This is a genomic window from Burkholderia sp. MSMB1072 (assembly GCF_001524725.1).
Taxonomy (GTDB): domain Bacteria; phylum Pseudomonadota; class Gammaproteobacteria; order Burkholderiales; family Burkholderiaceae; genus Burkholderia.
Genome location: NZ_LOYC01000024.1, coordinates 1 through 51,058 on the forward strand (window position 1 = coordinate 1; position 51,058 = coordinate 51,058).

Sequence of the window (51,058 nt, forward strand, 5' to 3'; positions counted from 1 at the left end):
ACCGCCCGGTGCGGACCCGCATGCCGGGTGGTGTGGGAGGGGATCGGTCAGACTCTCTGACCGCCCCTATCCCGATCCGCCGTTTTCGTCCGTTTTTTGCGGGCCGGATCGTATCGTCCGGTCGTGCTATTTCACCCGTCCGCCGCGATTCGATGTCAGAGTATCGTCAGCGGAGCGCGGCATCATCCGCGGTGAGGCCGGCCGTCGCGATTGTTGCGGCGGCGGGCGCGGTGCGCGCGCGGGCCGATCGGACAAAAACGGACGGAGACATCGATGGCAGCAGACCTTGGCAAGGGGGCGCTGATCGCGCCCGAAAACGGACTGTCCTACGTGCGCGGCGCAACCGACGTGCCGCTATCCGAAGCGACGATCAGCCGGTTCCTGCTCGACACGGCGGGGCGCTTTCCCGACCGTCCGGCCGTCGTGTTCCGCGAGCAGCAGGTGCGCTGGACCTGGCGCGAGTTCGCGGACGAAGTCGACGTGCTGGCCGCCGGGCTCGCGGCGCTCGGGATCGTGAAGGGCGACTGCGTCGGCATCTGGTCGCCGAACCGCAGCGAATGGCTGCTCACGCAGTTCGCGACCGCGCGGATCGGCGCCGTGCTCGTCAACATCAATCCGGCCTACCGGCTGTCGGAACTCGAATACGCGCTGAACAAGGTCGGCTGCAAGGCCGTGATCTCGGCCGAGCGCTTCAAGACGTCCGCGTACGTCGAGATGCTGCAGACGATCGCGCCGGAGCTCGCGACCGCGACACCGGGCGACCTGCACGCGGCGCGCGTGCCGAGCCTGCGCACGATCGTGTCGATGGGCGAGGTGGCGCCCGCCGGCATGTTCCGCTTCGCGGACGTGATGGCGCGCGGCCGCCAGGCCGTCGATCCGGCGCTGCTCGATGCGATCGGCGCGACGCTCGCGGCCAACGATCCGATCAATATCCAGTTCACGAGCGGCACGACCGGCAGCCCGAAGGGCGCGACGCTCACGCACCGCAACGTCGTCAACAACGCGCGCTCGATCGCGATGGCGATGCGTTTCACCGAACAGGATTCGCTCTGCATCCCGGTGCCGCTCTATCACTGCTTCGGGATGGTGCTGGCCGTGCTCGCGTGCGTGTCGAAGGGCGCCGCGATGGTGTTCCCCGGCGAAGCGTTCGACCCGGTCGCGACGCTCGCGGCGGTGGCCGAGGAACGGTGCACCGCACTGCACGGCGTGCCGACGATGTTCATCGCGGAGCTCGATCATCCGGAGTTCGCGAAATTCGACCTGTCGACGCTGCGTACCGGGATCATGGCCGGCTCGCCGTGCCCGATCGAGACGATGAAGCGTGTCGTGTCGCAGATGCATCTTTCCGAAATCACGATCGCGTACGGGATGACGGAGACGAGCCCCGTGTCGTTCCAGAGCTCGACCGACGATCCGCTGGAAAAGCGCACGACGACGGTCGGCCGCATCCAGCCGCATCTCGAAGTGAAGATCGTCGATCCGGCTGGCGACATCGTGCCGGTCGGCGCGACGGGCGAGCTGTGCACGAAAGGTTATTCGGTGATGCTCGGCTACTGGGACGACGATGCGAAGACGCGCGAGGTGCTGGTCGACGGCTGGATGCATACGGGCGACCTCGCGACGCTCGACGAGGACGGCTACTGCAACATCGTCGGCCGCCTGAAGGACATGGTGATTCGCGGCGGCGAGAACGTCTATCCGCGCGAGATCGAGGAATTCCTGTTCCGGCATCCGAAGATCCAGAGCGCGCAGGTGTTCGGCGTGCCCGATCCGAAGTACGGCGAGGAGCTGTGCGCGTGGATCGTGCTGCGCGCGGGCGAGCAGATGACCGAGGACGACGTGCGCGCGTTCTGCAACGGGCAGATCGCGCACTACAAGATTCCGCGCTATATCCGCTTCGTCGACGAACTGCCGATGACGGTGACGGGCAAGGTGCAGAAGTTCGTGATGCGCGAGCGGATGATCGAGGAGCTGAAGCTCGACGTGCAGAAGACCGCGTGAAGCAAGACGATACGGGAAAATGCGGAGAAAACATGGCGGCCTGCGGGCCGTCCTGTGCAGGTCGCTACGTTTTCGATGGACGAAAAAAAGCGGGCTTATTAGCCCGCTAAAAACCACACGCTACGGGGTTAGCGCGAGGAGACCAAAGATGAAACCGGATCCGGCGGGGGGCCGGAAACGACTCCAACAGGGATGCCCCTCGGAAGGGCTTCGGTACGTGACCGACTGGCTCGCAGCGCTTCGCGTCCGCTCACACTTGGCACACGAGACCGCATCCGTGTTGAAACCGTTGAGGCCATTGTGGGCGAATTAATGACCCGTCGCGGTAACAAAGTGTTTCAGGTTGTAACGCCCGCCGGATAAGGCTTTCCGGGATTTTTTGCTGTTTTCGGGGTCCTGAAAAAGGTCATTTTTACCCATATTTTCCATCGCGTTTTCAAGGTATGCGCGCGATGCGTTTTTCACGCGTATCGGGCGCGACGAATTGCCGATTTTCACGCGAGAAAGTGCATGGCGCGATCGATACCGCGCATGACGATTCATTCGTCAGAAAGATTTTGAAACGTGATCGGAATGCGCGAAAGTCGGCCGTTCGGCCAATCCCGCGAATGCTGCGCCGACGGCGAGCGCCGCGGCGCGAAGGGAAGATGTAACGGCGGCACGCCGGCGCCGCTCCTGGCGAGAGGTCGGCGCCCGGCGGCCGCGGGATCGATGCCCGTGACCGGCCGCCGTGGCGCGGGCGCGCCTACTTCAGCCACTTGTCCGAAATCGCCTGATATTCGCCGGTGGACAGCGCAAGATGCAGCCACTGGTCGACGTACTGCTGGAACACGACGTCGCCGCGCGGCACCATGTACGCCTTCTCGCCGAACTGGAACGGCTTGTCCGGATGCACCGAGCAAAGGCCCGGATTCAGTTTTTGCTGCAACAGCGTCTCGGATGCATCCGTCACCATCACGTCGGCCTTGCCCGCGAGGATCTGCTTGAAGATCGTCACGTTGTCCGGATACACGGCGAGGTTCGCATGCGTGAAGAACTGCTTCGCGAAGCGCTCGTTGGTGCCACCCGGATTCACGATCACGCGCGTCTCGGGCCGGTCGATCTGCGCGACGGTCTGGTACTTGTCGGCATCCGCGCAGCGCACGATCGGCGTCTTGCCGTCGACCACGTACGGCTGCGTGAAGAACACGCGCTTCTGGCGCTCGAGCGTCGTCGACACGCCGCCCACCGCGATGTCGCACTTCGCGACGAAGTCGTTGGTGAGGTTCGACCAGCTCGTCTTCACGTAGTCGGTCTTCACGCCGAGCGATTTCGCGAGCGATTCCGCCATGTCGATGTCGATGCCCTCGAAGCGGCCGTCCGCGCGGTAGTACGAATACGGCTTGTAGTCGCCCGTCGTGCACACGCGCAGCGCGCCGCGCGCGAGCACGTCGTCGAGCCGCGTGCCGGCGGCCGGTGCAGTCGTGGCGGTGCCGGCCGCGGTCTGCGCGTGCGCGGCGGTGCAGCACAGCAATGCGGCCGCTGCGAGCGTGGCGAATGTCTTCATCGGTCTCCTCCTTGGTTCGGTTCGATATCAGCGTCCGATCATAGCGGAGCCATCGCGCGCGTCATATGGCCGCCATCGCGTCGGCATGCGCAGTCCGATCGCGGCTGTCCGGTAAAATGCCGCTTTGCCTTCGCATCGTCGCTCCTACCGTGGCCCATAACCTGCTCAACGACACCTTCCTGCGTGCGCTTCTGCGCGAGCCGACCGACTACACGCCGATCTGGCTGATGCGCCAGGCCGGCCGCTACCTGCCCGAATACAACGCGACGCGCGCGCGCGCCGGCAGCTTCCTCGGCCTCGCGAAGCATCCCGACTACGCGACCGAAGTGACGCTGCAGCCGCTCGAGCGCTTCCCGCTCGACGCCGCGATCCTGTTCTCGGATATCCTGACGATTCCTGACGCGATGGGGCTCGGCCTCGACTTCCAGGTCGGCGAAGGGCCGAAGTTCGCGCATCCGGTGCGCACCGAGGCCGACGTCGCGAAGCTCGCGGTGCCGGACATCGAGGAGACGCTCGGCTACGTGACGGGCGCCGTGCGCGAGATCCGTCGCGCGCTCACCGACGGCCAGGGCCGTCAGCGCGTGCCGCTGATCGGCTTCTCGGGCAGCCCGTGGACGCTCGCGTGCTACATGGTCGAAGGCGGCGGCTCGGACGATTTCCGCACGGTGAAGTCGATGGCGTATTCGCGCCCCGACCTGATGCACCGGATCCTCGACGTGAACGCACAGGCGGTGGCCGCGTACCTGAACGCGCAGATCGATGCGGGCGCGCAGGCCGTGATGATCTTCGATACGTGGGGCGGCGCGTTGGCCGACGGCGCGTACCAGCGCTTCTCGCTCGATTACATCCGCCGCGTGGTGTCGCAACTCAAGCGCGAACACGACGGCGAGCGCGTGCCGGTGATCACGTTCACGAAGGGCGGCGGGCTGTGGCTCGAGGAGATCGCGGCGACCGGCGTCGACGCGGTCGGGCTCGACTGGACGGTCAACCTCGGTGCCGCGCGCGAGCGCGTCGCGGGGCGCGTGGCGCTGCAGGGCAACCTCGACCCGACGATCCTGTTTGCACCGCCGGCCGTGGTGCGCGAACAGGCGCGCGCGGTGCTCGACAGCTACGGCAACCATCCGGGCCACGTGTTCAACCTCGGGCACGGTATTTCGCAATTCACGTCGCCCGATCACGTCGCCGAACTCGTCGACGAAGTGCATACCCACAGCCGCGCGATCCGTAGCGGAGCGGCGGGCTGAATGCAAGCGCCGTCATGCTGCGCCGCGCAATGACGGCGTTTCGTCGTTGAAACTAAACAGGACGCAACCCCGCTCCCGTTGCCGATTCGGTGCTTGTCAAGACTTGACTTATACACATTTTCCACGTTGCACCGCGGTAGAGCCCCGTATCGGTCGATTTGTCTCGCTATTGTTCGGTGATTTGAATAGCAGCCTTATGGAATAAGGCTTCGCGGGGGCCAGCGACAAACGGTGAAAAACAGCGGAAAGCACGGCCCCGCGCGCGTTGCGGCCGTTGAGCGGCGAGTTCTCAACAAAGTTATCCACAGGCTGGGCAGGGTATACGGCGATTCCTAATGCGAATCCAAAACTTAGCGCCGAATCTGAAGTTTTACTTTAAGTTCGCCACCGCGATGCGGGCGCGGGTGCAAGCCGTCCGTCCGCTACGTGTCACCGCTGCCGGAGCGTGTCGATGAGCGGCGTCTACCTGCGCGTGGCGCTCGACCATCCGCTCGCGACCCTGTTCGACTACCGCTGCGACGCGCAGCCGGCGCCCGCGCCCGGCACGCTCGTGCAGGTGCCGTTCGGCAAGCGGCAGGCCGTCGGGCTCGTCTGCGAAGTCGCCACTCACACCGATGTGCCGCCGTCGCGGCTGCGCGCGGTCGAGGCGGTCTGCGCCGACCTGCCGCCGCTGTCGGCGGACTGGCTCGCGCTCGTGTCGTTCGCGGCCGACTACTATCAGCGCGGGCGCGGCGAAGTCGCGTTGCCGGCGCTGCCGCAGGCGCTGCGCGACGCGGGGCGCTGGGGCCGGCTGCTCGCGCCGGAAGTGCGCTACCGGCCGACCGAAGCCGGCCGCGCGGCGCTGCCCGATGCATTGCCCGCGCGCGGCGCCGCGCTGCGCCGGCTCGCGCAGGCGTTGGTCGATACCGGCTCGCTGGCACTGCCCGACGCGCGCACGCTGCATCCGAAGGCGGCCGCGACGCTCGACGACTGGGCGGCGCGCGGCTGGGTGGACGTCGACGAGATCGGCTGGGCCGATGCGCCTGTGGCCAAACCTGTGGATAACCTGTCGACAAGCGGTGGACGGACTGTGCCGCCGGCGTTGACGGACCAGCAGGCCGAGGCGCTCGACGCGCTACGCGCCGCGCAGGGCTTCGCGCCGTTCCTGCTGCACGGCGTGACGGGCAGCGGCAAGACCGAGGTCTATCTGCATGCGCTCGCGTCGCTGCTTGACGCGCGGCCGGACGCACAGGCGCTCGTGCTCGTGCCAGAAATCAACCTGACGCCGCAGTTCGAGGCCGCGTTTCGCGCACGCTTCGCGGGCGCGCTCGCCGACGACGCGATCGTCACGCTGCACAGCGGGCTCGCCGAAGGTGAGCGGGCGCGCAACTGGCTCGCCGCCCACACGGGCCGCGCGCGGATCGTGCTCGGCACGCGCCTCGCGGTGCTCGCGTCGATGCCGACGCTCGCGCTGATCGTCGTCGACGAGGAGCACGAGCCCGCGTACAAGCAGCAGGAAGGGCTGCGCTATTCGGCGCGCGATCTGGCCGTGTGGCGCGCGAAACAGCTCGGCATCACGGTCGTGCTCGGCTCGGCCACGCCGTCGCTCGAAAGCTGGTGGCAGGCCGAGCAGGGGCGCTACACGCGGCTCACGCTGTCGCGCCGCGCGGTGGCCGACGCGACGCTGCCGACCGTGCGGCTGATCGATCTCGAAGAAGAGCGGCGGCGCGGGCGCGCGTCGATGGGGGGCCTGTCGGGGCCGCTCGTCGCGGCGCTGAAGGCGCGGCTCGAACGCGGCGAACAGAGCCTCGTGTTCCTGAACCGGCGCGGGTACGCGCCGCAGCTCGCGTGCGACGCATGCGGATGGGTGGCCGGCTGCCCGCGCTGCAGCGCGTACGTCGTGCTGCACAAGCCCGAGCACGCGCTGCGCTGCCATCACTGCGGCTGGGAAGCGCGGATTCCGCGGTCGTGCCCGGAGTGCGGGAACGTCGACATCGCGCCCCTCGGGCGCGGCACGCAGCGCATCGAGGAGACGCTCGCCGAGGCCGTGCCGGGCGCGCGGATTCTGCGGATCGACGCGGACAGCACGCGCCGCAAGGGCAGCGCGCAGGCGCTTTTTTCCGACGTGCACGCGGGCGAGGTCGATATCCTGGTCGGCACGCAGATGATCGCGAAGGGGCACGATTTCCAGCGCGTATCGCTCGTCGGCGTGCTCAATGCCGATACCGCGCTGTTCTCGCACGACTTCCGCGCGAGCGAGCGGCTGTTCGCGCAGCTGATGCAGGTGAGCGGCCGCGCGGGGCGCGCCGGGCTGCCGGGCGAGGTGTTGGTGCAGACGCGCTATCCGCGTCACGCGCTGTACCACGCGCTCGGGCGGCAGGACTACGTGGGCTTCGCGAATTCGACGCTCGGCGAGCGTCGGGACGCGCACTTGCCGCCGTTCGTCTACCAGGCACTGCTGCGCGCCGAAGGGCGCACGCTCGACGCGGCGCTCGCGTTCCTGCTGCAGGCCGCGGCCGCGTTGCCGGGGCTGCCGGGCGCCGATCGCGTGACCGTGTACGACGCGGTGCCGATGACGATCGTGAAGGTTGCGAACGTCCACCGCGCGCAGTTGCTGCTCGAAAGCGCGTCGCGGGCGGCGCTGCAGCATGCGCTGCGCGCGTGGCAGCCGACGCTGCGCGCGCTGAAGGGCGTGCTGCGGTGGAGCGTCGAGGTCGATCCGCTCGATATCTGAACGGCATCCACGCGGCCGTCGCGCGGGCCGCGGCCGAATGCCGGTAACCCGGGCCGCCGGGCGGCCCCGAATCGTCGTCTCCCGTCGCTTGGCTCGACGCCGGGCCGGCACCGCACCCTGTCACCCCAGTGCAACCCATTTTCGGCCGCTCTCGCGCAGGCCGACGGTTGCACACGCCCGTCGAATTTGCCCGATCAGGGAAAACACCGATCCCGAGACCACGGGCAACCCCTAGGTTGCAACTGCATAAGTGTCTGATTATATTGACTAACTTATGGGTGCAACCTATCTCTCAATTTGGTTGCACCTTTTTATTGCGTGCCGTAGGATTTCGCGCATCCTCTTACACCACACAGCCGGGCTCGCACCGGCGCACGAACCCACCATGGCAAGCACGACTCTCGGCGTCAAAGTCGACGATCTTCTCCGCTCGCGCCTCAAGGACGCCGCCGCGCGTCTCGAGCGCACTCCCCACTGGCTGATCAAGCAGGCGATCTTCGCGTATCTCGAGCGGATCGAGCACGGCCAGTTGCCGCCCGAGCTGTCGGGCCACAGCGGGGTGACGGAGCTCGCCGACGGGCAGGCCGCGGACGGCGACGACGACAACTCGCCGCATCCGTTCCTCGAGTTCGCGCAGAACGTGCAGCCGCAATCGGTGCTGCGCGCGGCGATCACGGCCGCGTACCGCCGTCCGGAACCGGAATGCGTGCCGTTCCTGCTCGGCCAGGCGCGTCTGCCCGCGAACCTGCAGGCGGACGTGCAGGCGCTCGCGACGAAGCTGGTCGAGGCGCTGCGCGAGAAGAGCTCGGGCGGCGGCGTCGAAGGGCTGATCCACGAGTTCTCGCTGTCGAGCCAGGAAGGCGTCGCGCTGATGTGCCTCGCCGAAGCGCTGCTGCGCATTCCCGATCGCGCGACGCGCGACGCGCTGATCCGCGACAAGATCAGCAAGGGCGACTGGCGTTCGCACGTCGGCCACGCGCCGTCGCTGTTCGTGAACGCGGCGACCTGGGGGCTGATGATCACCGGCAAGCTCGTGACGACCAACAGCGAAGCGGGCCTGTCGTCGGCGCTCACGCGCCTGATCGGTCGCGGCGGCGAGCCGCTGATCCGCAAGGGCGTCGACATGGCGATGCGTCTGATGGGCGAGCAGTTCGTCACCGGCGAAACGATTTCCGAGGCGCTCGCGAACAGCCGCAAGTACGAAGCGCGCGGCTTCCGCTATTCCTACGACATGCTCGGCGAAGCGGCGACGACCGAAGAGGATGCGCAGCGCTACTACGCGTCGTACGAACAGGCGATCCATGCGATCGGCAAGGCGGCCGGCGGCCGCGGCATCTACGAAGGCCCGGGCATCTCGATCAAGCTGTCGGCGCTGCACGCGCGCTACTCGCGCTCGCAGCAGGACCGCACGATGAGCGAGCTGCTGCCGCGTGTGCGCGCGCTCGCGCTGCTCGCGCGCCGCTACGACATCGGCCTGAACATCGACGCGGAAGAGGCCGACCGCCTCGAACTGTCGCTCGACCTGCTCGAGGCGCTCTGCTTCGATCCGGAGCTCGCTGGCTGGAACGGCATCGGCTTCGTCGTGCAGGGCTACCAGAAGCGCTGCCCGTTCGTGATCGACTACCTGATCGACCTCGCGCGCCGCAGCCGTCACCGCCTGATGATCCGCCTCGTGAAGGGCGCGTACTGGGATACCGAAATCAAGCGGGCGCAGGTGGACGGCCTCGAAGGCTATCCGGTCTACACGCGCAAGATCTACACCGACGTGTCGTACCTCGCGTGCGCGAAGAAGCTGCTCGCCGCGCCGGACGCCGTATATCCGCAGTTCGCGACGCACAACGCGTACACGCTGGCCGCGATCTATCACCTGGCCGGCCAGAACTACTACCCGGGCCAGTACGAATTCCAGTGCCTGCACGGGATGGGCGAGCCGCTGTACGAGGAAGTCACGGGCCGCGACAAGCTGAACCGTCCGTGCCGGGTGTACGCACCGGTCGGCACGCACGAGACGCTGCTCGCGTATCTGGTGCGCCGTCTGCTGGAAAACGGCGCGAACACGTCGTTCGTGAACCGCATCGCCGACAAGACGGTATCGGTGAAGGAGCTGGTCGCCGATCCGGTCGACGAGGCATCGAAGGTCGTGCCGCTCGGCGCGCCGCACGCGAAGATCCCGCTGCCGCGCAACCTGTATGGCGACGAGCGTCCCAACTCGATGGGCCTCGACCTGTCGAACGAACACCGTCTCGCGTCGCTGTCGTCCGCGCTGCTCGCGAGCGCGCACCATCCGTGGCGCGCGGCGCCGATGCTCGCCGACGACGCGCTCGCCGACGCACCGGCGCGCGACGTGCGCAACCCGGCCGACCTGCGCGACGTGGTCGGCACGGTCAGCGAAGCGACGGCCGAACACGTGAGCGCGGCGCTCGCGCACGCGGTGGCCGCCGCGCCGATCTGGCAGGCGACGCCGGTCGACGCGCGTGCCGATTGCCTGGTGCGCGCGGCCGATCTGCTCGAAGCGCAGATGCACACGCTGATGGGCCTGATCGTGCGCGAAGCCGGCAAGTCGCTGCCGAACGCGATCGCCGAGATCCGCGAGGCGGTCGACTTCCTGCGCTACTACGCGGCGCAGATCCGCGGCGAATTCTCGAACGACACGCACCGTCCGCTCGGCCCCGTGGTCTGCATCAGCCCGTGGAACTTCCCGCTCGCGATCTTCATGGGCCAGGTAGCCGCGGCGCTCGCCGCCGGCAACACGGTGCTCGCGAAGCCGGCCGAACAGACGCCGCTGATCGCCGCGCAAGCCGTGCGACTGCTGCGCGAGGCCGGGGTGCCGGCCGGTGCGGTGCAGTTGCTGCCGGGCACGGGCGAAACCGTCGGCGCGGCGCTGGTCGCCGATCCGCGCACGCGTGCGGTGATGTTCACGGGATCGACCGAAGTCGCGCGCCTGATCAACAAGACGCTCGCCGCGCGCCTCGATCCGGACGGCAAGCCGATCCCGCTGATCGCCGAAACGGGCGGCCAGAACGCGATGATCGTCGACTCGTCGGCGCTCGCGGAGCAGGTCGTCGCGGACGTGATGCAGTCGTCGTTCGACTCGGCCGGTCAACGGTGTTCGGCGCTGCGCGTTCTGTGTCTGCAGGACGACGTCGCGGACCGCACGCTGACGATGCTCAAGGGCGCGATGCACGAGCTGGCGCTCGGCAACCCCGACCGGCTGTCGACCGACGTCGGCCCGGTGATCGACGCCGAAGCGAAGCAGACGATCGACGCGCACGTCGCGGCGATGAAGGACAAGGGCCACGCGGTCACGCAACTGCCGATGCCCGATGCCTGCGCGCACGGCACGTTCGTGCCGCCGACGCTGATCGAGATCGGCAGCATCGACGAGTTGAAGCGCGAAGTGTTCGGCCCCGTGCTGCACGTGGTGCGCTACCGCCGCAACCAGCTCGACAAGCTGCTCGAGCAGATCCGCGCGACCGGCTACGGGCTCACGCTCGGTATCCACACGCGGATCGACGAGACGATCGCGCACGTGATCTCGAATGCGCACGTGGGCAACATCTACGTGAACCGCAACGTGATCGGCGCGGTGGTCGGCGTGCAGCCGTTCGGCGGTGAGGGGCTGTCGGGCACGGGCCCGAAGGCCGGCGGCGCGCTGTACCTGCAGCGCCTGCTCGCGACGCGTCCGTCGGGCCTGCCGCGTTCGCTCGCGCAGTCGCTGATGGCGGACGGCGCGACCGAAAGCGATGCGCGCGGCAACCCGGCGGCGGCGCTCACGACGCTGCGCGACTGGCTGATCGAGCAGCGCGAGCCGGCGCTGGCCGCGCGTTGCGACGGCTATCTCGCGCAGGTGCCGGCCGGCGCGACCGCCGTGCTGACCGGCCCGACGGGCGAGCGAAACACGTATACACTCGGCCCGCGCGGCACGGTGCTGTGTGTCGCGGCCACGCCGGGCGGCGCGCGTGCGCAGTTCGCGGCGGTGCTGGCGACGGGCAACCGCGCACTGTTCGCCGGCGCGGCGGGCGAGGCGCTGGTTGCCGCGCTGCCGGCGTCGCTGAAGGCGCACGCGGCCGTGCGCAAGCAGGCCGACGCGCCGTTCGACGCGGTGCTGTTCGAAGGCGACAGCGACGAGCTGCAGACGCTCGTGAAGGACGTCGCGCAGCGGCCGGGCCCGATCGTGTCGGTGCAGGGCGTGTCGGTGGGCGCGTTCGAGAACGGCGACGCGGAGGACTACGCGCTCGAACGGCTCCTGACGGAGCGCTCGGTGAGCGTGAACACGGCCGCGGCGGGCGGCAATGCGAATTTGATGACGATCGGCTGATCATCCTTGCCGTTCGGATCAAACAAAGGAAGCGGCAAGGCGATCCCGAAGCCGCTCCATTTACCCTGGTACCAAGGAGATGCTATGCAACACACGATGAAAAAGGTGGCAGGCGCGACGTTCGTCGCGGTCATGTCGCTGGCGGGGACGGCCCATGCGGATGACGTGAAGATCGGTTACGCAGGGCCGATGACGGGCGCGCAGGCGCACTACGGCAAGGATATGCAGAACGGGATCGTGCTCGCGCTGGAAGACTTCAACGCGACGAACCCGAAGATCGGCGGCAAGGCCGTGAAGTTCGTGCTCGACACGCAGGACGACCAGGCTGACCCGCGTACGGGCACGACGGTCGCCCAGAAGCTGGTCGACGACGGCATCAAGGGCATGCTCGGCCACTTCAACTCGGGCACGACGATTCCCGCATCGCGCATCTACGCGAACGCGGGCATTCCGGAAATCGCGATGGCGACGGCGCCGGAATACACGCAGCAGGGCTACAAGACGACCTTCCGCATGATGACGTCCGACACGCAGCAGGGCTCGGTGGCCGGCACGTTCGCGTCGAAGGATCTCGGCATGAAGAAGATCGCGATCGTCGACGACCGCACGGCCTACGGCCAGGGTCTCGCCGACCAGTTCGAGAAGGCCGCGAAGGCCGGCGGCGCGACGATCGTCGACCGTGAATTCACGAACGACAAGGCAGTCGACTTCAAGGCGATTCTGACGAAGCTGAAGGCGGCGAAGCCGGACCTCGTCTACTACGGCGGCGCGGATTCGCAGGCAGCGCCGATGGTCAAGCAGATGAAGGCGCTCGGCATCACCGCACCGCTGATGAGCGGCGAAATGGTGAAGACGCCGACGTTCCTGAAGATCGCGGGTGCCGCGGCCGAAGGCACGATCGCGTCGCTGGCCGGCCTGCCGCTGGAAGAAATGCCGGGCGGCAAGGCTTACGCCGACAAGTACAAGAAGCGCTTCGGCGAAGACGTGCAGACGTACTCGCCTTACGCGTACGACGGCGCGATGGCGATGCTGAACGCGATGAAGAAGGCCGATTCGACCGATCCGGCGAAGTACCTGCCGGTGCTCGCGAAGACCGACATGGCCGGCGTCACGTCGACGCACGTCGCGTATGACGCGAAGGGCGACCTGAAGAACGGCGGCATCACGATGTACAAGGTCGAGAAGGGCGACTGGAAGCCGCTGAAGAGCATCGGCGGGAAGTAAGCAGGTTGTCGCGATGTGCCGAAGCATGGGCGGCGGCGAAGGTCGCTGCCCGGCCGCTCGGGCATCTGAAAAGCCGCATGGTCACGAACCATGCGGCTTTTTTTATCGGCGCGAGCGGGGCTACTCGCCGCGCACGCGCAACAGGAACTTCTGCAGCTTGCCGGTCGGTGTGCGCGGCAGCGCCTGCACGAACGTGAATTCGCGCGGGACCTTGTACGCGGCGAGCCGCTCGCCGCAGAACGTGCGCAGCGCATCCGCATCGGGCGCCGCGTTCGCCCGCAACACGACGTGCGCGACGACCGTCTCGCCCCAGTCCGGATGCGGGACGCCGACGACGGCCGCCTCGGCGATGTCCGGGTGCGCGCCGAGCACGTCCTCCACTTCCTTCGAATAGACGTTCTCGCCGCCGGTGACGATCATGTCCTTCAGCCGGTCGACGATGAACAGATAGCCATCCTGATCGATCCGTGCGAGGTCGCCGGTGCGATACCAGCCGTGCGGCGCGAACGCGGCGCGCGTCGCGGCCGCGTCGTCGAGATAGCCGAGCATCATGCTGTCGGCCTTGAGCCAGATCTCGCCGGTTTCGCCCGGCCGCGCATCGACGCCGTCCATCCGCACGACCCGCAGGTCGACGCCCGGGCCGCCCTGGCGGCCGATCGAGCCGGCCTTCGCGATCTGCTCGTCCGGATACAGCGTCGTGCCGGCCGGCCCGGTTTCCGTCATCCCGTACACGTGGAAGAACGCGTGGCTGCGGTACGCGTGGGCGAGCCGTTCGGCCTGCGCGGCGCCGATCGGGCCGCCGCCGTACAGCCACGCGCGCACGCTCGACAGGTCGAATGCCGCGAAGCCGTCGATCGTGTCGAGCGGCAGCGTATACGACACCGGCGCGCCGAAATACAGCGTCACGCGCTCGCGCTCGACGGTCTGCAGGAAGCGCAGCGGATGGTATTCGCGCAGCAGCACGACGGTGCCGCCCGCGTACAGCGTGCCGCCGAACCAGTTGTTCAGCGGCGACGAATGCCAGATCGGCATCGCCATCAGCGTGCGCTCGTGGCGGCCGATCCCGGTCGCGAGCGCCGCCTGCATCGCCGCGAGCGTCACCGTGCGATGACTGTGCACGCAACCCTTCGGACGGCCGGTCGTGCCGGACGTGTAGAGGATCTGCGCGATGTCGTCGTCGGCCGGCTCGATGCCTGCGAGGCCGTCCATCGTCGCGCACATCGTGTCGAAGTTCGGCACGCCGTCGAGTTCGCCCTCGGTCACGAGGCGCCGCGCCGGATGCACGATGCGCTCGACCACCGGCGCGAGCGCCACGTCGAACAGCAGGGCCTTGCTGCCGCTGTGTTCGAGCACGTAGTCGACTTCCGGCGCCTGCAGCTTGTGGTTGATCGGCACGAATGCCGCGCCGAGGCGCCATGCGCCGAACATCAGGTCGACGAAGGCCGGCGTGTTGAAGCACATCGCGGCGACGCGATCGCCGGCCGCGACGCCGAGCGCGCTCAGCACGGCCGCCGCGCGGTGCGAACGATCGCGTGCGACCGCATACGTGATCGTCGCGGATTCGTTGACGAGGAAGGGCTTGTCGGGCGTTGCGCGGGCGGCGCGGTCGAGGGCGGCGACGAGGTTCATCGAGGCTCCGGGGCGGGCGGACGACTGCGGATTCGGGTGAGCGGGCTGGGGTCAGGCCGGGTACGCGCGTTGCAGCAGCGCGGCGACGTCGATCGCGTGCGGATCGAAGCCGCCCGCAACGCGGCCCCAGTCGGGCGCGGCGAGCCGCGTCGCGACGAACGCGTCGGCGACGGCCGCCGGCGCATCGCGGCGCAGCAGGCACGCCTGCGCGACGATCGCGAGCCGTTGCGCGAACACGCGGCCTGACGCTTCGAGCGTGTCGGCCGGGGCGGCGAGCATCGCGCGCAACGCGTCGAGCGCCGCGCGAATGCGCGGTTCGCCCGCGCCGAGGCCGGCCAGTTCGTCGAACAGCGCGGCGGCCGCGTCGGGCTCGCGCGATACCGCGCGCAGCACGTCGAGGCACATCACGTTACCCGAGCCTTCCCAGATCGAATTGACGGGCGCCTCGCGGAAGAGGCGTGCGATCGGGCCGTCGTCGACGTAGCCGTTGCCGCCGAACACTTCCATCACCTCGCCGGTCAGCTCGACCGCGCGCTTGCAGACCCAGAATTTCGCGGCGGGCGTGACGATCCGCTTCCATGCGCGTTCGCGCGGCGAATCGTCGCGCTCGAACGCGTCGGCGAGCCGCATCGCGAGCGACAGCGCCGCTTCGCTCTCCAGCGCGAGATCGGCGAGTACGGTACGCATCAGCGGCTGCTCGGCGAGCGCGCGGCCGAATGCGTGGCGCCGGCGCGTGTACGCGATCGCCTGCACGACGCCCTGGCGCAGCATCGCCGCGCTGCCGAGCACGCAGTTCAGTCGCGTATAGGTGGCCATCTCGATGATGGTCGGAATGCCGCGGCCTTCGTCGCCGAGCATGATCCCCCATGCATCGTTCAGCTCGATCTCGCTGCTCGAGTTGCTGCGGTTGCCGACCTTGTTCTTCAGCCGCTGGATCTCGACCGCGTTCTTCGTGCCGTCCGGCCGCCAGCGCGGCACGTAGAAGCACGACGGGCCGCCGGCTTCGGTGCGCGCGACGACGAGGTGCGCGTCGCACATCGGCGCGGAGAAGAACCACTTGTGGCCGCGCAGCCGGTATTCGCCGCCGCGCCCGCCCGCGCCGGCCGGCGTGGCGAGCGTCGTGTTCGCGCGCACGTCGGAGCCGCCCTGTTTCTCGGTCATGCCCATGCCGAACCAGATCGCGCGCTTGTCGGCGACCGGCACGTCGCGCGGATCGTAGTCGTCGCTGTAGAGCTTGTCGCGCAGCAGGTCCCACAGCGCCGGCTCCTTCTGCAGCACGGGGATCGCGGCCTGCGTCATCGTCGCGGGGCACAGCGTGCCGGCCTCGATCTGGCCGTGCAGGTAGAAGCCGGCGGCGGTCGCGGCCCAGCGGCCGCGGCGCGCGTCGCGGAATGCGAGCGACACGAAGCCTTCGTGACGATACCGGCCGAGCAGTGCGTGCCAGGCAGGGTGGAAATCGACGCGGTCGATGCGTCGGCCGCGCCGGTCGAACGCGTTCAGTTCCGGCGTGTGGCGGTTCGCTTCGTCGGCGAGCCGCGCGGTATCGGCGCTGCCGAGCCACGCGCCGTACGCGTCGAGCTGCGGCACGGCCCAGTCGGCGCCCGCCCGGGCGAGCGCGTCGCGCAACGCGAGATCCGTCGCGAAGAGGTTATAGTCGACGAGTTCGTCGAACTGGTTCGTGACGGCGTGAGTCGAGTCGGTCATCGCGATGGTCTCCGGTCTCATGCTTCGCGGTCGGCCGGCGTCGCGCCGCACGGAGGGCGCGTCGGCGCGGGTTCCGGCTTCCGGTGAAACGTATTCCCTGCTGAATTCAGAGTAGCAAATATGCCGCCGCGACATGTTCAGGTTCCGGCGCCGCCCGGCTCGCCGGCGGCGCAACCCGCGCCCGCGTTGCGCCGCCGGCCGCGCCAGTCGCGCGCGCAGGCGAGCTCCGACGCGCTGCAACAGGCGTTCGTTCAGCTTTTGCTCGAACGCGGCTACGCGAAGGCGACGATCCGCGAGATCGCGGCCGTCGCGGGCGTGAGCATCGGCACCTTTTACGAGTATTTCGGCGACAAGCAGAGCCTCGCGGCGCTCTGCATCCACCGCCGCGTGCTGGCGCTGGCCGACCGGCTGCGCGACACGGTGCAGCGGTTGCGCGGCGCACCGCGGGCCGAGCTCGCCGCCGCGCTGGTCGACCTCCAGGTCGATACGATCGCCGCCGACGCGGCGCTGTGGAGCGCGCTGTTCGTGCTGGAGCGGCAGGTGTCGCCGCTGACCGCCTATCGCCGGCATTACGACGCCTATGTCGCGCTGTGGCGCGACGCGCTCGCCCACGCGGCCGATCCGCCGCCGGCCGTGCGGCTCGACGGGCTCGCGCGGATGGCCCATACGATCTGCTACGGCGGGCTGTCGCAGGCGTTGCTGACGCTCGGGCCGGCGCTCGATTTCGCCGCGCAACGCCGCGAACTGCGGGCCGTGCTGCTCGCGTACCTCGCGGCGGCGCACGCGTAGCGTGCCGTAGGGAAATGCCCGATCCGCATATCGGGTGCCCGGGCGGGCCTTGCCGTCGAGGGCTTATCGCCGCAGGCCATGAGAAAAATGCATGGCCGCCATGACGAACTTTCGATTGTCCATCGATATTGGCTGGGGCTAAATCATGCGGCAGATGCAGGCCCGCACATGGCGCGGCCCGCCCGAAGGACATCAGGAGGAGGAGTCATGCGAAGCGCCACCGCGCCCCGTTCGAAACTGCCCGACGTCGGGACGACGATCTTCACGGTGATCGGCCAACTGGCTGCTCAACACGACGCGTTGAACCTGTCGCAGGGCGCCCCCAATTTCGCGCCCGATCCGGCGCTCGTCGAAGGCGTCGCGCGCGCGATGCGCGACGGCCACAACCAGTACGCGCCGATGGCCGGCGTGATCGCGCTGCGCGAGCGGCTCGCCGAGAAGACCGAGGCGCTGTACGGCGCGCGCTACGACCCGGCCACCGAGATCACGGTGATCGCGAGCGCGAGCGAAGGGCTTTATGCGGCGATCAGCGCGCTCGTGCATCCCGGCGACGAGGTCATCTATTTCGAGCCGTCGTTCGACAGCTATGCGCCGATCGTGCGGTTGCAGGGGGCGACGCCGGTCGCGATCAAGCTGTCGCCCGCGCATTTTCGCGTGAACTGGGACGAGGTGGCCGCGGCCGTCACGCCGCGCACGCGGATGATCATCGTCAACACGCCGCACAACCCGACCGCGACGGTGTTCTCCGCCGACGATCTCGAGCGGCTCGCGCAGATCACGCGCGACACGGGCATCGTGGTGCTGTCCGACGAAGTCTACGAGCACGTCGTGTTCGACGGCGCGCGACACCAGAGCGTCGCGCGCCACCGCGAGCTGGCCGAGCGCAGCGTGATCGTGTCGTCGTTCGGCAAGTCGTTCCACGTGACCGGCTGGCGCGTCGGCCATTGCCTCGCGCCGGCCGAGCTGATGGACGAGATCCGCAAGGTGCACCAGTTCATGGTGTTCTCGGCCGACACGCCGATGCAGGTCGCGTTCGCGGAGATTCTCGCGCGGCCGGACAGCTATCTCGGCCTGTCGGCGTTCTACCAGGCCAAGCGCGACCTGCTCGCGCGCGAGCTGGCCGATTCGCGTTTCGAGCTGCTGCCGAGCGAAGGCTCGTTCTTCATGCTCGCGCGCTTTCGCCACTTCTCGGATGAAAGCGACAGCGATTTCGTGCTGCGCCTGATCCGCGACGCGCGTGTCGCGACGATTCCGCTGTCGGCGTTCTATACCGACGGCACCGATGCCGGCGTGATCCGGCTCAGTTTTTCGAAGGACGACGCGACGCTGGTCGAAGGCGCGCGGCGGCTGCGTTCGCTGTAAAAAATGGGGACGGGCATCCGGCGACGGGCGTCCCGCATCGACCAGACACAGGAGATCACGATGAAGCACACGGCCACCCTGAAACTCGCGTTCGCACTCGCGTGCGCAATCGGCTCCGGCGCGGCGTTCGCCGATGCGCCGACGTTGCGTTTCGGCCTCGAAGCGCAATACCCGCCGTTCGAATCGAAGGCGCCGAACGGCGACCTGCAGGGCTTCGACATCGACGTCGGCAATGCCGTCTGCCAGACGGCGAAGCTGTCGTGCAAATGGGTCGAGACCTCGTTCGACGGGCTGATTCCGGCGCTGAAGGGCCGCAAGTTCGACGCGATCAACTCGGCGATGAACGCCACCGAGCAACGGCGCCAGGCGATCGATTTCACGACGATCATCTATCGCGTGCCGACCCAACTGATCGCGCGCACCGGCAGCGGCCTGCTGCCGACGCCGGAGTCGCTCAAGGGCAAGCGCGTGGGCGTGCTGCAGGCGTCGATCCAGGAAACCTTCGCGAAGGCGCACTGGGAGCCGGCCGGCGTCGCCGTCGTCGCGTACCAGGACCAGAACCAGGCGTATGCGGATCTGGTCGCGGGCCGCCTCGACGCGACGCTCGTGCTCGCGCCGTCCGGCCAGCGCGGCTTCCTGTCGCGCCCGGACGGCAAGGGCTTCTCGTTCGTCGGGCAGCCGGTGCACGACGACAAGATTCTCGGCAGCGGCATCGCGTTCGGCCTGCGCAAGGGCGACGATGCGCTGAAGGCGAAGCTCGACGCGGCGATCGACAAACTGAAGGCGGACGGCACGGTGAAGTCGCTCGGCCTGAAGTATTTCGGCGATATCGACATTTCGACGAAGTAAGCGGGGCCGCGCACGATGCCCACCCCGAACCCGAGCGCGGCGGGCCGCGAACCGGACGGCATGCCGCAGCCGGACGATGCCGTCGATGCCGTGCTCGCCGCCGAACTGGGCGATGCGCTCGTCACGCGCGCAGCCGATATCGATCCGCGTTACTTCACCGCGTACAACGAGCCGGCCGGCGTGCGGCCGCGTGCGCTGGTGCGCCCGCGCAGCGTCGACGACGTGTCGCGCACGCTCGCGGTGTGCACGGGGCTCGGCCAGCCGGTCGTGCCGCAAGGCGGGCTGACGGGGCTCGCGCGCGGCGCGGTCGCGCTGGGCGGCGAGGTCGTGCTGTCGATGGAGCGCTTCGCCGGGATCGAGGCGCTCGACGCGGCGGCCGGCACGATTACCGTGCGCGCTGGCACGCCGCTGCAGACGGTGCAGGACGCCGCGCAAGCGGCGGGCTTCACGTTCGGCGTCGATCTCGGTGCGCGCGGCTCGTGCCAGATTGGCGGCATGCTCGCGACCAATGCGGGCGGGACGCGCGCGATCCGCTACGGGATGATGCGCGAGCAGGTGCTCGGGCTCGAGGTCGTGCTCGCGGACGGCACGGTCGTGTCGTCGATGAACCGGATGCTGAAGAACAACGCGGGCTACGACCTGAAGCAACTGTTCGTCGGCAGCGAAGGGACGCTCGGCGTCGTCACGCGCGCGGTGCTGCGGCTGCATCCGTTGCTCGCGGCGCCGGCCACGGCGCTCTGCCGCGTGCGCGACTACGATGCGGTGGTCGGGCTGTGGAACCGCGTGCGCGCGCTGCCGGAGGTCGTCAGCTTCGAGGCGATGTGGCCGGCGTTCTACGACTACGTCGCGCGTCATACGCCGGGCGTGTCGGCGCCGTTCATCGGTGACGGCGGTTTCGCGGTGCTGATCGAATGCGCGACGAGCGCGCCGGGCGGCGATGCGCGCCATGCGCTCGAAACGGCGCTGGCCGAGGGGTTCGATGCGGCGCTCGTCGACGATGCGGTACTCGCGAGCTCCGAGCGGCAGGCGCGCGATTTGTGGACGCTGCGCGAAGGCCTTGCGATCGATGCGCTGCCCCATCTCGTCAACTTCGACGTGAGTCTGCCGACGGGCGAACTCGGCGCGTTCGCCGAACGCTGCGAGGCGGCGTTGCGGGCGCGCTGGCCGGCGCTCACGTGCCTGTTCTTCGGCCATGTCGGCGACGGCAACGTGCATATCGGCGTGTCGCTGGCCGGGATGACCGACGCGCACGCCGATGCGATCGACGACTGCGTGTATGCGGTGGTGCGCGACATGGGCGGCTCGGTGTCGGCCGAGCACGGGATCGGCGTGCTCAAGCGGCCTTATCTCGCGCACACGCGCAGCGACGCGGAAATCGGGCTGATGCGGCGCCTGAAGGCCGCGCTGGACCCGCGCGGGATCCTGAATCCCGGCAAGGTGCTTTGACGGGGCGATTCCCGTTGCCGACGGGAAGCGGCCGGCGCGACGCGTCAGCCGTCCACCCAGCGCAGCGCGCCGATCTTCAGGTGTTCGACCACGCTGCGCGCCCAGTCGAGTTCCGCATTGAGCAGCACGAGCGCATGTTCGTTGTGCAGCAGGAACAGGCGCGGCACCTGGCCGGCCTGCGCGGTGGCGCGCAGCGCTTCCAGCCGCTCGCGCTCGGCGTCGAGCCGTGCGATTCGCAGTTCGAGCTGATGGCGCGCATCTTCCGCGTCGAGCAACGGCAGGAACGCGAGGCCGGCGCCGAACGCCGGGAATTCACGCGCGGGCTCCGCGAGCAGCGTATGCAACCACGCTTGCCCGGCCGTGTGCCCGGCTTCGGTCAGCGCATACAGCGTGCGCTCCGGAAACGCGCCGTCGCGCTCGGTGTCGTGCACGGCGATCAGCCCGTCGCGCAACAGCCGGTCGATCGTCTGGTACAGGCTCGTACGCTGCCGCACGTTGACGACTTCGTCGTATCCGCGGGCCTTCAGTTGCTGCAGCATCCCGTACGGATGCATCGGCGTTTCGGTGAGCGTCGCAAGGACGGCCAGCGCGAGCGGGGACGGGCGGCTCGTAAACATGAATAGTTAAAATATATCTAGTAAGAATATAACTATTCTTAATCAGAGTATCTTGTTTGACAAGGATTTCAGCCGAGGTGCGAGCGCTTCGCGGCGGGCGCGACGGTTTCCATCGTCGCGAGGCCGTGCACGATTCCGCAATCCTCGACCGAATGCTCGCCGACGCAACGGCGGCGCAATTCGGTGAGCTGGTCGCGCAGATGCGTCAATTCCGCGAGGCGCGCATCGACGTGCCCGATGTGATCGTCGAGCAGCGAATTGATCGAATCGCAGCGATCGGCCGGCGTGTCGGTGAGTTGCAGCAGCGCACGGATTTCGTCGTGCGCCATGTCGAGCGCGCGGCAGTTGCGGATGAAGCGCAGCCGTTCGACGTGCACGTCGGTGTAGTTGCGGTAGTTCGAATCGGTGCGCTCCGCGTCCGGCATCAGCCCCTCTTTCTCGTAGAAACGGATCGTCTCGGGGGTGCAGCGGGCCGCTTTGGCCAGTTCGCCAATCTTCATGCCTTTCTCCCGTGCAAGGGTTGACCTTGTAGTGGCTTCAGGGTGTTAACTCTACACCGTCAAGCCACAAAGGAGGTTGTCATGACCGACGCCCAGCGTCCCCACGACCCACGACACCGTCAGGCCGACGGCGCCGATGCCTGCTGCGCCGATTCGTGCGACACGCAGACGGCGACCGTTGCCGACGCGGCGCCGGCGGCTGGCGAGCGCGCACACGGCCATGACCACGACCGCGGCCACGCGCACGCTCACGCAGCACGCGGCGAGGCGGGTGACGACCACGATCACGACCATGCCGGCGACGACGAGCATGTGCACGGCGCCACGTGCTCGCACGACCCCGCCGCGCATGACCATGCCGACCACGACCACGACCACGACCACGACCACGACCACGCGGCCGGCGCATGCTGCGCGCCGGCCTCGCTGACGCTTGCGCCGCTGCCGGTCGCGCAGGCGACCGCGTCGGGCCACGTGCGCTCCGCGTTCCGGATCATGCAGATGGACTGCCCGACCGAGGAAACGCTGATCCGCAAGAAGCTCGGCGGGATGCGCGAAGTGTCGGCGCTCGAATTCAACCTGATGCAGCGGATGCTGACCGTCGAGCACGTGCCCGGTGCGCAGCCGGCGATCGAAGGCGCGATCCGCACGCTCGGCATGACGCCGGAGGCCGCCACGGCCGGCGCCCCGGCGGCGCGCGCCGCCGTCGCGCCCGCGAAGCCGTGGTGGCCGCTGGCGCTCGCCGGCGTCGCCGCGCTCGCGTCCGAAGGCGCGACCTGGGCCGGGCTGCCGGTGTGGCTGTCGGCGGCGCTCGCGCTGGCCGCGGTGCTCGCGTGCGGGCTCACCACGTACAAGAAGGGCTGGATCGCGATCCGCAACGGCAACCTGAACATCAACGCGCTGATGAGCATCGCGGTGACGGGCGCGATGGCGATCGGCCAGTGGCCGGAAGCCGCGATGGTGATGGTGCTGTTCACGATCGCCGAGCTGATCGAGGCGAAGTCGCTCGACCGTGCGCGCAATGCGATCCAGGGCTTGATGCGGCTCGCGCCGGATACGGCGACCGTGCGGCAGGCCGACGGCGCGTGGCGCACGATCGAGGCCGCGCAGGTCGCGCTCGGCGCGGTGGTGCGCGTGAAGCCGGGCGAGCGGATCGGACTGGACGGCGAAGTCGTCGCGGGCCGCTCGACGGTCAACCAGGCGCCGATCACCGGCGAGAGCCTGCCCGTCGAAAAGACGACCGGCGACGCGGTGTACGCGGGCACGATCAACGAATCGGGCTCGTTCGAATACCGCGTGACGGCCGTTGCGGCCAACTCGACGCTCGCGCGGATCATCCACGCGGTCGAGGAAGCGCAGGGCGCGAAGGCGCCGACGCAGCGCTTCGTCGACCAGTTCGCACGCGTCTACACGCCGATCGTGTTCGCGGTCGCGCTGCTGGTCGCGGTGGTGCCGCCGCTCGTGATGGGCGGCGCGTGGCACGACTGGATCTACCGCGCGCTCGTGCTGCTCGTGATCGCGTGCCCGTGCGCGCTGGTGATCTCGACGCCGGTGACGATCGTGTCGGGCCTCGCGGCCGCCGCGCGGCGCGGGATTCTCGTGAAGGGCGGCGTCTATCTGGAAGAAGGGCGCAAGCTCGCGTGGCTCGCGCTCGACAAGACCGGCACGATCACGCACGGCAAGCCGGTGCAGACCGACTTCGACGTGCATGCGGACGGCGCCGATGCGGCGCGCGTGCGGCACCTCGGCGCGAGCCTCGCCGCGCGCTCCGATCACCCGGTGTCGCAGGCGCTCGCCGCCGCGGCCCGCGACGCCGGCACGACGGCATTCGCCGACGTGCAGGACTTCGAAGCGATCGTCGGGCGCGGCGTGCGCGGCACGATCGACGGCACGCGCTACTGGCTCGGCAATCACCGGCTCGTCGAGGAACTCGGGCGCTGCTCGGCGGCGCTGGAGGCGAAGCTCGACGCGCTGGAGCGGCAGGGCAAGAGCGTCGTCGTGCTGGTCGACGACACGCGCGTGCTCGGCCTCTTCGCGGTGGCCGACACGATCAAGGACACGAGCCGCGACGCGATTGCCGATCTGCATGCGCTCGGCATCCGCACCGCGATGCTGACGGGCGACAACCCGCATACCGCTCAGGCGATCGCCCGGCAGGCCGGCATCGACGACGCGCGCGGCAACCAGTTGCCGGAAGACAAGCTCGCGGCGGTCGAGGAACTGTCGGCGGGCGGCGCGGGCGCGGTCGGGATGGTCGGCGACGGGATCAACGACGCGCCGGCGCTCGCGCGCGCCGACATCGGCTTCGCGATGGGCGCGATGGGTACCGACACGGCGATCGAGACGGCCGACGTCGCGTTGATGGACGACGACCTGCGCAAGATTCCCGCGTTCGTGCGGCTGTCGCGCGCGACGCACCGCGTGCTGGTGCAGAACATCGGCTTCGCGCTCGGCGTGAAGGTCGTGTTCCTCGGCCTGACGGTCGCGGGGCTCGGCACGATGTGGATGGCGGTCTTCGCCGACGCGGGCGCGAGCCTGCTCGTCGTGGCCAACGGCTTGCGGCTGCTGTCGTCCTCAGGGGCGTTCGGCAGCGCCCGGGCCGCGCGTTGAGGAGCGGGCGATGGGCTTTCTGAAACGGATTTTCGGCGGCCACGGCGGCGGCCACGGCCACGGCGGTAACCAGGGTGAGGGCAGCCCCGGCGGCCCCGGTAGCGGGCATCACGGCGGATATCACGGCGGGTCGCGCCAGGGCGGCCATGGCGGCCACGATGCGCGCGGCCGCGATCGCCACGGCTGGGGCTGGCAGGCGCCGGCCGATACCCGTGGCGGGCGAGGCGGCCAGGGTGGCAACGTGCCGCTGAGCCAGCTTGCCTGCGCGGGCTGCGGCGCACTCAACGCAGCCGATGCACGCTTCTGCGCGCAGTGCGGCGCGGCGCAACGCGGCAAGGCCTGCAGCCGCTGCCATGCGGCGTTGGCGACCGACGCGCGGTTCTGTCCCGGTTGCGGGACGCAGGCGGCTTAAGCCTCTCCGCGAGTTCGCGCCGGCCGCGCATACGCACGGGCCGGCGCGTTTCATTCGACGGCCGGCGAACGAAACGCACCGGCCCGTCGCTCAGCGCAGCGGCAGGTGAATTTCGGTGAGCAGGTCGGCCGGCGCCGTGTCCATCGGCGTATTGAGGTACAGCTCGAACGGCGGTGCATCGGCGGCCTCGCGGCCCGAGTGACGCAGCCAGTCGCCGTAGAGCCACTGGTAGGCCGTCTTCAGGTCCGCATACGGCCCGGTATGCAGCAGCACCGCGTATTCGCCGCCGGCGATCGTCACCCGCTCGACCAGCGGCGCGGGCGCCACGTCCGGCGCGCCGTCGGCCGGCATCCAGCACGCTTTCGCGCGCAACTGCGCTTCGGGCGTCGTGTCCGGATCGTCGTAGAAAATCCCGATCATCTTCGCGCCCGGGCCGATCAGCCCGTGCTGCCCGGCCCACGCGCCGATGCGTCCGAACGCGTCGCCCACTTTCATATACGCACCGGTGTGCGTCACCGCGTAGCCGCGCAGTGCCGGCAGGCGCCGGATTTCGACCTCGTGCTTGAACATGTCTTCCTCTCCTCGCTGCAGGGGATAAATCGGCCGGTGGTGGCCGGTGCGCCGGTGCTGCGCGGGCAGCACGCCGTACACGTCGCGAAACGCCCGCGCGAACGCGTGCGTCGAACCGTAGCCCGCGCGCCGCGCGATCTCGTCGAGCGGCCGCACGGTGCAGACCAGATCCTCGGACGCCCGCACGATCCGCATCCGCCGCACCGTCGACACGATCGACTCGCCGTACAGCGCGCGATAGACGCGCTGCCAGTGATACGGCGACAGGCACGCGATTTCCGCAAGCCGGTTCAGATCGAGCGGGCCGTCGAGATGCGCGCCGATGTACGCGTGAACGCGCGCCACGCTCGCTGCGTAGCGGACCCACGCGGGCGGCTCGGTCTTCGTTTCGGCTGGGGGCATCGGCGTGTCCGGGGCAAGAACCGACGCCACGGTAGCACGGCCCGAACGGACAAATCTTGCGGAAATGCGTAGCGGTCCGGAGTCCGTCCCCCTTTCTATTTCATCGAAATAGGGTCTTGCCCTCCTGCAATCTAGAACTAAAGTTAAAGACGGTGAAATCGGATGATTGCGTCATTTTTCTCGGGTAAGTTGCTCGGACGGGGCAGCACGCTTTTTCGAAGTACGCAGGTCGTTCGTCGATGTTCAATCGCACCACCACGTTTTCGGGAGAAGAAGAAATGGATGCTTCCAGCTTCATCACGTCGCTGCAGACCACGCTAGGCGGATACCTGCCGAAGATCGCCGGCGCGATCGGCATCCTGGTGATCGGCTGGCTGATCGCCGTGGCGGTGCGGGCCGGCGCGCTGCGCCTGCTCAACGCACTGAAGGTCGATCAGCGGATCAACGAAAGTACCGGCCAGGGCGCGTGCGTCGAACGCATCATCGCCGGCGGCCTGTTCTGGCTCGTGCTGCTCGTCACCGCGGTGGGCATTTTCAACGTGCTCAACCTGTACGCGGTCTCCAATCCGTTCTCGCTGCTCGTCACGCACATCGTCAACTACCTGCCGAACCTGATCGGCGGCGCGGCGCTGACGCTGATCGCGTGGCTGATCGCGTCGCTGCTGCGCAGCCTCGCGAACCGCGCGCTGAAGGCGAGCAAGATCGACGACAAGCTGGCCGAAGGCGCCGGCATGCAGCCGATGAGCGGCTATCTCGGCGACGTGCTGTTCTGGCTCGTGATCCTGATGTTCCTGCCGGCGATCCTCGCGTCGTTCGCGCTGTCGGGCCTGCTCTCGCCGGTGCAGGGGATGGTCGACAAGCTGCTCGCGATCGTGCCGAACCTCTTCGCGGCCGCGGTGATCGGCTTCGTCGGCTGGATCGTCGCGCGCGTGCTGCGCGGCCTCGTGACGAACCTGCTGGTGGCCGCCGGCGCCGACCGCCTCACGCAAGGGATCGACAGCCCGACGCCCGTGCGCGTGTCGAGCCTGATCGGCACGATCGTCTACGTGTTCGTGTTCGTGCCGACGCTGATCTCCGCGCTCGACGCGCTGAAGATCGACGCGATCTCGATTCCCGCGACCAACATGCTGAACCAGTTCCTCGGCGCGGTGCCGGACATCGTCGCGGCGATCGTGATCGTGCTCGCCACGTTCTACTTCGCGCGCTTCGTCGCGTCGCTCGCGCAGAAGCTGCTGGAAGCCGCCGGCGCGGACGGGCTGCCGGCCGTGCTCGGCGTCGAGCGCGTGTTCTCGGGCATCCTGCAGCCGTCGGTGCTGGTCGCGCGGCTGATCGTGTTCTTCGCGATGCTGTTCGCGTCGGTCGAGGCCGCGAACCGGCTCGGCTTCTCGCAGGTGCGCGACGTCGTCACGCTGTTCATCGAATTCGGCGGCCACGTGCTGATGGGTGGCGTGATCCTCGTGATCGGCGTGTGGCTCGCGGGCCTCGCGCGCCGCGTGATCGAGCAGGCCGACCGCGAGCACAGCGTGCTGTTCGCGCGCATCGCGCAATTCGCGATCCTCGGCCTCGTGTTCGCGATGGGGCTGCGCGCGATGGGCATCGCGAACGAAATCGTCCAGCTCGCGTTCGGCCTCGTGCTCGGCGCGATCGCGGTGGCGGTCGCGCTGTCGTTCGGCCTCGGCGGCCGCGAGGCGGCCGGCAAGCTGCTCGACCGCTGGTTCAACCAGCGCGGCGGCGGCCAGTAAGCACGGCCGATCCGGCCCGCGCCGCGCGGCCGGATCGGCGCGGCCACGCGCGCGGCTGGCGTTTTCGCAAGCGAAACGTCAGCCGCGATCTTTGCCGAATTTCGATAACACGTCGTTTAATGACTCTCTAGCATCGATTCTCAGTCGCGCGGGCGTGCAGGCCCGGCGCCTTTGAGGAGAGAGTCCGATGAAAGCAGAGTCGAATGGCCGGCCCGCCGCCGGCGCCAGGTCGCCCGGCCAGCCCGCGCTGCAGCAGACGCTCGGGACCTGGCAACTGTGGGGCATCGCGGTCGGCCTCGTGATTTCCGGCGAATACTTCGGCTGGAGCTACGGCTGGGCGAGCGCCGGCACGCTGGGTTTCGTGATCACCGCGCTGTTCGTCGCGGCGATGTACACCACCTTCATCTTCAGTTTCACCGAGCTGACGACGTCGATCCCGCACGCGGGCGGCCCGTTCGCGTATGCGCGCCGCGCGTTCGGCCCGACCGGCGGCTATCTGGCCGGCGCGGCGACGCTCGTCGAGTTCGTGTTCGCGCCGCCCGCGATCGCGCTCGCGATCGGCGCGTACCTGCACGTGCAGTTTCCGGGGCTCGAACCGAAACACGCGGCGATGGGCGCGTATCTCGTGTTCATGGCGCTGAACATCGTCGGCGTGCAGATCGCGGCGACTTTCGAGCTCGTCGTCACGCTGCTCGCGATCTTCGAGCTGCTGGTGTTCATGGGCGTCGTGTCGCCGGGCTTCGCGTGGAGCAATTTCACGAAGGGCGGCTGGTCGGGCGCCGATCACTTCAGCCTGGGCGCGTTCCACGGGATGTTCGCGGCGATTCCGTTCGCGATCTGGTTCTTCCTTGCGATCGAAGGCGTCGCGATGGCCGCCGAGGAAGCGAAGAACCCGAAGCGCTCGATTCCGATCGCATACGTGGCCGGGATCCTGACCCTCGTGGCGCTCGCGATCGGCGTGATGGTGTTCGCCGGCGGCGCGGGCGACTGGACCAAGCTCGCGAACATCAACGACCCGCTGCCGCAGGCGATGAAGTACATCGTCGGCGCGAACAGCGGCTGGATGCACATGCTCGTGTGGCTCGGGCTGTTCGGGCTCGTCGCGTCGTTCCACGGGATCATCCTCGGCTATTCGCGCCAGATCTTCGCGCTGGCGCGCGAAGGCTACCTGCCGGAGTGGCTCGGGAAGGTGCATCCGCGCTTCAAGACCCCGCATCGCGCGATCCTCGCGGGCGGCGTGGTCGGCATCGCGGCGATCTACAGCGACGAGCTGATCCAGTTCGGCGGGCAGACGCTCACCGCGAACATCGTGACGATGTCGGTATTCGGTGCGATCGTGATGTATATCGTCAGCATGGCGTCGCTGTTCAAGCTGCGCCGCTCGCAGCCGAACATGGCGCGGCCGTTCCGCGCGCCGCTGTACCCGATCTTCCCGGCATTCGCGATCCTGGCGGCGCTGGTCTGCCTCGGCACGATGGTGTACTTCAACGGGCTGGTGGCGATGGTGTTCGTCGCGTTCGTCGCGCTCGGCTACGCGTACTTCCTCGCGACCCGCGCGCAGCGCGCGAGCGCGCCCGGCGACGCGCTGCTGAAGGAGTGAACGCGGTGACGACGGTGCAGGCGAACATGAAAGGCCGTTCCTGACGGCATCCGGCGCGCCCCGTCGAACGGGCGCGCCGTCGGCTTTTGGCAAGGAGATTCGAACGATGTCCTATACCGAGACGATCGGTCCGCGCACGTACCGCTTCGCGGACCTGAAGACGCTGCTCGCGAAGGCGAGCCCGCTGCGTTCCGGCGATCAGCTCGCCGGCGTCGCGGCGGCGAGCGAGGAGGAGCGCGTCGCCGCGAAGATCGCGCTCGCGGGCGTGCCGCTCAAGGCGTTCCTGAACGAAGCCGTGATCCCGTATGAAGACGACGAGGTCACGCGCCTCATCATCGACGATCACGACGCGCAGGCGTTCGCGGACATCTCGCATCTCACCGTCGGCGATTTCCGCAACTGGCTGCTGTCGCCCGCCGCCGACGGCGCCGCGCTCGAACGGATCGCGCCGGGCCTCACGCCCGAGATGGTCGCGGCCGTGTCGAAGCTGATGCGCAACCAGGACCTGATCGCGGCCGCGCGCAAGCGTCGCGTGGTCACGCGCTTTCGCAACACGGTCGGGCTGGCCGGCCGGATGTCGGTGCGGCTGCAGCCGAACCACCCGACCGACGACGTGAAGGGCATCGCCGCATCGATGCTCGACGGGCTGATGTACGGCTGCGGCGACGCGATGATCGGCATCAACCCCGCGACCGACAGCCTCGCGGCGATCGTGAAGCTGCTCGCGATGATCGACGGTTTTCGCGAACGCTACGGCGTGCCGACCCAATCGTGCGTGCTCACGCACGTGACCAACACGATCGCGGCGATCGGGAAGGGCGCGCCGGTCGACCTCGTGTTCCAGTCGATCGCGGGCACCGAGAAGGCGAACGCGAGCTTCGGGATCTCGCTCGCGCTGCTCGGCGAGGCGCGCGAGGCCGCGCTGTCGCTCAGGCGCGGCACCGTCGGCGACAACCTGATGTACTTCGAGACGGGCCAGGGCAGCGCGCTGTCGGCGAACGCGCACCACGGCGTCGACCAGCAGACCTGCGAGGTGCGGGCGTATGCGGTCGCGCGCAAGTTCGAGCCGTTCCTCGTGAACACGGTGGTCGGCTTCATCGGGCCCGAATACCTGTACGACGGCAAGCAGATCATCCGCGCGGGGCTCGAGGATCACTTCTGCGGCAAGCTGCTCGGCGTGCCGATGGGCTGCGACATCTGCTACACGAACCACGCGGAAGCCGACCAGGACGACATGGATACGCTGCTGACGCTGCTGGGGGCGGCCGGCATCAACTTCATCATGGGGATTCCGGGCGCGGACGACGTGATGCTGAACTACCAGAGCACGTCGTTCCACGACCAGCTCTACGTGCGCGAGGTGCTCGGCCTGCGCCGTGCGCCCGAGTTCGAGGAATGGCTGGAGACGATGGAGATCGCCGACGCGCACGGCACGCTGCGCGCGGCGACGGCACGCGTGCCGCTGCTCGCGGGCGCGAACGACTGGATGGGGGTGTCCGCATGAGCGACGCCGTCGAGAAGAACCCGTGGGCGCAGCTGAAGTCGTTCACGAACGCGCGGATCGCGCTCGGCCGCGCGGGCAACAGCCTGCCGACCGCGCCGCTGCTGGCTTTCAACCTGTCGCATGCGCAGGCGCGCGACGCGGTGCACCAGCCGCTCGACGTGGACGCGCTGCGGCGCGAGATCGAGGCGGCCGGCCTGCTGCCGACGCTCGGCGTGCAGAGCGCCGCGCCGGACCGCGATCATTACCTGCGCCGGCCCGATCTCGGCCGCAAGCTGTCCGACGACAGCCGCGGGCTGCTGGCCGGCTACGGGGCGGCGCTCGACGATGCGCCCGATGTCGTGTTCGTGGTCGGCGACGGGCTGTCGGCGTTCGCGGCCGCGAAGCAGGCGCTGCCGCTGTTGCAGGCCGTGCGGCCGCGGCTCGACGCGGACGGCTGGCGGATCGGCCCGGTGGTGGTCGCGACGCATGCGCGCGTCGCGCTCGGCGACGAGATCGGCGAGCTGCTGCGCGCGAAGGTGGTCGCGATGCTGATCGGCGAACGGCCCGGGCTCAGCTCGCCGGACAGCCTCGGCGTGTACCTGACGTGGGCGCCGAAGGTCGGCTGTCACGACGCGCTGCGCAACTGCATTTCGAACGTGCGGCCCGAAGGGCTGCCGCACGCGGCCGCCGCGCACAAGCTGCATTACCTGATGACGCATGCACGCCGCCTAGGGCTGACGGGCGTCGGGCTGAAGGACGACAGCGACGCGCTGCCGCCGCCGGCTGAAGCGGAGCGGATCGGCGCGACTACCTGAACAGCCGTTCGCACAGGAAATCGACGAACACGCGCAGCTTCGGCGACAACTGCCGGCTCGACGGCCACACGATCGAGAACTGCCCCGGCGCGATCCGGTAGTCGTCGAGCACGGTGACGAGCGCGCCGTGTTCGAGCGCGTCGCGCGCGAGGAAGTCGGGCATGTAGCCGATGCCGAGCCCCGCGAGCACGGCGCCGCGCAGCGCCTCCATGTTGTTGCAGGTCATCGCGGTGCGCAGCGTGAGCGGCGTGCCGTCGTCGGCCGCGAGCGCCCAGTCCTGCAGCTTGCCGGTGGTCGGGAAGCAGTAGCGCACGCAGTCGTGCGCGTCGAGGTCGCGCGGCGTGCGCGGCGTGCCGGCCTGCGCGAGATACGCGGGCGTCGCGCACAGCACGAACGCGAACGGGCCGAGCCGCCGCGACATCAGGCTCGAATCGGACAGCGGGCCGCTGCGGATCGCCGCGTCGAATCCGCCTTCGACGACGTCGACCATCCGGTCGTTGAAATCGAGATCGAGTTCGACGTCCGGATAGCGCTGCCGGAATTCGGGCAGCACCGGCAGCAGGAAGCGGTAGCCGATCACCGGCAGGCTCACGCGCAGCTTGCCGCGCGGGCGCTGCGCGGACGCCGTCACGGTCGCCTCCGCGTCGCGGAAATCCTCGAGGATGCGCTGGCAGCGCTCGTAGAAATGCCGCCCCTCGTCGGTGAGCGTCACGCGCCGCGTCGTGCGGTTGAACAGCCGTACGCCGAGCGACTGCTCCATTTTCGCGATGGTCTTGCCGACCGCCGACGCCGAGATGCCGAGCGCGCGGCCGGCCGCGACGAAACTCAGCGCTTCGGCGGTGCGGACGAATGCGACGATGCCGGTGAGGTTTTCCATTGAATCGAACGGCGTGCGGCGACGCACGCGGCCACGTGAATTGCGGAATTTTAGTCCGTTATATGCGGAACTTCGCGTGGTTTTTCGCAGATTGAATCGGATTTATCTTCTGTCGCTCCGATGGCGCATCCGCGCCGGCTTTTGAAGGAGCGATGATGGATCACCCTGTTTCGGCCAATTCGGCGCTGGCGGCGCGCCGGCGCGCGTGGGTGCTGGCCGCCGTCTGCATGGCCGCCGTCGCGCTGCCGCTGTCGTTTTCGGGCGGCGCGGTCGCGACGCCGGCGATCGGCCGCGACCTGCACGGCAGCCCGGTTGCGATGAACTGGATCACCAACGCGTTCATGCTCGCGTTCGGCAGCTTCCTGATGGCGTCGGGCGCGCTCGCCGACCAGTTCGGCCGCAAGCGGCTGTTCGCGATCGGCGTCGGCGGCTTCACGCTGATGTCGGTCGCGCTCGCGTTCGCGCCGTCGATGCTCGCGGTCGATCTGCTGCGCGCCGCGCAAGGGCTCGCGGCGGCCGCGGCGCTGGCCGGCGGCACGGCCGCGCTCGCGCAGGAGTTCGACGGCGCGGCGCGCACGCGTGCATTCAGCCTGCTCGGCACGACGTTCGGGATCGGCCTCGCGTTCGGGCCCGTGCTCGCCGGCGGCCTGATCGGGCATTACGGCTGGCGCGCGATCTTCGTGACGAGCGCGGTGGCCGGCGTGCTGTCGCTCGCGTTCGGGCTGCCGCGCATGCACGAGTCGCGCGATCCGCACGCGACGGGGCTCGACTGGCCCGGCACGGCCGCGTTCACGGCCGCGCTGACGCTGTTCACGTTCGGCGTGATCGAGGCGCCCGCGCGCGGCTGGTCGAGCCCGCTCGTGATCGCGCTGCTGGCCGGCGCGGCGCTCGGCGCGTGTGCATTCGTGACGATCGAGACGCGCGTCGCGCGGCCGATGCTCGACCTGTCGCTGTTCCGCATCGCGCGCTTCGTCGGCGTGCAGGTGCTGCCGGTGTCGACCTGCTGCTGCTACATCGTGCTGCTCGTCGTGCTGCCGCTGCGCTTCATCGGCATCGACGGCTTCAGCGAGATCGACGCGGGCTGGCTGATGCTCGCGATCTCCGCGCCGATGCTGGTGGTGCCGCTCGGCGCGGCGACGCTCACGCGCTGGCTGTCGGCCGGCGTGATTTCGGGGCTCGGGCTGCTGGTCGCGGCGGCCGGGCTCGTATGGCTCGGCATCGCGCTGCGCGGCGGCGCGGGGCCGGCGGCGATCGCGCCGATGCTCGCGATCGGCGTCGGCGCCGGCATGCCGTGGGGGCTGATGGACGGGCTGTCGGTGAGCGTCGTGCCGAAAGAGCGCGCGGGGATGGCGACGGGCATTTTCAGCACGACGCGCGTGGCCGGCGAGGGGATCGCGCTGGCGATCGTCGGTGCGGTGCTGGCCGCGCTCGCGCACGGGGGGCTGGCGCACGCGGCAGGAGCTGCCGGCACGCCGGACGCGACGCTGCGGGCTGCCGCGCGGCTGGCGACCGGCGATCTCGCCGGCGCGGCTGCAGCGTTGCCGGCCGTCGGTCGCGCGGCGTTGATCGCGAGCTACACGCACGCGTTCGACCGGCTGCTGAACGGGCTGGCCGTCGTCACGGTGCTGTGCGCGGCGGTGGTGTTCGGGTTTCTCGGCGGACGGCCGGCCGCCGACGAAACGGGCGACGAGGCGGACGGCCGCGCGCACGCCGATACGTCGGCACGCAGCCGGGTCGAACCGGCCGGTGCACAGACGCACGGGCGGTGACGTTGCATCGTGGCGCTTCGGCACATCGGCACTTCGGCACATCGGCACTTCGGTGCTTCGGCGGTTCGGCGCTTCGGCGCTTCGGCACTTCGGTGCATCGATGCTTCAGTGCTTCGGGTCATCGGCGCTTCGGCACCTCGACATTCCAGTAGGCGCAGCCGTCGTGCCCGCATGGTCCGTCGGTCAGCGCATCACCCGCCGCGCGTCACGCCAGCACGAGCGGCGGCAGGGTTGCATCCGCGCGCGCCTGCGCGCACTCCACGTCGATCACCAGATAGCGCAACGCATCCGGCCACAGGCGCGCGTGCCGTTGCGCATCCTCGTCGAGCGTCGCGCGGCCCTGCACGAGCCAGGTCGTCTGACGCACGAAATCGACGAACAGCAGCGCGATGGCCGGATTCACGAGCAGGTTGCCGATCGTGTTGAGCAGGTTGTTGCCTGCGAAGTCGGGCAGCACCAGCGTGCGGCGGTCCGGGATATCGACGAGCGGCGCGAACGAGCCGTCGGCGCGCGGCTGGCGGCCGCGGTAAGAACAGTCGGCGTTGCCGGCCGTGTCGGCGGTCGCGACGATCAGGAAAGCCTGCTCGCGGATGAATGCGATGGCGTCGTCGGTCAGGGGGCCGCGATCGGTCATGGTGTCGGTCGGCGTGTGCGCCGTGCGTGGGGATCCGCGATCCGCACGCAAGCGACATGCCATGCGGTGCGGCGCGCATTCGCGGCAACGCACCGCCGCCCACTGTGGAAATTCCGAACACCGGCCACCTCGCTGCGCAACCGCGGTGTTCAGAATCGGTACACCTGCCGTGTTGCGTGCGTGAACACCGCACGGAGCGAGCGCGCGCCGGCCGCGATCGACGTGCACCCGTTCCGTTTGGCACGCATGTTGCGTAAACGGGACCAGCGCATTCCAACCGGCGCTGTACTCACACAAGCACGATGAACAGGAGACATGTATGAACCCGTTTGACCTGAAGCAACTGGGCCTCGACGTCGAATACCCGTACCGTCAGCAATACGACAACTACATCGGCGGCAAGTGGGTGGCGCCCGTGAAGGGCGAGTATTTCGAGAACGTGTCGCCGATCAACGGCCAGCCGTTCTGCCGCGTGCCGCGCTCCAGCGCCGACGACATCGAGCTGGCGCTCGACGCCGCGCATGCGGCGCGCCGCAAGTGGGGCAAGACGTCGGTCGCCGAGCGCGCGAACCTGCTGCTCGCCGCCGCCGACCGGATGGAAAAGAACCTGAAGCTGCTGGCCGTGGCCGAGACGATCGACAACGGCAAGCCGCTGCGCGAAACGATGGCGGCCGACCTGCCGCTCGCGATCGACCACTTCCGCTATTTCGCGGGCTGCATTCGCGCGCAGGAAGGCGGCATCTCCGAAATCGACGACAACACCGTCGCGTACCACTTCCACGAGCCGCTCGGCGTGGTCGGCCAGATCATCCCGTGGAACTTCCCGCTGCTGATGGCCGCGTGGAAGCTCGCGCCGGCGCTCGCGGCCGGCTGCTGCGTCGTGATGAAGCCGGCCGAGCAGACGCCCGCGTCGGTGCTCGTGCTGATGGAACTGATCGGCGACCTGTTCCCGGCCGGCGCGATCAACATCGTGAACGGCTTCGGCAAGGAAGCGGGCGAAGCGCTCGCGACCAGCAAGCGGATCGCGAAGATCGCGTTCACGGGCTCGACCCCGGTCGGCAAGCACATCCTGCGCGCGGCGGCCGACAGCCTGATCCCGTCGACGGTCGAACTGGGCGGCAAGAGCCCGAACATCTTCTTCGCCGACGTGCTCGACCAGGACGACGCGTTCCTCGACAAGGCGCTCGAGGGGCTCGCGATGTTCGCGCTGAACCAGGGCGAAGTGTGCACGTGCCCGTCGCGGATCCTGATCCAGGAATCGATCTACGAACGCTTCATCGAGAAGGCCGTCGCGCGCGTCGAGCGCATCAAGGCCGGCCACCCGCTCGACCTGCAGACGATGATCGGCGCGCAGGCGTCGCAGCAGCAGCTCGACAAGATCCTGTCGTACATCGACATCGGCCGCGGCGAGGGCGCGCAATGCCTGACCGGCGGCGAGCGCACGGCGCCGGCCGCCGAACTCGGCACCGGCTACTACGTGAAGCCGACGATGCTGCTCGGCAACAACAAGATGCGCGTGTTCCAGGAAGAGATCTTCGGGCCGGTCGCGTCGGTGATGACGTTCAAGGACGAGCAGGAAGCGATCGAACTCGCGAACGACACGTTCTACGGGCTCGGCGCCGGCGTGTGGACGCGCAACGGCACGCGTGCGTACCGGATGGGCCGCGAGGTCGAGGCCGGCCGCGTGTGGACCAACTGCTACCACCTGTACCCCGCACATGCGGCGTTCGGCGGCTACAAGCAGTCGGGGATCGGCCGCGAGACGCACAAGATGGCGCTGTCGAACTATCAGCAGACGAAGTGCCTGCTGGTCAGCTACCAGGCCGAGGCGCTCGGGTTCTTCTGATCGCCGCTGCCGCGGCGGCGTGCCGGGGGCCGGTTGGGCCCGGCGCGTCGCCCGGTTCGATTTCCCTGTTCGACAGTCGGCGTCGGTTGCGTTTTCGGCGGCCGGCGCCGGCCACGCTGCCGGCCGTCGCGCATGCGCGACGGCACGGTGCACCGACGCATGTGACGACTCCCGGCATGGCAGAACCACCCCGATCCTTTCCGCGTCACCCGGTATTCCATCCGGGCGAACTCGACGCGCAACACCGCTTCGGCGTCGCCGACGAAGCCGAGCAAATGAGCGACGCCGTGACCACGCGGCTGAGCATCGGCGTACGGCAGTTCGTCGAATCGCAACCGTTCATGTTCGTCGGCACGGCGTCCGGCGCGGGTGCGTCGATGATCTGCGACATCGTGCAGAGCCGGCGCGACGCGAACGGCGATCTGCTGCCGGTGGTGCGCGTGATCGATACGAAGACGCTGCGGTTCGCGTTGCCCGCCGCGCATGATGGTGGCGGCGGCTGGATCGACGCGGCCGCCTGCGACGGCAGCGGGGTTGGGTTGCTGTTCGTCGATTTCGTGCGCGGCCTGCGCTACCGGATCAACGGTCGCGCCACGCTGCGCGCCGATTTGCCGGAAGCGGACGCGGCGCCGTGGGCGGCGGGCAGCGCGATCGTCGAACTGGCGATCGCGCAGGCATACGGCAATTGCGGCACGCGGGTCGTGCGGCTGAAGCCGGCCCGGTAGCCGGCATCCGGGCGTCGGCATCCGGGCGTCGGCATCCGGGTGTCGACATCCGGCGTCGGCATCCGGCGTCGGCATCCGGCGTCGGCATCCGTGCGCGGGCGGCGGCGCGCATGCGCGGTCGCCGCGCGGATCGCACCGGCGGCGTGCGCGACATGCAGCCTTCGGGTGCGCCCGCATGGCGCGCATCGGCCGGACAGCGTGGAATGGCGGGCGCGCGCCGGGCCGTGCGGTTCGGCACGGGACTTGCGTGATACGCAGGGTTCCGCGCAGGTGAGGGAGGACACGATGGATCAACACGTGGCGGGTACGGAAGAACCGACCGCCGAAGACACGCGGCGCAGTGCGCAGGGCGACGACGCGTTCGCCGGGCAGGCCGTCGTCAGCGTCGCGCACGATGCGGACGAGCAGGCGCGCAACCTGATCGGCTGGCGGCAGACCTACGACCAGCTCGCGGCCGGCCGCTTCGTCGGCACGCTGACCGAGCTGCCGCTCGACACGATGAAGCTGTTTCGCGAATCGACCAGCCACCTGCTGCGCCAGGCGTGCGAAGTGCGCGGCGACGCGTACTGGTTCGGCATCCCGCTCGTGTGCGACGGCTCGGCGCGCGTCGATGCGTGCCGCATCGGCCCCGGCGCACTCGCGTTCCGGCCCGGCAACGTCGAATTCGAACTCGTGACGCCCGCGCAGTTCTCGATCTACGGCGTCGTCGTGCGCGGTGACGTGCTGCGCCGCTATGCGGAGGAAGTCGAGCGTCGCGCGCTCGACGAGCGGCTGTTCACGCAGCGGGTGATGCAGGTCGGCGACGCGCGGCTCGCGCGCCTGTGCGCGCTGCTCGGCCGCCGGCTCGACGGTGCGGTGGCGATGGCCGGCCCGCTGCCCGATGCGCAGCGCGACGACCTGCAGGCCGAAGTGCTGGCCGCGCTGTTCGACGCGTGCGCGCAGCCGGCCGACGACGGCAGCGGCAGTGCGCCGTCGACGCGCCGCTGGCTCGTCGACCAGGCGCGCGACTACGTGCTCGCGCACCGCACGCGCCCGGTCGGCGTGCCCGAGCTGTGCGAGCAGTTGCACGTGAGCCGGCGCACGCTGCAGTACTGCTTCCAGGACGTACTCGGGATGGCGCCCGCGACCTACCTGCGCACGCTGCGGCTGAACGGCGCGCGGCGCGACCTGTGCGGGCGCGCGGCCGGCTCGGTGCAGGACGTCGCGGAGGCATGGGGCTTCTGGCATCTCAGCCAGTTCGCGACCGATTACAGGCGCCTGTTCGGCAAGCGACCGTCGGAGACGCTGCGCGATCGCGCGTGAGATGCTCGGCACGGTGAGCCGGGCGGCCGGTGCGGCGCGCGCGGCGGGGGCTGGCGCCGGGCGCGTGCTGCCGATTCGGTCGTTCCGCTCGCCGCCGCGCCGGCTTCGCTCAGATGGCCGTCGTCGCCGCGTCGCGCGGCGCGGGCCACGCCAGCGCGTCCCAGTCGATCGCGCGGTAAGCGGCTTCGACCGCCGCCAGGTCGTCCGGCCGCTCGCTGCGATGCAGCCCGTGCAATTCGGCCGGCACGTCGAGCGTGACCGGCACGCAGTGCGGATAGTCGCGCACGCGCCATGCCGGCCCGATCGTCGTGAAGCACGCGAGCGTCGGCACGTCGAAACCGTCGGCGAGATGCACGGCCGCCGTGTCCGGCGCGAACAGCAGGCTCGCGCCCTTGATCCAGGCGATGAAGCGTGCGGTGTCGGTCGCGTCGCGGCTCACGTCCACGTAAGCGGGATGCGCGAGCGGGCCGAAGCCGACCACCGGCAACCCGTAACGCTGCGCGAGCCGTTCCACGAACGCGACGCACAGCGCGGGCGGCACGCTGCGCACCGCGGTGCTCGCATTCGGGCAGAACAGCACGTACGGCCGCTGCCACGCGGCCGGCAGCGCGGGCAGCGGCAGCCGCGCGAGCCAGCGGTTGCGCTTCGCGGCGGCCGGCACGGCGGCCGGATCGACGCCGAGCGCGTCGAGGAAGAAATCGATCATGGGCAGCCGCGCGAATGCGGGCCAGTACAGGTGATTGCCGACGTCGATGCAGTGCGCGCCGGCGGGCAGCGCGTCGGCGGCGCACGGCAGCGTGCGTGACGGCGCGACGACGTCGGCCGCGAGCGCGTACAGCGCTTCGACATAGCGCGGCGCGCGCGCCGGCCGGTACAGCGTGAAGCGCAGGTCCGCATGGGCCGCACGCAGCGCGGCGAGGGCCGTCAGCCCGATCACCGAATCGCCGAGCGTGACGCCCATCCCGTTGATCACGTGCACGTGCCGTGCCTCGCCGTAATCGAGGCGAAACGGCCGGTGGGCGGCGTGCAGCAGGCCGAGCGCCGGCGCGGCCGGCACGTAGCCTTCGGCGCGCGCGTCGCCATGCTCGAGGTCGTACGGCGCGACGAGCATGCCGTCGGGCGCGAGCAGCGTGCCGGGGCAGGCCAGCGCGTCGTCGGGCGACAGCGCGGCAGCGGGCGGCGTGGTGCGCATGTCCATCGTCATGCGCCGCGTGCGCGGCGGCCCTGCTCGCGAATCTGCTCGAGCGTCGCGGCCGGCGTGCTGGCGTCCTGCGGGATGCGAATCTCGATCACCGCGGGCAGCCCGCAGGTCAGCGCGCGCTCGAGCGCGGGCGCGAAATCGGCGGTGCGCTCGACCGTCTCGCCATGCGCGCCGAACGCACGTGCATACGCGGCGAAATCCGGGTTCGTGAGTCCCGTGCCGTGCACGCGCCCCGGGTAGTTGCGCTCCTGATGCATGCGGATCGTGCCGAAATGACCGTTATTGACGACGATCGCCACGATGTTCAGCCCGTATTGCATCGCGGTCGCGAGCTCGTTGCCGGCCATCATGAAGCAGCCGTCGCCGGCGAGCGCGACGACGGCGCGCTGCGGATACAGCGACTTCGCGGCGAGCGCGGCCGGCAGCCCGTAGCCCATCGCGCCGCTCGTCGGCGCGAGCTGCGAACGGAAGTGCCGGTACGCGAAGTGGCGATGCAGCCAGATCGCATAGTTGCCCGCGCCGTTGGTCAGGATCGCGTCGTGCGGCAGGCGCTCGCGCAACTGCACCATCACGTCGCCGAGTTGCACGTCGCCGGGCATCGGCAGCGGCGCATGCCATTCGCGGTACGCGCGGTGCGCGTCGGCGGCCGCGCCGGCCCACGCGGGCCGCGCGGGCGGTTCGAGCGCGGCCAGCGGCGCGGCGATCTCGGGCATGCCGGACACGATCGGCAGGTCGGCGGCGTACACGCGCCCGAGTTCGTCCGCGCCCTGATGCACGTGGATCAGCGTCTGGCGCGTCTTCGGGATGTCGAGCAGCGTGTAGCCGCCGGTCGTCGCTTCGCCGAGGCGCGGCCCGATCACGAGCAGCAGGTCTGCGTCGCGGATGCGTTTCGCGAGCGCGGGGTTGATCCCGAGCCCGACGTCGCCCGCGTAGTTCGGGTGTGCGTTGTCGATCGTGTCCTGGAAGCGGAACGCGCACGCGACCGGCAATTGCCAGCGTTCGACGAAGGTGCGCAGGTTCGCGCAGGCGTCCGGCGTCCAGCCGCTGCCGCCGACGATCGCGAACGGCCGTTCCGCGCGCGCAAGCCGTTCGCGCAGCTCGTCGATCTGCGCGGCGGACGGCGCCGCCGCGATGCGTTTCGCGGCCGGCACGACGGGCTGCGGTGCGCATGCGTCGGACAGCACGTCCTCCGGCAATGCGAGCACGACCGGGCCGGGCCGGCCGGACGTCGCGACGTGAAACGCATGGCTCAGGTATTCGGGGATGCGGCGCGGGTCGTCGATCTGCGCGACCCATTTCGCCATCTGGCCGAACATCCGGCGGTAGTCGATTTCCTGGAAGGCTTCGCGGTCGAGGTGCTCGCGTGCGCACTGACCGACGAACAGGATCATCGGCGTCGAATCCTGGAACGCGGTGTGCACGCCGATCGACGCATGCGTCGCGCCCGGCCCGCGCGTGACGAACGCGATGCCGGGGCGGCCGGTCAGCTTGCCGACCGCTTCGGCCATGTTCGCGGCCGCCGCCTCGTGGCGGCAGACGACCGTCTGGATGCGGGCGGTGTCGTCCGCCAGCACATCGAGCACGGCGAGGAAGCTCTCGCCCGGCACGCAGAACACGCGTTCGACGTGATTGGCGAGCAACGCATCGACGAGCAGTCGCGCACCGGTGGTGGCGCGCGGCTCGAGATCCTTGGAATGCGACATGGGCAGCCGTCTCCCTTGGGTAGCGGGACGTACAGCTTACGCCGGTTGGCCGGGCGCCGGTACGCCGGCCGCTGAAAAGTGTCGGAACGCTGGGCGGGTCGGGGAATGCGCGTCGGCTTCGGCTGGCCGAACGGCCGGCTTGTGCCCGCTTGCGCGACGGTGAAAAGTAAGCGCTACGGACGGCGACCCAGGCGCTTGCCTCGACGCGGAAAGCAGGCGATCGATCAAAAGACGCTGACGGAGCCGGTCGAAGCCGGCGCGGGGCGCGTCGCCCGCGTGGCCGGCTCGGCAGTCAACGGAAGACCTGTTATGTACACACATGGATTTACATCTAAGACCGCATCGTATAATGTACATACAACGTACATCCATGCGGAGATCGACATGCATACCACGAGGGTATTCCGGAACGGCAACTCGCAGGCCGTGCGGATTCCGGCGGACCTCGCCTATGAGCGCAGCGATATCGAACTGGAAATCGAGCGCGTCGGTGATGAAATCCGGATTCGGCCGATGCGGCGGCCGCTGACGCAGGTACTGGAGAAATTCGCGAAATTCGGGCCGGACTTCATGGCCGAAGGGCGTGGCGATCAGGAGCAGGCCGAACGCGAGGGTTTGTGATGCCGCGCTTCATGCTCGACACCAACATGTGCATCTATCTGATGAAGAATCAGCCGGAGCAGGTCGCGAAACGATTCGCGCAGTGCTACACGGGCGACGTCGTCATGTCGGCGATCACCTATGCGGAGCTCGAGTACGGCGTGAGCGCATGTGCGAGCCCGGCCCGGGAGCGCCGCAATCTCGCCGCATTGATCGAGGATATTCCCGTCGCGCCTTTCGACGCCGCGGCCGCGCAAGCGTATGGCCCGGTCCGCGAGGCCACCCGCGAGCGGAAGAAGGATCACCTCGACAAACTGATCGCCGCGCATGCGGTGTCGCTCGATGTCGTCCTCGTCACCAACAACGAGCGGGATTTCGTCAGCTATCCGGGATTGCGGCTGGAGAACTGGCTGAACGACTAGCGCCGGGCGCCATGCCGGCGGCAATGCGGGACATCGGTCCATCCCGCGTCGCCGCCGGATTCGGCATCAGCATTCGACGATATTCACCGCCAGGCCGCCGCGCGACGTTTCCTTGTACTTCGTCTTCATGTCGGCGCCCGTCTCGCGCATCGTCTTGATCACCGAGTCGAGCGACACGTAGTGCGAGCCGTCGCCGCGCAGCGCCATGCGCGCCGCGTTGACGGCCTTCACCGACGCCATCGCGTTGCGCTCGATGCACGGGATCTGCACCATCCCGCCCACCGGGTCGCAGGTCAGGCCCAGGTTGTGTTCCATCCCGATCTCGGCCGCGTTCTCGACCTGCTGCGGCGTGCCGCCGAGCACGGCCGCGAGCGCGCCGGCGGCCATCGAGCACGCGACGCCGACTTCGCCCTGGCAACCGACTTCCGCGCCCGAGATCGACGCGTTGAGCTTGTACAGGATGCCGATCGCGGCGGCCGTCAGCAGGAAGTCGATCACGCCCTGTTCGTTCGCGCCGGGCGTGAAACGCGTGTAGTAATGCAGCACGGCCGGGATGATGCCGGCCGCGCCGTTGGTCGGCGCGGTGACGACGCGGCCGCCGGCCGCGTTTTCCTCGTTGACCGCGATCGCGTACAGGTTGATCCAGTCGATCATCGACAGCGGGTCCTGCAGCGCGCGCTCCGGGCTGCCCGTCAGCGTGCGGTACAGCTGCGGCGCGCGGCGCTTGACCTGGAACGGGCCGGGCAGGTTGCCGTCGGCATCGGGATTGCCGATCCCGCAGCCGCGCGACACGCACGACTGCATCACGGCCCAGATCTTCAGCAGCCCGTCGCGCGTTTCTTCCTCGGTGTGCCATGCGCGCTCGTTTTCCCACATCAGCTGCGCGATCGACTTGCCGGTCGATGCGGTCAGCGCGAGCAGCTCCGCGCCGGTGCGAAACGGGTGCGTCATCTGCTCGGCCGCGCTCAGTACCTTGGTGTTCGGCGCGCCGGCCGTCACGACGAAGCCGCCGCCGACCGACAGGTAAGTGCGCTCGACCAGCACCGCGCCGTTCGCGTCGCTCGCGCGCAGCTTCATCCCGTTCGGATGTTCGGGCAGCGCCTGGCGGTAGAACGCGATGTTCTCCTTCAGCACGAACGGCACCGGATGCGTGCCGAGCAGCGCGAGCTGCTTCGTTTTGCGGATGTCTTCCAGCCGCGCGTCGATCGTGTCGGGATCTACCGTGTCGGGCGCGTCGCCGAGCAGGCCGAGCATCACGCCGCGGTCGGTGCCGTGGCCCTTGCCGGTGGCGCCGAGCGAGCCGTACAGCTCGACCTTCACGTGGGCCGTCGCGTCGAGCAGCCCGTCGCGCTCGAGGCCCTGGACGAACATCAGCGCCGCGCGCATCGGTCCGACCGTGTGCGAACTGGACGGACCGATGCCGATCTTGAAGAGGTCAAACACGCTGACTGCCATTTCGATACCTGCCTTGCGATAAGAATGAAGCTAGCGCGCCTGCAATGGCAGGCACGCGGCGAGCCATGCGGGCGGCGTTGGGGAAAGCTGCTGCGCGACGCGGGCATAGCGCCCGTCGAGCCGCGCGGCCAGATGAAAGAGTTCGGTGGCGTTTTTCGGGTCCCACTGCCCCGTGTAACCCGGCAGGCCGGCCTCGCGGCGCTTCGCGTCGAACGGCACCGGCGAATTCACGAATTCCTCATGCGTTTTCTCGCCGAGCGCATACGGCACGAGCCAGTCGAGCGCGGCCGCGAGCGTCGCGCCGTTCGCGCCGCGCTCGCGCAGCCAGTTGCGGTTGAAGCGGCGCGCGGCGAGCGCGGCCGTCACCAGCGGCTGCAAATCGTAGACCGCGTAATGCAGCGCATCGCGTTCCTCGAAATCCCACGTCTTGCCGTCCGGGCCGATGTTGTCGGCGAGATGCTCGACGAACAGCCGCTGCGCGGCGTTCATCATCTTGCGGTCGCCGAGCGTGAACGCGGACAGCGCGATCAGCTTGATCCGGTGGCTCTGCCAGTTGTTGCGCCAGGTGCCGGTGAGCGGGCGCTTCTGCGCGTCGACCTGCGCGACATAGCCGGCGCCGAGCTTCGCGATGAACGTGGCCGCCGCGTTGCGCGTCTTCACCGGCAGCGCGCTCGCGGTCATGTCGTACGCGACGATCAGGCTGTCGAAGCGCGTCTCGTCGATCGGGTTGAAGCTCGGCTGATAGGTCGAGACCCATGCGGACAGGAAGCGGTCGACGAGTTGCAGGTAGCGCGGCGCGTTCGTCACGCGCCACGCGAGCGCCGCATCGCGCATCAGGTCCATGTCCTTGAGCGCGGCGGCACTCTGGTCGTAGATGCCTTCGTGCGGCAGCGTGCCTTCGGTGTGCACGCGCGCCATCGCCTTCGGCTGCTCGCCGATGCGCGCGTCGACGCTGCGAATCAGCGCCTGCACGCCGGGCTCGGCCTGCGTCGTCTCGCTCGCCTGCAGCGCCGGCGCCGCGCAGAAATTCATCGCCGCGTGCGCACGGCCGGACATGCCGAGGCCGGCGGCAGCCAGCGACAGCGACGCGACGAGCATCGGCACGGAACGGCCTGCGCGCGTGCGCGGCCGCCGCTCTGTTGCACCATGGCCCGGAAACATCGGACGCACCATGCGGAACTCCTTCATTGGCTGGATCGCGTGTGATGTTAGCCGGATTGGCGGATGAACGTGAATCGGTCGGCCCGACGAACGCAAAAACCGCACGCAACCGGGGTTGCGTGCGGTGCGGTCACCGTCGGCCGGCTCCGGGCGTGACGCGCGTTATGCGTAGTCCGACACCGGCACGCACGAGCAGAACAGGTTGCGGTCGCCGTACGCGTTGTCCGCGCGGCCGACCGGCGGCCAGTACTTGTTCGTGCCGAGCGATGCGACCGGGTACGCGGCCTGCTCGCGCGAGTACGCGTGCGGCCATTCGTTCGCGGTGACGACGGCGGCCGTGTGCGGCGCGTGACGCAGCGGGTTGTCCTCGCGATCGGCGCGGCCTTCCTCGACCGCGCGGATTTCCTCGCGGATCGCGATCATCGCGGCGATGAAGCGGTCGAGCTCTTCCTGCGATTCCGATTCGGTCGGCTCGACCATCAGCGTGCCCGGCACCGGGAAGCTCATCGTCGGCGCGTGGAAGCCGTAGTCCATCAGGCGCTTCGCGACGTCGTCGACGCTGATGCCGCTCGATTCCTTGATCGGCCGCAGGTCGAGAATGCACTCGTGCGCGACCAGCCCGCCCGGGCCCGAATACAGCACCGGGTAGTGCGGCGCGAGGCGCTTCGCGATGTAGTTCGCGTTGAGGATCGCGGTTTCGGTCGCGGCGGTCAGGTTCTTCGCGCCCATCATCGCGATGTACATCCACGAGATCGGCAGGATCGACGCCGAGCCGTACGGCGCGGCCGACACCGCGCCGATGCCGTCTTCGCTGCGTGCGTAGCCGGTCGAGCGCTGGTTCGGCAGGAACTTCGCGAGGTGCGCGCCGACCGCGACCGGGCCGACGCCCGGGCCGCCGCCGCCGTGCGGGATGCAGAAGGTCTTGTGCAGGTTCAGGTGCGACACGTCGCCGCCGAACTGGCCCGGCGCGGTCAGGCCGACCATCGCGTTCATGTTCGCGCCGTCGACGTACACCTGGCCGCCGTGCGCGTGGACGATCTCGCAGATCTCGCGGACGTTCTGCTCGAACACGCCGTGCGTCGACGGATACGTGATCATGATCGCCGCCAGGTTCTTCGAGTGCTGCTCGGCCTTCGCCTTCAGGTCGGCGATGTCGACGTTGCCCTGTGCGTCGCACGCGACGACCACGACCTTCATGCCGGCCATGTGCGCGGACGCCGGGTTCGTGCCGTGCGCGGATGCCGGGATCAGGCACACGTCGCGATGGCCTTCGCCGCGCGATGCATGGTACGCGTGGATGATCAGCAGGCCCGCGTACTCGCCCTGCGAGCCCGCGTTCGGTTGCAGCGACACGGCCGCGTAGCCGGTGGCCGCGACGAGCATCTGTTCGAGCTGGTCGATCATCTCGCGGTAGCCGACGGTCTGCTCGGCCGGCGCGAACGGGTGGATCCGGCCGAACTCGGGCCACGTGACGGGCAGCATTTCCGACGTCGCGTTCAGCTTCATCGTGCACGAGCCGAGCGGGATCATCGAGCGGTCGAGCGCGAGATCCTTGTCCGACAGGCTGCGCAGGTAGCGCAGCATTTCGGTTTCGGAATGGTGGCGGTTGAACACGTGGTGCGTCAGGTACGCGCTCGTGCGCTCGAGGCCGGCCGGCAATGCGGCGACGCCGGCGAGACCTGCATCCAGCGCATCGACGGCCGGTGCGGTGCCGCCCGCGGCCTGCGCGAATACGTCGAGCAGGTCGGCGAGGTCGTCGCGCGTCGTCGTTTCGTCGACCGACACGCCGACTTGCGTGTCGCTCACGCGGCGCAGGTTGATGCGCTTGCCCTTCGCGAATTCGTGGACCTGCGCGGTGCGTGCGCCGGTGTCGATCGTCAGCGTGTCGAAGAACGTATCGTTGACGGTCGCGAAGCCGAGCTGTTTCACGCCGGCGGCCAACAGCGCCGCGATGCGGTTCACGCGCAGTGCGATCGTCTTCAGGCCGTGCGGGCCGTGGTAGACCGCGTACATGCTCGCCATGATCGCGAGCAGCGCTTGCGCGGTACACACGTTCGACGTGGCCTTCTCGCGGCGGATGTGCTGTTCGCGCGTCTGCAGCGCGAGGCGCAGCGCGGGCTTGCCCTGTGCGTCGACGGTCACGCCGACGAGGCGGCCCGGCATCTGACGCTTGAATTCGTCGCGCACCGCGAGATACGCGGCGTGCGGGCCGCCGAAGCCCATCGGCACGCCGAAGCGCTGCGTGTTGCCGATCGCGACGTCCGCGCCCCATTCGCCGGGCGGCGTCAGCACGGTGAGCGCGAGCAGGTCGGCCGCGACGACCACGTGGCCGCCGGCCGCATGGATCGCTTCGGTGAGCGCGCGGTAGTCGCGCACGTCGCCGTTCACGCCCGGGTACTGCAGCAGCACGCCGAACGCGTTTGCCTGCGCCGCGTCGGCGGCCGGGCCCGTCTTGACCTCGATGCCGACCGGCAGCGCGCGCGTGCGGATCACTTCGAGCGTCTGCGGCAGCACGTCGTCGGCTACGTAGAACACGTTCGACGTCGGCTTGCCGGTGCGCTGCAGCAGCGTCATCGCTTCGGCCGCGGCGGTGGCTTCATCCAGCAGCGATGCATTCGAGATCGCGAGACCCGTGAGGTCGGCCACCATCTGCTGGAAGTTCAGGAGCGCTTCGAGGCGGCCCTGGGAAATTTCGGGCTGGTACGGCGTGTAGGCCGTGTACCACGCCGGGTTTTCGAGCACGTTGCGCAGGATCACGGCCGGCGTGTGCGTGTCGTGGTAGCCCTGGCCGATATACGAGCGGAACACCTGGTTCTTGTCCGCGAGCGCACGCAGCGCGGCGAGGGCTTCGGCCTCGCTCTTCGGCTGCGCGAAGGGCCCGAGCGGCAGCGTTTCGGCGCGGCGGATCGACGCCGGGATCACGGCGTCGATCAGGGCGGCGCGCGACGCGAAGCCGAGCGTGTCGAGCATGGCCTGCTGGCTGGCGGCGTCGGGGCCGATGTGGCGTTCGGCGAACGCGTCGTGCGTTTCGAGCGCGGCGAGCGAGAGGGGCGTGCGGTTCATCAGGCGGTCCGGGTGTTCGAGCTTCATGGCGTGACTCTGGTCCCGCGCGGGCCGACCGGCCGCGCGCGGTTCGGGTAAGGAAAATTAGTCGATCAGCTTGCCGTACGCTTCGGCATCGATCAGCTTGTCGGTCGATGCGCCGTCCGCGAGCTTGATCTTGAAGAGCCAGCTTGCGTACGCGTCGCTGTTGACCTGATCCGGCGCGTCGACGATCGCGCCATTGACTTCGACGATTTCGCCGGACACCGGCGAGTAGATGTCGGATGCCGCCTTCACCGATTCGACGACGCCGACGGCGTCGCCCGCCGTCACCGACTTGCCGACTTCGGGCAGCTCGAGGAAGACGATGTCGCCGAGCGTGCTCTGCGCGTGATCGGTGATGCCGACCGTCAGCGTGCCGTCGGCTTCGGTGCGGATCCACTCGTGTTCGTCGGTGTACTTCAGATCGGCCGGGACGTTGCTCATCGGATGCTCCTGGATAAAAAGGTGTGTTCGTTCTGCTGGCGCGCCGCCATGGTGCGCCGGATGGGGTTGCGCCGGGCGCCATCTCCCGGCTTGCCGGGAGGCGGCCCCGGCCGCTTCTCGGTCGTTACGCAGCGAGGACCTTGCCGTTGCGCACGAACGGCAGTTTTACCACGCGCGCGGGAAGATTCTTGTCTCGAATTTGCACCTGGACGGTGTCGCCGATCTGCACGGCCGCCGGCACGCGCGCGAACGCGATCGATTCCTGCATCGACGGCGAGAACGTGCCGCTCGTGATCTCGCCTTCGCCGTGCGGCGTGACGACCTTCTGGTGCGCGCGCAGCACGCCGCCCGCCTTGCCGTTTTCCTTCTGCAGGATCAGGCCGACGAACGCGGCGCGCGTGCCGTTGGCTTCCAGTGCGGCGCGGCCGACGAAGTCGCGCGGCGCGCTGAGGTCGACCGTCCAGGCGAGGCCCGCGTCGAGCGGGGAGACGGTGTCGTCCATGTCCTGGCCGTACAGGTTCATGCCGGCCTCGAGGCGCAGCGTGTCGCGCGCGCCGAGCCCGCACGGGCGCACGCCGTTTTGCTGCAGCGCATTCCACAGCGCTACGACGTGCACGGCCGGGACGATCACTTCGAAGCCGTCTTCGCCGGTGTAGCCGGTGCGCGCGACGGTGAGATCGCCGAACGGCGTGCCGGCGACCTGCGCGGCGTTGAACGGCTTGAGCTCGCTGGTGGCCGCGCGTGCGGACGGCACCGTCGCCCAGACCTTCTCGCGGGCGTTCGGACCCTGGACGGCGACGATCGCGAAATCGCGGCGCGGCGCGATCGTCAGGCCGTAGCCGCCTTGCTCGTTCAACTGGTTGAACCACGCGATGTCTTTCTCGGCGGTGCCGGCGTTGACGACCACGCGGAAGAATTCTTCGGTGAAGTAATAGACGATCAGATCGTCGATGACGCCGCCCTGCGGGTTGAGCAGGCACGAGTAGAGCGCCTTGCCGGGCGTCTTGAGCTTGCCGACGTGGTTCGCGATCGCATGCTCGAAGAACGCGCGCACACGGCTGCCGGTGAAATCGACGACGCACATGTGCGACACGTCGAACATGCCGGCGTCGGTGCGCACGGCCGCGTGTTCTTCGATCTGCGAGCCGTAGTTGACGGGCATGTCCCAGCCGCCGAAGTCGACCATGCGGGCATTGAGCGCGCGGTGCGCGGCGTTGAGCGGGGTGTGATTCAGTGCAGTCATCGAGGCCTCAGGCAAGGCGCTTGCGCGCGGATCAGAACGGCCATGTGCCGACCGCCGCGGCCGATGGCCTCGAGCAATCCGGTACATGCCCCTCTGTCCTCGATACCTGAGAGATTGCGCTGCGGGCCAAGCCCGGCGAGCGCGCGCCCCTTCGGTGGGCAGCTTGCCCGCGCAGCCAATGTGCTGCGGGCTACTGCCGCTCTCCAGAGTGCGGGGAACGTATTGCGCGCGCAGTGCGCGGACGCGGTTCCCCGACGCGGTCGGTCCTTTTGCCTGAGAGTTTGCGGGTGTGCCCCTTCGGCGGCGCAACCGGTGTCGGAACACCCGGTCGCACGCTCTCCCGACGCGTGCGGGCGACTGTACGCGAGCGGGTGGGCATTGTCAATTTGGGCAAAAGAATGTCGCTTCGCGACAAGCGGCGGCCCTGGGCGCCGCCGCGTCATCCGCTCCGGCAGGTGCCGGCGTGTTACTCGCCGATCGCGCGTGCGGCCGTGTCGAGTTCCTGGTTCAGCACCCGCTGCTCGTCGCCGGACAGGCCGCCGTTGTGCTGGGCCGCCATGTCGCTCGCTTCCTGGCGGATCACGTCGAGGCGGTGGTGCAACTGCGCGCCATACGGCGGCGGGTAGTAGCCGCCGTTCACGCGCGCGTCGATCCGCCGGTGCAGGTTGTCGATCCGGCCCTGGACCTCCTGCATGCGGTCGTTCGCGACGACCTGCGGATTCGGTCGGGGCAGGGGCGCCTGCCGGGCCGGCCGCTGCGGCTGCACGATGCAGGCCGCGAGCGAGGAAACCAGGACGCAGCATGCCGCTGCGCGAATCAACCGTTGCATCAAATTCTCCTGACGGATGGGTGTCGGATCGATTTTCGAGAAACGCGTCAGACCGGGCGACCGCTGACTTTCGTTCCCGCACCATTTGTAACGGAATGTTGAGACGCCATGCCACCGAGCCACCGAGCCACCGAGCCACCGAGCCACCGAGCCACCGAGCCACCGAGCCACCGAGCCACCGAGCCAT

The 51,058-nt window shown here is 69.0% G+C and carries 38 protein-coding genes, 1 pseudogene and 2 riboswitches; of the genes and pseudogenes, 21 read left to right on the forward strand and 18 right to left on the reverse strand.

Going from position 1 to position 51,058, the window contains the following annotated elements; all coding sequences use genetic code 11:
- Nucleotides 1-273: 273 nt before the first annotated feature.
- On the forward strand, nucleotides 274-2,001 hold the full coding sequence (locus tag WS89_RS12260) for an AMP-binding protein (protein ID WP_059791219.1): 1,728 nt from the start codon (nucleotides 274-276) through the stop codon (nucleotides 1,999-2,001).
- Between the two features lie 309 nt (nucleotides 2,002-2,310).
- Here WS89_RS12260 and WS89_RS33760 read toward each other — a convergent pair whose 3' ends face one another.
- Together WS89_RS33760 and WS89_RS12265 are read right to left on the reverse strand one after the other, a co-directional pair.
- Entirely contained in the window at nucleotides 2,311-2,499 is a 189-nt protein-coding gene (locus WS89_RS33760) for a hypothetical protein (RefSeq protein ID WP_156440547.1), read from the reverse strand.
- Between the two features lie 247 nt (nucleotides 2,500-2,746).
- Nucleotides 2,747-3,547: a transporter substrate-binding domain-containing protein gene (locus tag WS89_RS12265; protein WP_059503170.1), complete on the reverse strand. Its 801-nt coding sequence runs from the start codon at nucleotides 3,545-3,547 to the stop codon at nucleotides 2,747-2,749.
- Nucleotides 3,548-3,696: 149 nt separating this feature from the next.
- Here WS89_RS12265 and hemE point away from each other — a divergent pair, with 149 nt between their 5' ends.
- The 4 genes from hemE (at nucleotide 3,697) to WS89_RS12285 (ending at nucleotide 13,046) form a co-directional block, all read left to right on the forward strand.
- Entirely contained in the window at nucleotides 3,697-4,791 is a 1,095-nt protein-coding gene (hemE, locus tag WS89_RS12270) for a uroporphyrinogen decarboxylase (RefSeq protein ID WP_306454015.1), read from the forward strand.
- Between the two features lie 451 nt (nucleotides 4,792-5,242).
- Nucleotides 5,243-7,504 carry a primosomal protein N' gene (locus tag WS89_RS12275; protein ID WP_059791222.1) on the forward strand — a complete coding sequence of 754 codons (2,262 nt, stop codon included), beginning with the start codon at nucleotides 5,243-5,245 and terminating at the stop codon, nucleotides 7,502-7,504.
- Between the two features lie 385 nt (nucleotides 7,505-7,889).
- On the forward strand, nucleotides 7,890-11,822 hold the full coding sequence (putA, locus tag WS89_RS12280) for a trifunctional transcriptional regulator/proline dehydrogenase/L-glutamate gamma-semialdehyde dehydrogenase (protein ID WP_059503176.1): 3,933 nt from the start codon (nucleotides 7,890-7,892) through the stop codon (nucleotides 11,820-11,822).
- Between the two features lie 84 nt (nucleotides 11,823-11,906).
- Nucleotides 11,907-13,046, forward strand: a complete 1,140-nt coding sequence (locus WS89_RS12285) for a branched-chain amino acid ABC transporter substrate-binding protein (protein WP_034209639.1) — start codon at nucleotides 11,907-11,909, stop codon at nucleotides 13,044-13,046.
- A 120-nt stretch (nucleotides 13,047-13,166) separates the two neighbouring features.
- Here WS89_RS12285 and WS89_RS12290 read toward each other — a convergent pair whose 3' ends face one another.
- Nucleotides 13,167-14,675: a class I adenylate-forming enzyme family protein gene (locus WS89_RS12290; RefSeq protein ID WP_059791224.1), complete on the reverse strand. Its 1,509-nt coding sequence runs from the start codon at nucleotides 14,673-14,675 to the stop codon at nucleotides 13,167-13,169.
- A gap of 51 nt (nucleotides 14,676-14,726) precedes the next feature.
- Nucleotides 14,727-16,379 (reverse strand): acyl-CoA dehydrogenase family protein, encoded by a 1,653-nt coding sequence (locus tag WS89_RS12295; protein WP_059791226.1) that lies wholly within the window; start codon nucleotides 16,377-16,379, stop codon nucleotides 14,727-14,729.
- A 120-nt stretch (nucleotides 16,380-16,499) separates the two neighbouring features.
- Here WS89_RS12295 and WS89_RS12300 point away from each other — a divergent pair, with 120 nt between their 5' ends.
- The 4 genes from WS89_RS12300 to WS89_RS12315 all read left to right on the forward strand — a co-directional run bounded on the left by WS89_RS12300 (nucleotide 16,500) and on the right by WS89_RS12315 (nucleotide 20,825).
- On the forward strand, nucleotides 16,500-17,168 hold the full coding sequence (locus WS89_RS12300; RefSeq protein ID WP_059791228.1) for a TetR/AcrR family transcriptional regulator: 669 nt from the start codon (nucleotides 16,500-16,502) through the stop codon (nucleotides 17,166-17,168).
- 207 nt (nucleotides 17,169-17,375) lie between these two features.
- Nucleotides 17,376-18,530, forward strand: a complete 1,155-nt coding sequence (locus WS89_RS12305) for a pyridoxal phosphate-dependent aminotransferase (protein ID WP_059503186.1) — start codon at nucleotides 17,376-17,378, stop codon at nucleotides 18,528-18,530.
- 60 nt (nucleotides 18,531-18,590) lie between these two features.
- Nucleotides 18,591-19,379: an ABC transporter substrate-binding protein gene (locus WS89_RS12310; protein WP_059503188.1), complete on the forward strand. Its 789-nt coding sequence runs from the start codon at nucleotides 18,591-18,593 to the stop codon at nucleotides 19,377-19,379.
- A 15-nt stretch (nucleotides 19,380-19,394) separates the two neighbouring features.
- Nucleotides 19,395-20,825, forward strand: a complete 1,431-nt coding sequence (locus WS89_RS12315) for an FAD-binding oxidoreductase (RefSeq protein WP_059791230.1) — start codon at nucleotides 19,395-19,397, stop codon at nucleotides 20,823-20,825.
- A gap of 44 nt (nucleotides 20,826-20,869) precedes the next feature.
- Here WS89_RS12315 and WS89_RS12320 read toward each other — a convergent pair whose 3' ends face one another.
- The 3 genes from WS89_RS12320 to WS89_RS34630 all read right to left on the reverse strand — a co-directional run bounded on the left by WS89_RS12320 (nucleotide 20,870) and on the right by WS89_RS34630 (nucleotide 22,254).
- Nucleotides 20,870-21,442 carry a PadR family transcriptional regulator gene (locus tag WS89_RS12320; RefSeq protein WP_059791232.1) on the reverse strand — a complete coding sequence of 191 codons (573 nt, stop codon included), beginning with the start codon at nucleotides 21,440-21,442 and terminating at the stop codon, nucleotides 20,870-20,872.
- Between the two features lie 68 nt (nucleotides 21,443-21,510).
- On the reverse strand, nucleotides 21,511-21,942 hold the full coding sequence (gene cadR, locus WS89_RS12325; RefSeq protein ID WP_027783182.1) for a Cd(II)/Pb(II)-responsive transcriptional regulator: 432 nt from the start codon (nucleotides 21,940-21,942) through the stop codon (nucleotides 21,511-21,513).
- Nucleotides 21,943-21,993: 51 nt separating this feature from the next.
- Entirely contained in the window at nucleotides 21,994-22,254 is a 261-nt protein-coding gene (locus WS89_RS34630; RefSeq protein WP_257128164.1) for a hypothetical protein, read from the reverse strand.
- Between WS89_RS34630 and WS89_RS12330 the strand changes: the two genes are divergently transcribed.
- Together WS89_RS12330 and WS89_RS12335 are read left to right on the forward strand one after the other, a co-directional pair.
- The gene (locus WS89_RS12330; protein WP_257128165.1) at nucleotides 22,255-24,552 is read left to right on the forward strand and encodes a heavy metal translocating P-type ATPase; all 2,298 of its coding nucleotides are present in this window, start codon (nucleotides 22,255-22,257) and stop codon (nucleotides 24,550-24,552) included.
- Between the two features lie 10 nt (nucleotides 24,553-24,562).
- Entirely contained in the window at nucleotides 24,563-24,964 is a 402-nt protein-coding gene (locus WS89_RS12335) for a zinc ribbon domain-containing protein (protein WP_059791235.1), read from the forward strand.
- Between the two features lie 90 nt (nucleotides 24,965-25,054).
- On the opposite strand, the gene WS89_RS12340 is transcribed toward WS89_RS12335, so the two are convergent.
- Nucleotides 25,055-25,936: an AraC family transcriptional regulator gene (locus tag WS89_RS12340; protein ID WP_059791257.1), complete on the reverse strand. Its 882-nt coding sequence runs from the start codon at nucleotides 25,934-25,936 to the stop codon at nucleotides 25,055-25,057.
- A gap of 278 nt (nucleotides 25,937-26,214) precedes the next feature.
- On the opposite strand from WS89_RS12340, the gene WS89_RS12345 reads away from it, so the two are divergent.
- The 4 genes from WS89_RS12345 (at nucleotide 26,215) to eutC (ending at nucleotide 31,576) form a co-directional block, all read left to right on the forward strand.
- Nucleotides 26,215-27,678, forward strand: coding sequence for a mechanosensitive ion channel (locus tag WS89_RS12345; protein WP_059791237.1), 1,464 nt, complete (start codon nucleotides 26,215-26,217; stop codon nucleotides 27,676-27,678).
- A 187-nt stretch (nucleotides 27,679-27,865) separates the two neighbouring features.
- A complete protein-coding gene (eat, locus tag WS89_RS12350; protein WP_059791239.1) occupies nucleotides 27,866-29,278 on the forward strand; it encodes an ethanolamine permease in 1,413 nt (470 codons plus the stop codon).
- A 106-nt stretch (nucleotides 29,279-29,384) separates the two neighbouring features.
- The gene (locus tag WS89_RS12355; RefSeq protein WP_059503200.1) at nucleotides 29,385-30,782 is read left to right on the forward strand and encodes an ethanolamine ammonia-lyase subunit EutB; all 1,398 of its coding nucleotides are present in this window, start codon (nucleotides 29,385-29,387) and stop codon (nucleotides 30,780-30,782) included.
- Nucleotides 30,779-31,576: an ethanolamine ammonia-lyase subunit EutC gene (eutC, locus tag WS89_RS12360; RefSeq protein WP_059791242.1), complete on the forward strand. Its 798-nt coding sequence runs from the start codon at nucleotides 30,779-30,781 to the stop codon at nucleotides 31,574-31,576. Before WS89_RS12355 ends, eutC begins: the two co-directional genes overlap by 4 nt.
- On the opposite strand, the gene WS89_RS12365 is transcribed toward eutC, so the two are convergent.
- Nucleotides 31,569-32,453 (reverse strand): LysR family transcriptional regulator, encoded by an 885-nt coding sequence (locus WS89_RS12365; protein WP_059503204.1) that lies wholly within the window; start codon nucleotides 32,451-32,453, stop codon nucleotides 31,569-31,571. The two genes, eutC and WS89_RS12365, sit on opposite strands and share 8 nt — an antisense overlap.
- A gap of 155 nt (nucleotides 32,454-32,608) precedes the next feature.
- On the opposite strand from WS89_RS12365, the gene WS89_RS12370 reads away from it, so the two are divergent.
- On the forward strand, nucleotides 32,609-34,222 hold the full coding sequence (locus WS89_RS12370) for an MFS transporter (RefSeq protein ID WP_059791259.1): 1,614 nt from the start codon (nucleotides 32,609-32,611) through the stop codon (nucleotides 34,220-34,222).
- A gap of 205 nt (nucleotides 34,223-34,427) precedes the next feature.
- On the opposite strand, the pseudogene WS89_RS12375 reads toward WS89_RS12370, so the two are convergent.
- Nucleotides 34,428-35,012: pseudogene (locus WS89_RS12375) on the reverse strand (pyridoxamine 5'-phosphate oxidase family protein).
- A gap of 163 nt (nucleotides 35,013-35,175) precedes the next feature.
- Here WS89_RS12375 and exaC point away from each other — a divergent pair.
- The 3 genes from exaC (at nucleotide 35,176) to WS89_RS12390 (ending at nucleotide 38,729) form a co-directional block, all read left to right on the forward strand.
- Nucleotides 35,176-36,702: an acetaldehyde dehydrogenase ExaC gene (gene exaC, locus WS89_RS12380; protein WP_059791244.1), complete on the forward strand. Its 1,527-nt coding sequence runs from the start codon at nucleotides 35,176-35,178 to the stop codon at nucleotides 36,700-36,702.
- 176 nt (nucleotides 36,703-36,878) lie between these two features.
- Nucleotides 36,879-37,427: a hypothetical protein gene (locus WS89_RS12385; protein ID WP_059791261.1), complete on the forward strand. Its 549-nt coding sequence runs from the start codon at nucleotides 36,879-36,881 to the stop codon at nucleotides 37,425-37,427.
- Nucleotides 37,428-37,712: 285 nt separating this feature from the next.
- The gene (locus tag WS89_RS12390) at nucleotides 37,713-38,729 is read left to right on the forward strand and encodes a helix-turn-helix domain-containing protein (RefSeq protein ID WP_059791246.1); all 1,017 of its coding nucleotides are present in this window, start codon (nucleotides 37,713-37,715) and stop codon (nucleotides 38,727-38,729) included.
- Nucleotides 38,730-38,838: 109 nt separating this feature from the next.
- On the opposite strand, the gene WS89_RS12395 is transcribed toward WS89_RS12390, so the two are convergent.
- Nucleotides 38,839-39,921: a glycosyltransferase family 9 protein gene (locus tag WS89_RS12395; protein ID WP_373557129.1), complete on the reverse strand. Its 1,083-nt coding sequence runs from the start codon at nucleotides 39,919-39,921 to the stop codon at nucleotides 38,839-38,841.
- An 8-nt stretch (nucleotides 39,922-39,929) separates the two neighbouring features.
- Nucleotides 39,930-41,633: a thiamine pyrophosphate-binding protein gene (locus WS89_RS12400; protein WP_059791248.1), complete on the reverse strand. Its 1,704-nt coding sequence runs from the start codon at nucleotides 41,631-41,633 to the stop codon at nucleotides 39,930-39,932.
- Nucleotides 41,634-42,017: 384 nt separating this feature from the next.
- Here WS89_RS12400 and vapB point away from each other — a divergent pair, with 384 nt between their 5' ends.
- Together vapB and WS89_RS12410 are read left to right on the forward strand one after the other, a co-directional pair.
- Nucleotides 42,018-42,254, forward strand: a complete 237-nt coding sequence (gene vapB / locus WS89_RS12405) for a type II toxin-antitoxin system VapB family antitoxin (RefSeq protein WP_059503218.1) — start codon at nucleotides 42,018-42,020, stop codon at nucleotides 42,252-42,254.
- Nucleotides 42,254-42,655 (forward strand): type II toxin-antitoxin system VapC family toxin, encoded by a 402-nt coding sequence (locus tag WS89_RS12410; protein WP_059503220.1) that lies wholly within the window; start codon nucleotides 42,254-42,256, stop codon nucleotides 42,653-42,655. The genes vapB and WS89_RS12410 overlap by 1 nt, the downstream gene beginning before the upstream one ends.
- A gap of 66 nt (nucleotides 42,656-42,721) precedes the next feature.
- Here WS89_RS12410 and WS89_RS12415 read toward each other — a convergent pair whose 3' ends face one another.
- The 6 genes from WS89_RS12415 to WS89_RS12440 all read right to left on the reverse strand — a co-directional run bounded on the left by WS89_RS12415 (nucleotide 42,722) and on the right by WS89_RS12440 (nucleotide 50,871).
- Nucleotides 42,722-44,110: an L-serine ammonia-lyase gene (locus WS89_RS12415; RefSeq protein ID WP_059503223.1), complete on the reverse strand. Its 1,389-nt coding sequence runs from the start codon at nucleotides 44,108-44,110 to the stop codon at nucleotides 42,722-42,724.
- A 30-nt stretch (nucleotides 44,111-44,140) separates the two neighbouring features.
- Complete coding sequence (locus WS89_RS12420) at nucleotides 44,141-45,283, reverse strand: alginate lyase family protein (protein WP_059791262.1); 1,143 nt, start codon at nucleotides 45,281-45,283, stop codon at nucleotides 44,141-44,143.
- 150 nt (nucleotides 45,284-45,433) lie between these two features.
- Nucleotides 45,434-48,361, reverse strand: a complete 2,928-nt coding sequence (gene gcvP / locus WS89_RS12425; RefSeq protein WP_059503225.1) for an aminomethyl-transferring glycine dehydrogenase — start codon at nucleotides 48,359-48,361, stop codon at nucleotides 45,434-45,436.
- A gap of 57 nt (nucleotides 48,362-48,418) precedes the next feature.
- On the reverse strand, nucleotides 48,419-48,799 hold the full coding sequence (gene gcvH / locus WS89_RS12430; RefSeq protein WP_059503227.1) for a glycine cleavage system protein GcvH: 381 nt from the start codon (nucleotides 48,797-48,799) through the stop codon (nucleotides 48,419-48,421).
- Nucleotides 48,800-48,923: 124 nt separating this feature from the next.
- Nucleotides 48,924-50,042, reverse strand: coding sequence for a glycine cleavage system aminomethyltransferase GcvT (gene gcvT, locus WS89_RS12435; RefSeq protein ID WP_059791251.1), 1,119 nt, complete (start codon nucleotides 50,040-50,042; stop codon nucleotides 48,924-48,926).
- Between the two features lie 83 nt (nucleotides 50,043-50,125).
- A riboswitch (glycine riboswitch) is annotated at nucleotides 50,126-50,259 on the reverse strand.
- 34 nt (nucleotides 50,260-50,293) lie between these two features.
- Nucleotides 50,294-50,395: riboswitch (glycine riboswitch) on the reverse strand.
- Nucleotides 50,396-50,508: 113 nt separating this feature from the next.
- Nucleotides 50,509-50,871 carry a hypothetical protein gene (locus WS89_RS12440; RefSeq protein ID WP_059791255.1) on the reverse strand — a complete coding sequence of 121 codons (363 nt, stop codon included), beginning with the start codon at nucleotides 50,869-50,871 and terminating at the stop codon, nucleotides 50,509-50,511.
- Nucleotides 50,872-51,058 lie beyond the last annotated feature (187 nt).

Bases quoted from the DNA above. Each gene is read 5' to 3' on its own strand.
- WS89_RS12260 (WP_059791219.1), top strand. From the start codon at position 274: ATGGCAGCAGACCTTGGCAAGGGGGCGCTGATCGCGCCCGAAAACGGA.
- WS89_RS12265 (WP_059503170.1), bottom strand. From the start codon at position 3,547: ATGAAGACATTCGCCACGCTCGCAGCGGCCGCATTGCTGTGCTGCACC.
- WS89_RS12275 (WP_059791222.1), top strand. From the start codon at position 5,243: ATGAGCGGCGTCTACCTGCGCGTGGCGCTCGACCATCCGCTCGCGACC.
- putA (WP_059503176.1), top strand. From the start codon at position 7,890: ATGGCAAGCACGACTCTCGGCGTCAAAGTCGACGATCTTCTCCGCTCG.
- WS89_RS12285 (WP_034209639.1), top strand. From the start codon at position 11,907: ATGCAACACACGATGAAAAAGGTGGCAGGCGCGACGTTCGTCGCGGTC.
- WS89_RS12290 (WP_059791224.1), bottom strand. From the start codon at position 14,675: ATGAACCTCGTCGCCGCCCTCGACCGCGCCGCCCGCGCAACGCCCGAC.
- WS89_RS12295 (WP_059791226.1), bottom strand. From the start codon at position 16,379: ATGACCGACTCGACTCACGCCGTCACGAACCAGTTCGACGAACTCGTC.
- WS89_RS12300 (WP_059791228.1), top strand. From the start codon at position 16,500: ATGCCGCCGCGACATGTTCAGGTTCCGGCGCCGCCCGGCTCGCCGGCG.
- WS89_RS12305 (WP_059503186.1), top strand. From the start codon at position 17,376: ATGCGAAGCGCCACCGCGCCCCGTTCGAAACTGCCCGACGTCGGGACG.
- WS89_RS12310 (WP_059503188.1), top strand. From the start codon at position 18,591: ATGAAGCACACGGCCACCCTGAAACTCGCGTTCGCACTCGCGTGCGCA.
- WS89_RS12315 (WP_059791230.1), top strand. From the start codon at position 19,395: ATGCCCACCCCGAACCCGAGCGCGGCGGGCCGCGAACCGGACGGCATG.
- WS89_RS12320 (WP_059791232.1), bottom strand. From the start codon at position 21,442: ATGTTTACGAGCCGCCCGTCCCCGCTCGCGCTGGCCGTCCTTGCGACG.
- cadR (WP_027783182.1), bottom strand. From the start codon at position 21,942: ATGAAGATTGGCGAACTGGCCAAAGCGGCCCGCTGCACCCCCGAGACG.
- WS89_RS34630 (WP_257128164.1), bottom strand. From the start codon at position 22,254: ATGCTCGTCGTCGCCGGCATGGTCGTGATCGTGGTCGTCACCCGCCTC.
- WS89_RS12335 (WP_059791235.1), top strand. From the start codon at position 24,563: ATGGGCTTTCTGAAACGGATTTTCGGCGGCCACGGCGGCGGCCACGGC.
- WS89_RS12340 (WP_059791257.1), bottom strand. From the start codon at position 25,936: ATGCCCCCAGCCGAAACGAAGACCGAGCCGCCCGCGTGGGTCCGCTAC.
- WS89_RS12345 (WP_059791237.1), top strand. From the start codon at position 26,215: ATGGATGCTTCCAGCTTCATCACGTCGCTGCAGACCACGCTAGGCGGA.
- eat (WP_059791239.1), top strand. From the start codon at position 27,866: ATGAAAGCAGAGTCGAATGGCCGGCCCGCCGCCGGCGCCAGGTCGCCC.
- WS89_RS12355 (WP_059503200.1), top strand. From the start codon at position 29,385: ATGTCCTATACCGAGACGATCGGTCCGCGCACGTACCGCTTCGCGGAC.
- eutC (WP_059791242.1), top strand. From the start codon at position 30,779: ATGAGCGACGCCGTCGAGAAGAACCCGTGGGCGCAGCTGAAGTCGTTC.
- WS89_RS12365 (WP_059503204.1), bottom strand. From the start codon at position 32,453: ATGGAAAACCTCACCGGCATCGTCGCATTCGTCCGCACCGCCGAAGCG.
- WS89_RS12370 (WP_059791259.1), top strand. From the start codon at position 32,609: ATGGATCACCCTGTTTCGGCCAATTCGGCGCTGGCGGCGCGCCGGCGC.
- exaC (WP_059791244.1), top strand. From the start codon at position 35,176: ATGAACCCGTTTGACCTGAAGCAACTGGGCCTCGACGTCGAATACCCG.
- WS89_RS12385 (WP_059791261.1), top strand. From the start codon at position 36,879: ATGGCAGAACCACCCCGATCCTTTCCGCGTCACCCGGTATTCCATCCG.
- WS89_RS12390 (WP_059791246.1), top strand. From the start codon at position 37,713: ATGGATCAACACGTGGCGGGTACGGAAGAACCGACCGCCGAAGACACG.
- WS89_RS12395 (WP_373557129.1), bottom strand. From the start codon at position 39,921: ATGCGCACCACGCCGCCCGCTGCCGCGCTGTCGCCCGACGACGCGCTG.
- WS89_RS12400 (WP_059791248.1), bottom strand. From the start codon at position 41,633: ATGTCGCATTCCAAGGATCTCGAGCCGCGCGCCACCACCGGTGCGCGA.
- vapB (WP_059503218.1), top strand. From the start codon at position 42,018: ATGCATACCACGAGGGTATTCCGGAACGGCAACTCGCAGGCCGTGCGG.
- WS89_RS12410 (WP_059503220.1), top strand. From the start codon at position 42,254: ATGCCGCGCTTCATGCTCGACACCAACATGTGCATCTATCTGATGAAG.
- WS89_RS12415 (WP_059503223.1), bottom strand. From the start codon at position 44,110: ATGGCAGTCAGCGTGTTTGACCTCTTCAAGATCGGCATCGGTCCGTCC.
- WS89_RS12420 (WP_059791262.1), bottom strand. From the start codon at position 45,283: ATGGTGCGTCCGATGTTTCCGGGCCATGGTGCAACAGAGCGGCGGCCG.
- gcvP (WP_059503225.1), bottom strand. From the start codon at position 48,361: ATGAAGCTCGAACACCCGGACCGCCTGATGAACCGCACGCCCCTCTCG.
- gcvH (WP_059503227.1), bottom strand. From the start codon at position 48,799: ATGAGCAACGTCCCGGCCGATCTGAAGTACACCGACGAACACGAGTGG.
- gcvT (WP_059791251.1), bottom strand. From the start codon at position 50,042: ATGACTGCACTGAATCACACCCCGCTCAACGCCGCGCACCGCGCGCTC.
- WS89_RS12440 (WP_059791255.1), bottom strand. From the start codon at position 50,871: ATGCAACGGTTGATTCGCGCAGCGGCATGCTGCGTCCTGGTTTCCTCG.